This window comes from Pseudomonas sp. BN515, assembly GCF_029873155.1.
Taxonomy (GTDB): Bacteria; Pseudomonadota; Gammaproteobacteria; order Pseudomonadales; family Pseudomonadaceae; genus Metapseudomonas.
The window spans coordinates 1-55,948 of sequence record NZ_SSOH01000020.1 but is presented as its reverse complement, the minus strand read 5'-3'; the positions used below and the strand labels follow the sequence as shown (position 1 = coordinate 55,948).

Annotated in this window: 50 protein-coding genes and 2 pseudogenes; 21 read left to right on the top strand and 31 right to left on the bottom strand. The window is 65.7% G+C overall.

Annotation, left to right across the window (positions count from 1 at the left end):
* Positions 1-220 precede the first annotated feature (220 nt).
* Complete coding sequence (locus tag E8E91_RS04965; RefSeq protein WP_280374858.1) at positions 221-949, top strand: tellurite resistance TerB family protein; 729 nt, start codon at positions 221-223, stop codon at positions 947-949.
* Here E8E91_RS04965 and E8E91_RS04960 read toward each other — a convergent pair.
* The gene (locus E8E91_RS04960) at positions 946-1,398 is read right to left on the bottom strand and encodes a YMGG-like glycine zipper-containing protein (protein WP_280365906.1); all 453 of its coding nucleotides are present in this window, start codon (positions 1,396-1,398) and stop codon (positions 946-948) included. The genes E8E91_RS04965 and E8E91_RS04960 overlap by 4 nt on opposite strands.
* Before the next feature lie 179 nt (positions 1,399-1,577).
* Here E8E91_RS04960 and E8E91_RS04955 point away from each other — a divergent pair, with 179 nt between their 5' ends.
* On the top strand, positions 1,578-2,045 hold the full coding sequence (locus tag E8E91_RS04955) for an Lrp/AsnC family transcriptional regulator (RefSeq protein ID WP_280374857.1): 468 nt from the start codon (positions 1,578-1,580) through the stop codon (positions 2,043-2,045).
* Positions 2,046-2,066: 21 nt separating this feature from the next.
* Here the strand turns inward: E8E91_RS04955 and E8E91_RS04950 are convergent, their stop codons facing one another.
* From E8E91_RS04950 to E8E91_RS04925, 6 genes are all read right to left on the bottom strand, one after another.
* Positions 2,067-3,350: an FAD-dependent oxidoreductase gene (locus E8E91_RS04950; RefSeq protein ID WP_280374856.1), complete on the bottom strand. Its 1,284-nt coding sequence runs from the start codon at positions 3,348-3,350 to the stop codon at positions 2,067-2,069.
* 4 nt (positions 3,351-3,354) lie between these two features.
* On the bottom strand, positions 3,355-4,932 hold the full coding sequence (locus E8E91_RS04945; protein WP_280374855.1) for an aldehyde dehydrogenase (NADP(+)): 1,578 nt from the start codon (positions 4,930-4,932) through the stop codon (positions 3,355-3,357).
* Positions 4,933-4,995: 63 nt separating this feature from the next.
* A complete protein-coding gene (locus tag E8E91_RS04940) occupies positions 4,996-5,943 on the bottom strand; it encodes a dihydrodipicolinate synthase family protein (RefSeq protein WP_280374854.1) in 948 nt (315 codons plus the stop codon).
* Between the two features lie 43 nt (positions 5,944-5,986).
* Positions 5,987-6,913 carry a 4-hydroxyproline epimerase gene (locus E8E91_RS04935; RefSeq protein ID WP_280374853.1) on the bottom strand — a complete coding sequence of 309 codons (927 nt, stop codon included), beginning with the start codon at positions 6,911-6,913 and terminating at the stop codon, positions 5,987-5,989.
* Positions 6,914-6,955: 42 nt separating this feature from the next.
* Positions 6,956-7,969, bottom strand: coding sequence for an Ldh family oxidoreductase (locus E8E91_RS04930; RefSeq protein WP_280374852.1), 1,014 nt, complete (start codon positions 7,967-7,969; stop codon positions 6,956-6,958).
* 23 nt (positions 7,970-7,992) lie between these two features.
* Positions 7,993-9,621, bottom strand: coding sequence for an APC family permease (locus E8E91_RS04925; protein ID WP_280374851.1), 1,629 nt, complete (start codon positions 9,619-9,621; stop codon positions 7,993-7,995).
* 300 nt (positions 9,622-9,921) lie between these two features.
* Between E8E91_RS04925 and E8E91_RS04920 the strand changes: the two genes are divergently transcribed.
* The 3 genes from E8E91_RS04920 (at position 9,922) to E8E91_RS04910 (ending at position 13,425) form a co-directional block, all read left to right on the top strand.
* Entirely contained in the window at positions 9,922-10,692 is a 771-nt protein-coding gene (locus E8E91_RS04920; RefSeq protein WP_280374850.1) for an AraC family transcriptional regulator, read from the top strand.
* A 241-nt stretch (positions 10,693-10,933) separates the two neighbouring features.
* Complete coding sequence (locus tag E8E91_RS04915; RefSeq protein ID WP_280374849.1) at positions 10,934-12,616, top strand: NAD(P)/FAD-dependent oxidoreductase; 1,683 nt, start codon at positions 10,934-10,936, stop codon at positions 12,614-12,616.
* A 14-nt stretch (positions 12,617-12,630) separates the two neighbouring features.
* The gene (locus tag E8E91_RS04910; protein WP_280374848.1) at positions 12,631-13,425 is read left to right on the top strand and encodes a carbon-nitrogen hydrolase family protein; all 795 of its coding nucleotides are present in this window, start codon (positions 12,631-12,633) and stop codon (positions 13,423-13,425) included.
* 120 nt (positions 13,426-13,545) lie between these two features.
* Here E8E91_RS04910 and E8E91_RS04905 read toward each other — a convergent pair whose 3' ends face one another.
* The 4 genes from E8E91_RS04905 to E8E91_RS04890 are packed head-to-tail and all read right to left on the bottom strand — an operon-like array spanning position 13,546 to position 16,375.
* Positions 13,546-14,250 (bottom strand): type 1 glutamine amidotransferase, encoded by a 705-nt coding sequence (locus E8E91_RS04905; protein WP_280374847.1) that lies wholly within the window; start codon positions 14,248-14,250, stop codon positions 13,546-13,548.
* 1 nt (position 14,251) lies between these two features.
* Positions 14,252-15,448, bottom strand: a complete 1,197-nt coding sequence (locus tag E8E91_RS04900) for an acetylornithine transaminase (protein ID WP_280374846.1) — start codon at positions 15,446-15,448, stop codon at positions 14,252-14,254.
* Positions 15,441-15,680, bottom strand: a complete 240-nt coding sequence (locus E8E91_RS04895; protein ID WP_280374845.1) for a hypothetical protein — start codon at positions 15,678-15,680, stop codon at positions 15,441-15,443. The genes E8E91_RS04900 and E8E91_RS04895 overlap by 8 nt, the downstream gene beginning before the upstream one ends.
* The gene (locus E8E91_RS04890; protein WP_280374844.1) at positions 15,677-16,375 is read right to left on the bottom strand and encodes an MOSC domain-containing protein; all 699 of its coding nucleotides are present in this window, start codon (positions 16,373-16,375) and stop codon (positions 15,677-15,679) included. The genes E8E91_RS04895 and E8E91_RS04890 overlap by 4 nt, the downstream gene beginning before the upstream one ends.
* Before the next feature lie 103 nt (positions 16,376-16,478).
* On the opposite strand from E8E91_RS04890, the gene E8E91_RS04885 reads away from it, so the two are divergent.
* Positions 16,479-17,378 (top strand): LysR substrate-binding domain-containing protein, encoded by a 900-nt coding sequence (locus E8E91_RS04885; RefSeq protein ID WP_280374843.1) that lies wholly within the window; start codon positions 16,479-16,481, stop codon positions 17,376-17,378.
* Between the two features lie 369 nt (positions 17,379-17,747).
* Complete coding sequence (locus E8E91_RS04880; protein ID WP_280374842.1) at positions 17,748-18,398, top strand: endonuclease; 651 nt, start codon at positions 17,748-17,750, stop codon at positions 18,396-18,398.
* Positions 18,399-18,615: 217 nt separating this feature from the next.
* Here the strand turns inward: E8E91_RS04880 and E8E91_RS04875 are convergent, their stop codons facing one another.
* The 10 genes from E8E91_RS04875 to bioB all read right to left on the bottom strand — a co-directional run bounded on the left by E8E91_RS04875 (position 18,616) and on the right by bioB (position 30,899).
* Positions 18,616-20,394 carry an acyl-CoA dehydrogenase C-terminal domain-containing protein gene (locus E8E91_RS04875; RefSeq protein WP_280374841.1) on the bottom strand — a complete coding sequence of 593 codons (1,779 nt, stop codon included), beginning with the start codon at positions 20,392-20,394 and terminating at the stop codon, positions 18,616-18,618.
* 186 nt (positions 20,395-20,580) lie between these two features.
* Positions 20,581-22,374 carry an acyl-CoA dehydrogenase C-terminal domain-containing protein gene (locus E8E91_RS04870; protein WP_280374840.1) on the bottom strand — a complete coding sequence of 598 codons (1,794 nt, stop codon included), beginning with the start codon at positions 22,372-22,374 and terminating at the stop codon, positions 20,581-20,583.
* A 108-nt stretch (positions 22,375-22,482) separates the two neighbouring features.
* A complete protein-coding gene (locus tag E8E91_RS04865) occupies positions 22,483-23,778 on the bottom strand; it encodes a GGDEF domain-containing protein (protein WP_280374839.1) in 1,296 nt (431 codons plus the stop codon).
* Between the two features lie 164 nt (positions 23,779-23,942).
* Positions 23,943-25,748: a phenylacyl-CoA dehydrogenase gene (locus E8E91_RS04860; protein WP_280374838.1), complete on the bottom strand. Its 1,806-nt coding sequence runs from the start codon at positions 25,746-25,748 to the stop codon at positions 23,943-23,945.
* 280 nt (positions 25,749-26,028) lie between these two features.
* A complete protein-coding gene (locus E8E91_RS04855) occupies positions 26,029-26,274 on the bottom strand; it encodes a hypothetical protein (RefSeq protein WP_280365713.1) in 246 nt (81 codons plus the stop codon).
* Between the two features lie 63 nt (positions 26,275-26,337).
* Positions 26,338-27,033: a dethiobiotin synthase gene (gene bioD / locus E8E91_RS04850; protein ID WP_280374837.1), complete on the bottom strand. Its 696-nt coding sequence runs from the start codon at positions 27,031-27,033 to the stop codon at positions 26,338-26,340.
* 1 nt (position 27,034) lies between these two features.
* The gene (gene bioC / locus E8E91_RS04845; RefSeq protein ID WP_280374836.1) at positions 27,035-27,850 is read right to left on the bottom strand and encodes a malonyl-ACP O-methyltransferase BioC; all 816 of its coding nucleotides are present in this window, start codon (positions 27,848-27,850) and stop codon (positions 27,035-27,037) included.
* A complete protein-coding gene (locus E8E91_RS04840) occupies positions 27,843-28,568 on the bottom strand; it encodes an alpha/beta fold hydrolase (RefSeq protein ID WP_280374835.1) in 726 nt (241 codons plus the stop codon). Before E8E91_RS04840 ends, bioC begins: the two co-directional genes overlap by 8 nt.
* Positions 28,561-29,742 (bottom strand): 8-amino-7-oxononanoate synthase, encoded by a 1,182-nt coding sequence (gene bioF, locus E8E91_RS04835; protein WP_280374834.1) that lies wholly within the window; start codon positions 29,740-29,742, stop codon positions 28,561-28,563. Before bioF ends, E8E91_RS04840 begins: the two co-directional genes overlap by 8 nt.
* Before the next feature lie 98 nt (positions 29,743-29,840).
* Complete coding sequence (gene bioB, locus E8E91_RS04830) at positions 29,841-30,899, bottom strand: biotin synthase BioB (RefSeq protein ID WP_280374833.1); 1,059 nt, start codon at positions 30,897-30,899, stop codon at positions 29,841-29,843.
* A gap of 224 nt (positions 30,900-31,123) precedes the next feature.
* On the opposite strand from bioB, the gene E8E91_RS04825 reads away from it, so the two are divergent.
* The 5 genes from E8E91_RS04825 (at position 31,124) to rarD (ending at position 35,145) form a co-directional block, all read left to right on the top strand.
* Positions 31,124-31,417: a hypothetical protein gene (locus E8E91_RS04825; RefSeq protein ID WP_190834269.1), complete on the top strand. Its 294-nt coding sequence runs from the start codon at positions 31,124-31,126 to the stop codon at positions 31,415-31,417.
* A gap of 24 nt (positions 31,418-31,441) precedes the next feature.
* Positions 31,442-32,170 carry a ComF family protein gene (locus tag E8E91_RS04820; RefSeq protein ID WP_280374832.1) on the top strand — a complete coding sequence of 243 codons (729 nt, stop codon included), beginning with the start codon at positions 31,442-31,444 and terminating at the stop codon, positions 32,168-32,170.
* Positions 32,171-32,235: 65 nt separating this feature from the next.
* Positions 32,236-33,000: a TOBE domain-containing protein gene (locus E8E91_RS04815; protein ID WP_280374831.1), complete on the top strand. Its 765-nt coding sequence runs from the start codon at positions 32,236-32,238 to the stop codon at positions 32,998-33,000.
* Positions 33,001-33,069: 69 nt separating this feature from the next.
* Positions 33,070-34,044, top strand: a complete 975-nt coding sequence (locus E8E91_RS04810) for a serine/threonine protein kinase (protein ID WP_280374830.1) — start codon at positions 33,070-33,072, stop codon at positions 34,042-34,044.
* 213 nt (positions 34,045-34,257) lie between these two features.
* The gene (rarD, locus tag E8E91_RS04805; protein WP_280374829.1) at positions 34,258-35,145 is read left to right on the top strand and encodes an EamA family transporter RarD; all 888 of its coding nucleotides are present in this window, start codon (positions 34,258-34,260) and stop codon (positions 35,143-35,145) included.
* A 70-nt stretch (positions 35,146-35,215) separates the two neighbouring features.
* Here rarD and E8E91_RS04800 read toward each other — a convergent pair whose 3' ends face one another.
* Positions 35,216-35,734: a glycine cleavage system protein R gene (locus E8E91_RS04800; RefSeq protein ID WP_280365671.1), complete on the bottom strand. Its 519-nt coding sequence runs from the start codon at positions 35,732-35,734 to the stop codon at positions 35,216-35,218.
* A gap of 37 nt (positions 35,735-35,771) precedes the next feature.
* The gene (locus E8E91_RS04795) at positions 35,772-36,218 is read right to left on the bottom strand and encodes a GNAT family N-acetyltransferase (protein WP_280374828.1); all 447 of its coding nucleotides are present in this window, start codon (positions 36,216-36,218) and stop codon (positions 35,772-35,774) included.
* A 307-nt stretch (positions 36,219-36,525) separates the two neighbouring features.
* On the opposite strand from E8E91_RS04795, the gene E8E91_RS04790 reads away from it, so the two are divergent.
* Both E8E91_RS04790 and E8E91_RS04785 read left to right on the top strand, forming a co-directional pair.
* Positions 36,526-38,703 (top strand): malate synthase G, encoded by a 2,178-nt coding sequence (locus E8E91_RS04790; protein ID WP_280374827.1) that lies wholly within the window; start codon positions 36,526-36,528, stop codon positions 38,701-38,703.
* Between the two features lie 338 nt (positions 38,704-39,041).
* Positions 39,042-40,562: an NCS1 family nucleobase:cation symporter-1 gene (locus E8E91_RS04785; RefSeq protein WP_280374826.1), complete on the top strand. Its 1,521-nt coding sequence runs from the start codon at positions 39,042-39,044 to the stop codon at positions 40,560-40,562.
* A gap of 145 nt (positions 40,563-40,707) precedes the next feature.
* Here the strand turns inward: E8E91_RS04785 and E8E91_RS04780 are convergent.
* Positions 40,708-41,139 (bottom strand): annotated as a pseudogene (locus E8E91_RS04780) (response regulator); the annotation flags it as partial.
* 248 nt (positions 41,140-41,387) lie between these two features.
* Between E8E91_RS04780 and E8E91_RS04775 the strand changes: the two are divergent.
* From E8E91_RS04775 to E8E91_RS04760, 4 genes are all read left to right on the top strand, one after another.
* Positions 41,388-43,322, top strand: a complete 1,935-nt coding sequence (locus tag E8E91_RS04775) for a putative nucleotidyltransferase substrate binding domain-containing protein (protein ID WP_280374825.1) — start codon at positions 41,388-41,390, stop codon at positions 43,320-43,322.
* Positions 43,319-44,023 (top strand): 3'-5' exonuclease, encoded by a 705-nt coding sequence (locus tag E8E91_RS04770; RefSeq protein ID WP_280374824.1) that lies wholly within the window; start codon positions 43,319-43,321, stop codon positions 44,021-44,023. The genes E8E91_RS04775 and E8E91_RS04770 overlap by 4 nt, the downstream gene beginning before the upstream one ends.
* Before the next feature lie 98 nt (positions 44,024-44,121).
* The gene (locus E8E91_RS04765) at positions 44,122-45,072 is read left to right on the top strand and encodes a lyase (protein ID WP_280374823.1); all 951 of its coding nucleotides are present in this window, start codon (positions 44,122-44,124) and stop codon (positions 45,070-45,072) included.
* Positions 45,073-45,248: 176 nt separating this feature from the next.
* Positions 45,249-45,872 carry a glutathione S-transferase family protein gene (locus E8E91_RS04760; protein WP_280374822.1) on the top strand — a complete coding sequence of 208 codons (624 nt, stop codon included), beginning with the start codon at positions 45,249-45,251 and terminating at the stop codon, positions 45,870-45,872.
* Between the two features lie 271 nt (positions 45,873-46,143).
* Here the strand turns inward: E8E91_RS04760 and E8E91_RS04755 are convergent, their stop codons facing one another.
* The 6 genes from E8E91_RS04755 to E8E91_RS04730 form a co-directional block, all read right to left on the bottom strand.
* Positions 46,144-46,461: a hypothetical protein gene (locus tag E8E91_RS04755; protein ID WP_280374821.1), complete on the bottom strand. Its 318-nt coding sequence runs from the start codon at positions 46,459-46,461 to the stop codon at positions 46,144-46,146.
* A gap of 12 nt (positions 46,462-46,473) precedes the next feature.
* Positions 46,474-47,823, bottom strand: a complete 1,350-nt coding sequence (gene creD / locus E8E91_RS04750) for a cell envelope integrity protein CreD (protein WP_280374820.1) — start codon at positions 47,821-47,823, stop codon at positions 46,474-46,476.
* A gap of 240 nt (positions 47,824-48,063) precedes the next feature.
* Positions 48,064-48,498 carry a CBS domain-containing protein gene (locus tag E8E91_RS04745; protein WP_280366287.1) on the bottom strand — a complete coding sequence of 145 codons (435 nt, stop codon included), beginning with the start codon at positions 48,496-48,498 and terminating at the stop codon, positions 48,064-48,066.
* Positions 48,499-48,684: 186 nt separating this feature from the next.
* The gene (gene creC / locus E8E91_RS04740) at positions 48,685-50,115 is read right to left on the bottom strand and encodes a two-component system sensor histidine kinase CreC (RefSeq protein WP_280374819.1); all 1,431 of its coding nucleotides are present in this window, start codon (positions 50,113-50,115) and stop codon (positions 48,685-48,687) included.
* Positions 50,115-50,807, bottom strand: coding sequence for a two-component system response regulator CreB (gene creB, locus E8E91_RS04735; RefSeq protein WP_280374818.1), 693 nt, complete (start codon positions 50,805-50,807; stop codon positions 50,115-50,117). The genes creC and creB overlap by 1 nt, the downstream gene beginning before the upstream one ends.
* A gap of 58 nt (positions 50,808-50,865) precedes the next feature.
* Positions 50,866-51,378: an ATP-dependent zinc protease gene (locus E8E91_RS04730; RefSeq protein WP_280374817.1), complete on the bottom strand. Its 513-nt coding sequence runs from the start codon at positions 51,376-51,378 to the stop codon at positions 50,866-50,868.
* Between the two features lie 190 nt (positions 51,379-51,568).
* Between E8E91_RS04730 and E8E91_RS04725 the strand changes: the two genes are divergently transcribed.
* Entirely contained in the window at positions 51,569-52,462 is an 894-nt protein-coding gene (locus tag E8E91_RS04725; protein ID WP_280374816.1) for an acyltransferase, read from the top strand.
* A 22-nt stretch (positions 52,463-52,484) separates the two neighbouring features.
* On the opposite strand, the gene E8E91_RS04720 is transcribed toward E8E91_RS04725, so the two are convergent.
* Entirely contained in the window at positions 52,485-53,120 is a 636-nt protein-coding gene (locus tag E8E91_RS04720; protein WP_280374815.1) for a DUF2780 domain-containing protein, read from the bottom strand.
* Between the two features lie 219 nt (positions 53,121-53,339).
* Here E8E91_RS04720 and E8E91_RS04715 point away from each other — a divergent pair, with 219 nt between their 5' ends.
* Together E8E91_RS04715 and E8E91_RS04710 are read left to right on the top strand one after the other, a co-directional pair.
* Positions 53,340-54,596: a flavohemoglobin expression-modulating QEGLA motif protein gene (locus E8E91_RS04715; RefSeq protein WP_280374814.1), complete on the top strand. Its 1,257-nt coding sequence runs from the start codon at positions 53,340-53,342 to the stop codon at positions 54,594-54,596.
* A 168-nt stretch (positions 54,597-54,764) separates the two neighbouring features.
* Positions 54,765-55,940: pseudogene (locus E8E91_RS04710) on the top strand (IS3 family transposase).
* The last annotated feature ends 8 nt before the right edge of the window (positions 55,941-55,948 follow it).

The window sequence follows — 55,948 nt, the reverse complement described above, 5'->3', positions numbered from 1 at the left end:
GAACTCCTGATTTGCCTTGGAAGGCCCTGTCATCGCCTGGCGATGCGTTCTCGGCCGATGTGCCAATTCGACTCCACTCACGACGCGTGAAAAAGACGGCTTTGCTGAAAGCGCTTTTCCGTGGCGCGTAACAATCCACGCCGCCCGACGGTCATATCCGCCTGGCTGGCCAGGTCTATCGTTCCCTGACCGGAAACGGCCACCAGGCGAGGATGCGGCCATGAACACCAGTGATCTGCTCGAACAATTGCTGCGGGCCGGACAGGCATCGACGGCGCAACGCGGTGGCGCCGGCATGGCGTCGCAAGATCCGCTGGGTGGGCTCGGCGGTCTGCTGGGTGGGCTCATGGGTGGCGGTGGTGGCCCCAACGCCGGGCTGGGCGGGCTATTCGGCGAAGTCCTCGGCGGAGGCCCGTGGGGCGGGTCTACCGATCGCAGCTCGATGGGCAGCGGCGGGCGCTCCGGCGGGATGAACTACGCCGCCCTCGCCTCCCTCGGCATGATGGCCTTCCAGGCTTACCAGGCCTGGCAGAGTCAGCAGGCCTCCGCGCCGCAGCAGGCCCTGCGCACCGTGGACCAGCTGTCCGGCGCCGAGGCCGATGACCACAGCCTGGCCATCCTTCGCGCGCTGATAGCCGCCGCCAAGGCGGACGGACGTATCGACGAACAGGAAAAGCAGGCCATCTACGCCGAGATCTCCCGGCACACCGACGACCTGCAATTGCAGGAATGGCTGGACGAAGAGGTACGCCGGCCGCTGGACGCCGCCGACGTGGCGCAGTCAGCTCGCGATCCGGGCATGGCTGCCGAGATGTATCTGGCGAGCGTGATGCTGGTGGACGACCAGCAAGCCGCCGAACGCACCTACCTGGATGAGCTGGCCTATCAGCTCAGGCTCGACGCTGAGCTGCAGGCGCATCTGGAGCAGCAGGCTGCGGGAACCGCCTAGGGATTGACCTGGTAACCACGCTGCTGCAGGCAACTCATGTAGGCCGATGAGGCTGTGCTGCTGGCCTGCTGGTTGGTGCGACGGTCTTGCCGGCGCTCCTGGCGCTGACGCGAGCCTCCGACCACCATCCCGGCTACTGCGGCGTCCTTGGCCTTTTCCTGCCGGTACTCCTGCTGCAGGTCGTCATCGATCCGGTCGTAGTCATTGCTGCGCGCCTGGCCGACGGCGGCACCCGCTATGGCGCCGGTAGCGGCCCCGCGGACACGGCCGCCGCTCGGGTTGGAGGTGGTGGTGCTCGTGGTGCTGCCGGCCTGGGCCTGGCAGTTGGCGATGTCCTGTTGGATCTGTTGCTGGGTCTGGCCCTGCAGCGGCACCACGGTTTCGGCGAAGGCGGGCGCGCAGATGAGCGAGGCGAGCAGGGTCCAGCGGCAAGGGGCGAAGGAGATCATGGAGGTGAGGCTCTCGAAGGAAGTGGATGGGGCCGACGTGTCTCCGACCATGTGGAGTTCAGTCTGGTTCGGCTCCGGGCAGCGCGACAGCGACGCCGACCAATGGGCGCGGTCCATCGGCTTCAGGTAGCCTTGCGCACCCGCTAACCTCTACGCAGCCAACCGCACCGAGCCAATCCATGTCCGACCTGCCACTCGATGAAATCGACCGCCAGCTGATCGCCGCCCTGCAGATCAACGCCCGCGAGAGCGTGGCCACACTGGCCCGGCGCCTGGGCATCGCGCGCACCACGGTGACTTCGCGTCTGGCACGGCTGGAGAAGGCGCAGGTCATCACCGGCTACGGCGTGCGCCTGGGCCGGCGCGTCGCCGATGGCGGCCTGCAGGCCTACGTGGGGATCACGGTGAAACCGCGCAGCGGCAAGGACGTGCTGCGGCGCCTGACCGGCATGGCGGAAGTGCAGGTGCTCTGCGCGGTGAGTGGCGAATTCGACTACGTCGCCTGGCTGCGCGCCGACTCCCCCGAGCGCCTCGACGAGCTGCTGGACCTGATCGGCAGCGTCGACGGGGTGGAGAAGACCACCACCTCCATCATCCTCAGTTGCAAGATCGACCGCGGCCAGCCGCTGGCGGCGCCAGCCACCTGACGCCGCCACGCCGACCTCCGATCAGAAGCGATCAAGCCGGAAAGGCGCCAGGTCCGGCAGGCTGTGCGACGGACCCGCCGTTGCCGGCAGCCCCGCCAGCCGGGCGATGTGCTCGGCGGTGATCGCGGCCTGAGTCAGCCCCAGGTGTTGGTGGCCGAAAGCGAGCAGCACCCGCCCCCCGCACACCCGGTCGATGATGGGCAGCGAGTCCGGCAGGGATGGCCGGAACCCCATCCAGGGGGTTGCCCCTTCGGCATTCAGTTCGCGACAGAACAGCCCCTTGCCGAGGCGGAGCAACTGCCAGGCGCGCTCCATGTTCGGTGATCGCGCCAAGCCGGCGAACTCAACGGTGCCGGCCAGACGCAGGCCATCGGCCATGGGCGACATGATGAACCTGCGCTCGAACGAGGTGACGGCGAACGGCAGCCTCCCGTGCTCGTGGGGCAACATCAGGTGATAGCCCCGCTCGGTATCCAGGGGTACCCGCTTGCCAGTCAGCCCGGACGTGAGCCCGGCCGAGTGTGCGCCGCAGGCGATCAGGACCTGGCGGGCCCGAACACTGGCCTCCTCTGTGCTCAGTACAACGCCGTCCGGGAGCAGGCGCCCACCGAGCACCCGCTGCCGGCGGAACACAACGCCCATCCTTTTGGCGGCTTCCACCAGTTCGCAGACCACCCGGTAGGGATCGATGAAGTGCCCGGTGCGAGGGAAGAACAGCCCGCCCCGTATCCGCTCGTTCAAGTGGGGCGCGGCGTCCCGCACGGCGCCGGACTCCCAGAAGTCCACCGGCACGCCCTGCCCAGCCATGCGCGCCTGGAGCGCTTCGAGCGCCTGGCGGGATTCGCGGCGCTCGTACATCAACAGGGAGCCGTCCTCCTTCAGCAGACCGGGGCGCTCGATGGTCGCCAGCAGCCGTTGCCAGGCACCCAGGCTGGCTTCGTTAAGCCCGCGCAGGCTGGCGACTGTGCGCCGGAATGGCGCCGGCCGCAGGTTGAGCAGCAGGCGCGTGAACCAGGGCAAGGCGAAGGGCAGGTACTTCCAGTCCAGACGCAGCGGGCCCATCGGGTCCATGAGCATCGCCGGCAGTCGTTTGAGGATCGACAGGTCGGCGATGGGAAAGACCTGCTCGGTGGCCAGGTGCCCGGCATTGCCGAACGAGGCCCCCTGCCCCGGCCCTTGCGGATCGATGACCAGGACACGCCTGCCCTGCCGGGCCAGTTGCAGGGCGCAGGCGACGCCGATGATGCCGGCGCCGACCACCGCGATATCGATCTCGGCCTGAGCGGGAATGGAAGCGTTTGGCATGAAGCTAGGCCTCCCTCTTGCCATCGAGCAGGCGCCGCAACCGCAGGGGATTGTCGTGCCTGAGCTCGCTGGGCAGCAGGCCATCCGGGAAGCCCTGATAGCAGACCGGACGCAGGAAGCGGCGGATCGCGGCGGTGCCTACCGAGGTGCTGCGCGTGTCCGAGGTGGCCGGGAACGGGCCGCCGTGGACCATGGCATCGCACACCTCGACGCCTGTCGGCCAGCCGTTGACCAGCACGCGGCCGGCCTTGAGCTCCAGAGTCGGCAGCAAGGCCCGGGCGGTGTCGAAGTCCGCCTCGTCCAGGTGCAGGGTCGCTGTGAGCTGGCCTTCGAGGTGCTCGGCGATCTCACATATCTGCGCCTCGTCACGGCACTGCACGATCAACGCGGCCGCACCGAAGACTTCGGCCTGCAATGCCGGGTCGGCCAGGAAGGCTTCGGCACAGGTGACGAACAGCTGCGCCTGGCAGCGGTTGGGACCATCGCCCGGCAGCCCGATGGCCACACTACGCACCTCAGCGTGCCCGGCCAGCGCGCCGGCGCCGGATTCGAAGGCGTCGAAGATGCCCGGCGTGAGCATGGTCTGTGCCGGGCTGCTCTGCAGTTGCTCGGCAGCCGCCGCGATGAAGGCATCCAGTGCCGCGCCCCGGCGGGCGATTACCAGGCCAGGGTTGGTGCAGAACTGGCCGGCACCCTGGGTCAGCGAGGCGATGAAGCCCTGAGCCAGGCCCGCGCCACGGGCCTGCAAGGCGGCGGGCAGCAGGAACACCGGGTTGATCGAACTCATCTCCGCATACACCGGGATCGGCTCCGGTCGGGCCTGCGCTGCCCGGCACAGGGCCAGGCCGCCGCTGCGCGAGCCGGTAAAGCCCACGGCCTTGATGCGCGGGTCGCTGACCAGGGCGATGCCCACCTCGCGCCCGGCACCGAACAGCAGCGAGAACACGCCCTCGGGCATGGCGCAACGTTCCGCGGCGCTGGCCACGGCACGCCCCACCAGTTCGCTGGTGCCGGGATGTGCGCCGTGGGCTTTCACTACCACCGGGCAGCCGGCCGCCAGCGCCGAGGCGGTGTCGCCGCCGGCCACGGAGAAGGCCAAGGGAAAGTTGCTGGCGCCGAACACCGCCACCGGTCCCAGGGGCACTTGGCGCTGGCGCAGGTCTGGGCGTGGCAGGGGCTGGCGATCCGGCTGGGCCGTGTCGACCCGCACATCCAGCCATTCACCCGCGCGCACGGTACGGGCAAAGGTGCGCAGCTGTTGGCAGGTGCGACCGCGCTCACCCTGGATCCGCGCCTGGGGCAGCCCGGTTTCGGCCACGGCGCGCTGGATCAGTTCGTCCCCTAGCGCTTCGATCTCCTCGGCGATGGTTTCGAGGAATCCGGCGCGTGCCTCCAGCGAGGTTTCCCGGTAGCCGGCGAAGGCGGCCCAGGCCAGGGCGCAGGCCTGCTCCACCTCGGCCTGGCTACCGCCCGGATAGGCGGGTTCGAGCGGGGTGTTGGTGGCGGGATCGATGGCGCGGATCGCTTCGCGGCTGCCAGTTACGGCCTGACGGCCGATCAGCATGTTGCCTGTCAGTTTCATGGTGCTTCCTGGTTGTACGGGGTGCGCTCCGCCGCGGAGCGGGTGCTCCGCGGCGGACCTGGGTCAGACGAGGTTCTGTTCCACCGACCAGTTGGCGTACCACTGGCGGAACAGCGCGTACTGCTGCTCGGCGTAGCGGCGCTGGGAATCGCTGAGCGCGTCGCTCTCGTTGAAGTGCAGGCTGTATTCGCGGTCGCCGTTGAGCACCATCAGGTACTTGTAGAAGAGCACCAGGTCGCAGCCCTCGTCGAAGGACGACAACACGTCCAGCGCCGCGCTCAGCTCCAAGGCGAGGCGACGCGCGCGGGTATCGCCCTTGGCGGCCTGCCGGCTCAGCGCCACCAGCTGGAGCACCTCGCGTGGCAGCACGTTGCCGATGCCGGTGATGGTGCCGGTGGCGTTGCAGTTGACGTAGCCGTGGAACACCTGGGTATCCACGCCGGCCATGAGGATCACGTCGTCGTCACGGGAGGTGATGTGCTCGGCGGCGTAGCGCATGTCGGCGGCGCCGCCGAACTCCTTGAAGCCGATCAGGTTGGAGAACTGGCCGCGCAGTTCGAAGAACAGGTCGGCGCGGGTGGAGAAGCTGTAGTAGGGGCTGTTGTAGATCACCGACGGCAACGCGGGGGCGGCGCTGAGCACGGCGGCGAAGTGGGCCTTCTGCGCGGCGGGCGAAGCGGCGCGGGAGAGCAGGCGTGGGATCACCATGAGCCCGTGGGCACCGACCTTGGCAGCGTGCGCGGCATGGGCAACCGCCTCGCGGGTGCTTACCGCACCGGTGCCGACGATGGTGGGTACGCCGGCCTTCACCAGGCGGGCCACGCCTTCCTGGCGCTGGGCTTCGCTGAGCAGCGGCCAGTCGCCCATGGAGCCGCAGTAGACCACCGCGCTCATGCCGATATCGACCAGCTCGCGGCCCTTGGCGACCAGGGCGTCGAAGTCCGGCGTGCGCTCGGCGGTGCACGGTGTCATCAGGGCGGGAATGCAACCGGTGAAGATGCTGTTGTTCATTGTTCTGCTCCTTGGTGCAGGGGGATGAAGAAGGCGTGGAGACTCAGATGCCCCACGCGAAGGGGTCCTGTTCGTCGATGAGCAGGGTGCTGTCGGCCGTCAGGTAGGCGCGGCCGGTGATGAAGGGACGGATGCGTTCTCCGTCCGGTTCGTAGCGGCCCTCGAAGCGGCTGCCTGTGATGCCCGCCTGGACCCAGGTCTGGCCGGGTGCGAGCTTTCCATCAGCCGCCAGGCACGCCAGCTTGGCGCTGGTACCGGTGCCGCAGGGCGAGCGGTCATAGGCCTTGCCCGGGCACATGACGAAGTTGCGGCTGTCGGCTTCGTCGTCATCAGCGAAGAGCTCGACGTGGTCGATCAACGCGCCGTCTTCACCGTGGATGCCTTGCGCTTCCAGTGCCCTGAGCATCGCCCAGGTGAACGCGGTCAGGGCTTCGACGTTGTCGAGTTGCAGCCGCTGGCCGTGTTCGGACACCAGGAAGAACCAGTTGCCGCCCCAGGCGATGTCGCCGTGGACAAGGCCGTGCCCGGGAACCTCGACCGGCACTTGCCGGCGGTACCGGTAGGCCGGCACGTTGCCGATGGTCACGGCACCGTCTTCATGCAGGGTGGCGCTGACCGTGCCCACCGGCGTGTCGATCCGGTGCTCGCCCGGGCCGATCAGCCCCAGGTGATGCAGGGAGGCGACCAGGCCGATGGTGCCGTGGCCGCACATGCCGAGGTAGCCGGTGTTGTTGAAGAAGATCACCCCGCACGTGGCGCCGGGTGAGACCGGCGGGCGGTACAGGGCGCCCACCAGTACGTCGTTGCCCCGTGGTTCGAGCAGGCAGGCACGACGCCAGTGATCATGCCGCTCGCGCAGTGCATCGCGCTGCTCTGCCAGGGTGTCGCCGGCCAGTTCGGGAAAGCCTTTCATCACCAGGCGGGTGGGTTCGCCGCCGGTGTGGGAGTCGATGACGTGTACGTGCTTCATGGGCTGGTCCATTCAGTGGCCGGGAAAGGTTCGGGAAAGGTGCTAGGCCATCAGCCGTTCGATGTCGTCCAGCAGGGCCCGCCCCACCCAGACGCCGTTGCGCTCGCTGCGTTGGCGGGCCGCGAAACGGCGCTGAGACGGCAGGCGGGCACCCTGGTCGGTGATGGCGGTGAACAGCTGCTCAGCGCGCCGCTGGCTTTCCTCCACTGCGCAGCCGAGGAAGCGGGCGGGGTCGAACGCCAGCAGCAGTTCGCCGTGGCAAGGCGTAGCGCCAGCACCCGCATCAAAGGCCAGGGACTCGGCGCTGGTCATGTCGCCGATCAGCGCGCCGGCCATGAGCTCGATCATGGCGGCGAGCGCCGAGCCTTTGTGTCCGCCGAAGGTCTGCATGGCCCCCTCCAGCGCGGCCCGCGCATCCGTGGTGGGCAGTCCCTCGGCATCCAGGCCCCAGCCCAGGGGAATGGGCTTGCCCTGACGGGCGTGCAGCTCGATATCGCCCCGCGCGATGGCGCTGGTGGCGAAATCGAAGACGAAGGGCTCACGATCCTTTCGTGGCCAGGCGAATGCCAGGGGGTTGGTGCCGAACACACCCCTGCTACCGCCCTCCGGCGCCACCCAGGCGTGGCTGGGGGTCATGGCCAGCCCGACCAGCCCTTCGGCGGCAATGGCTTCCACCTCCGGCCAGAGCGCGGAAAAGTGGAAGCAATTGCGGATCACCAGGGCGGCGACGCCCAGTTCACGGGCCTGCTCCACCAGCAGCGGCAGGCCGCTCTGAAACGCCAGCAGCGAATAGCCTCTGTGGGCGTCGACGCTGACGACGGCGGGCGCGGGCCGGCTCAGTGTCGGGCGTGCCAGCGGGTCGATCTTGCCGGAGCGCAGCGAATGCACGCACACCAGGACGCGGTAGAGGCCATGGGAGTGGCACTCGTCGCGCTGCCCCCGGGTGATGGTGTCGGCAATGGCGCGGGCATGGTCTTCGCCCATACCGTTGTGTGTCAGCGCGCGCGTCGCCAGGGCATGAACCTGGTCGAGGCTGAGGTTGATGAGGTCACTCATATCCGTACTCCTTTCGCGGGACATCAGGACGAGGCTTGGGTACGGGCCGTGGCCGGATGCAGGCCCGTCTCGGTGTCGGCACCCTCTTCGCTTTCATCCTCGCCACTGAGAACGATCAGGTGAGCCGGCACGCCGGTGGCTGCGCCCCAGTAGTAGATGGCGGTGGCACAGGCGGCCACGACGAGGGTATCGATGGGATGACCGAGCACGCCCAGGCCGCCGAAACTGCCGAGCCAGGAGAGCAGCAGGGTCGTGGCGTAGAAGCCGATCAGCCAGGCGGACGAGCGCACCTGCTGGGCGATGCTCAGGTGCTCGGTGGGTACGAAGCGCCGGCACAGCAGGTAGATCACGAACATCAGGATCTGCAGGCCCAGCAGCCAGGACACGGTGCTCCAGCCTGACCAGTAGACGATCAACGCCGCGATGACGAAGGACAGTGGCCCCATCACGCCCAGGCCCCTTACCCGGAATGGGCGCGGCATATCGGGGGCGTTGCGGCGCAGGGCGGCGACGGTCACCGGTGCCACGGCGTAGCTCAGCACCAGCGCGGCCGACACCACGTTGATCAGGGCCTCCCAGGAAGGGAACGGCAGGGTCCAGAACACCGACAGGGCGAAGGTCAGCCAGAGCGCCGGACGCGGGATGCCGGACTTTTCGTCTACCCGGGTGAAGATCCTGAAGAAGGTGCCGGTCTGGGCCCAGCCATAGACGACTCGGGGCGTGGCATTCATGTAGATGTTGCCGCAACCGCTGGGTGAGATCACCGCATCGGCGACCACCAGGTAGGCCAGCCAGCCCACGCCGAGGACCAGGGCGATGTCCCGGTACGGCAGGGCGAACTCTTTGGAGATACCGGCCCAGCCGTTGGCCAGCATTTCCGTGGGCACGGCGCCGAGGAAGGCCAGTTGCAACAGAACGTAGATGGCGGTGGAGAGCAGGACCGAAAGGATCAGCGCGATAGGGATGGTGCGCTGCGGGTTCTTCACCTCGCTGGCCACCGAGATGATCGGCGTAAGCCCCAGGTAGGCGAAGATGATGCCGCCTGCGGAGACCGCCATCTCGATGCCCGAAAGGCCAAAGGGTGCGAAGCCCTGGACTGCGAAGTTCTCCGGCTTGAAGAAGGCGAACAGCACGCCGATGACCAGCAGCGGCACGATGAACTTGAACACGCTGACCAGGTTGTTGGCCCTGGCGAATGTCTTCACGCTGCGGTAGTTGAGCCAGAAGAACAGGCACAGCAGGCCGAACTGCACGAGCCAGCCGAGGAGGGTCGGGGCGCTGGAGCCTGCCTCGGTCAGCGACGGGAACCAGGCCGCCGCGTACTGACGTGAGGCGACCACTTCGATCGCCACCAGACTGGAGAAGGCAATCAGGGTGATGAACCCCATCAGGTAGCCCAGCAGCGGGCCATGGGAGAACACCGGATAGCGCACCACGCCGCCGGCACGCGGCAGCGCTGCACCCAGTTCGCAATAGATGATGCCGAGCAGGAGTACGGCGAAACCGCCGAGGAACCAGGAGATGATCCCCGCCGGCCCGGCGATCGCCGAGACGTGGCTGGCCGCGAATAGCCAACCGGAGCCGAAGATGGCACCTAGACCGATGAAGGTCAGGTCCATCAACGAGAGCTGCTTCTTGAATTTTCCAGACATGGCGTCGCCTTCTTGTGAGTTATTGGATGGGCTGGTGGATTGCCATTCGGGGCGTGGATCGGCGTGTGAATGCTGCCCCTTGGTGAGTGCGTATTCCCTGGGTTCGCCGACCGGGGCGATGGCCATAGAGTGGACGGGCGACGCGCCTTCGCGCTTGATGCCTTTCCCCGCTTCGGGTGACGAAATCAGCACAGTCCGGACAGCGACGCAGCCCGTTCCGGTTCGCGCTCGACAGGCCGCTGGCCCTGGGGCAAGCTGCCGGCTGGGCATCGCCGGCCAACCTTGGGGAGGATGGAAATGATGTCGCGTAGCGCACTGGCGGCACTCTGCTCAGAGAGCGACCTGAAGCGCCCCGAAACCATGGATGAACTGCTGGCGAGCGTGCGGATGCTGCTGCCGATGCTGGATGCGATTTCCAGCGCGGCGATCTTCATCAAGGACGCCCAGGCCCGTTACGTCATGGCCAATCGCACGCTGGTCCAGCGCTGTGGCGTGAAGCCCCTTCTGGGCAAGACCAGCGCCGAGGTGTTCCCCGCACAGTTCGGCCCTGGCTACACCGAGCAGGACCGGCGGGTGCTGGAACAGGGCCAGGTGCTGGAAGACCAATTGGAGCTGCACCTGTATGGCAGTCGGGAACCGGGCTGGTGCCTGACGCACAAGCGCCCTCTGCTTAGTCGCGCAGGCGAGATCATCGGCCTGGCGGGCATCTCGATGGACCTGCAGTCCGCCAGTCATACGCACCCAGCCTATGAGCGTCTTGCCGCAGTGGACGAGCACATCCGCACGCACTTCCACGAGCCCATCACGCTGGACACGCTGACGCAGATCGCCGGCATCTCCGTCGCCCAACTGGAACGCTACTGCAAGCGTGTGTTCCACCTGACGCCACGACAGATGATCAACAAGGTGCGGCTCGAGCACGCCCATCGTTTGTTGCAGACCGATCTGCCGATCACGGAAGTCGCCCTGCAGTGCGGCTACACCGACCACAGCGCATTCAGCCGGCAGTTCAAGCTGCTGACCGGGTTCACACCCCGACAGTATCGACAAGCGACCGCGGCCAGCAGATAGCGCAACATGGGCGGGTGCAGCCCTTCGCGAGCAAGCTCACCCTACGGGTACTTCTCTCGCCGACTAGCCTGGGAAAGGGACGCGTGAAGCAGATTCGTCACTATTAACTTTTCTGTCGTCACTTTGTATTACCAGCGCTCCAAATGACGACACTTTGCGTCTTATGGACGAAAACGACGCTCCCTAGAATGGCCCCACCGCGCCCAACGGGCCGCTCTTCCACAAGCCTTCAAGGTCCAGCATGAACAACAACAATCGTCACCCCGCCGACGGCAAGAAACCCATCACCATCTTCGGTCCGGACTTCCCCTTCGCCTTCGATGACTGGATTCAGCATCCGGCCGGCCTGGGCAGCATTCCCGCCGAGCATCATGGTGCCGAGGTGGCCATCGTCGGTGCCGGTATCGCCGGCCTGGTAGCGGCCTACGAGCTGATGAAGCTGGGCCTGAAACCCGTGGTGTACGAAGCCTCGAAAATGGGCGGGCGCCTGCGTTCGCAAACCTTCGAAGGCACCGACGGCATCATCGCCGAGCTGGGCGGCATGCGCTTCCCGGCCTCCTCCACCGCCTTCTACCACTACGTGGACATGCTGGGTCTCAAGACCCAGCCCTTCCCCAACCCGCTGACACCGGCCTCGGGCAGCACGGTCATCGACCTTGAGGGCAAGACCTACTACGCCGAGAAGATGGCCGACCTGCCGGCACTCTTCCAGGAAGTGGCCGACGCCTGGGCCGATGCGCTGGAAGACGGCGCCCGCTTCGGCGACATCCAGCAGGCCATTCGCGATCGCGACGTGAAGCGCCTGAAGGAGCTGTGGGACACCCTGGTGCCGCTCTGGGACGACCGCACCTTCTACGACTTCGTGGCCAGCTCCAAGGCCTTCGCCAAGCTGTCCTTCCACCACCGCGAGGTGTTCGGCCAGGTGGGCTTCGGCACCGGCGGCTGGGACTCGGACTTCCCGAACTCGATGCTGGAAATCTTCCGCGTGGTGATGACCGCCTGCGACGACAACCAGCACCTGATCGTCGGCGGCGTGCAGCAGGTGCCCATGGGCATCTGGCGCCACGTCCCCGAGAAATGCGTGCACTGGCCGGCGGGCACCAGCCTGGCGTCCCTGCACAACGGCGCGGCCCGCCCCGGCGTGAAGCGCATCGCCCGCGCCGCCGATGGCCGCATCGCCGTCACCGACAACTGGGGGGACACCCGCCACTACGCGGCGGTGCTCGCCACCTGCCAGAGCTGGCTGCTGACCACCCAGATCGAGTGCGAGGAATCGCTGTTCTCGCAGAAGATGTGGATGGCCCTGGACCGCACCCGCTACATGCAGTCGTCCAAGACCTTCGTGATGGTCGACCGCCCGTTCTGGAAGGACAAGGACCCGCAGACCGGCCGCGACACCCTGAGCATGACCCTCACCGACCGCCTCACCCGCGGCACCTACCTGTTCGACAACGGCGACGACAAGCCGGGCGTGATCTGCCTGTCGTACTCCTGGATGAGCGATGCGCTGAAGATGCTGCCGCACCCGGTGGAGAAACGCGTGAAGCTGGCCCTGGACGCGCTGAAGAAGATCTACCCGGACGTGGACATCGCCAGCCACATCATCGGCGACCCCATCACCATTTCCTGGGAATCCGACCCGCATTTCCTCGGCGCCTTCAAGGGCGCGCTGCCGGGTCACTACCGCTACAACCAGCGCATGTACGCGCACTTCATGCAGGACGACATGCCCGCCGAGCAGCGCGGCATCTTCATCGCCGGTGACGACGTGTCCTGGACCCCGGCCTGGGTGGAAGGAGCGGTGCAGACCTCGCTCAACTCGGTATGGGGCATCATGAAGCACTTCGGCGGCAGCACCCCGGCCGAGAACCCCGGCCCGGGCGACTGCTTCGCCGAGCTCGGCCCCATCGCCCTGCCGGACTGACTCAGGAGACGTCCATGCGCATCGCCCTCTATCAGTGCCCGCCCCTGCCGCTGGAGCCTGCGGCCAACCTCGACCGCCTGCGCCAGCGGGCGGCCGAGGCGGCCCGGCGCGGCGCGGCGCTGCTGGTCACACCGGAGATGTACCTCAGCGGCTACAACATCGGACTGGAAGCGGTCAGCCACCTGGCGCAGGCCGCCGACGGCGACTGGGCCGAGCAGGTAGCCGGAATCGCCCGCGAGCATGGCGTTGCCCTGCTCTACGGCTACCCGGAGCGCAGCGCCGAGGGACACATCTACAACTCGGTGCAACTGATCGATGCGCAGGGCCAGCGTCTTGGCAATTACCGCAAGACCCACCTCTTCGGTGAGCTGGACCGGAGCATGTTCAGTGCCGGCGGTGACGACTATCCGCTGCTGGAACTGAACGGCTGGAAGCTGGGGATGCTGATCTGCTACGACGTGGAGTTCCCGGAAAACGTGCGGCGCCTGGCCCTGGCCGGCGCTGACGCGATTCTGGTGCCGACCGCCAACATGGAGCCGTACGACTTCGTCTGCGACGTGCTGGTGCGCACCCGTGCCTTCGAAAGCCAGTGCTACCTGGCCTACGCCAACTACTGCGGCGCTGAAGGGGAGATCCGCTACTGCGGCCTCTCCAGCGTTTCCGCACCGGACGGCAGCCAGGCCGCTATCTGCGGCCGCGAGGAGACCCTGGCCTTCGCCGACCTCAAGCGGGACAAGCTGGAGGCTTCGCGGCAGAGCCTGACCTACCTCAGGGATCGGCGGGCGGAGTTGTATCGCCCATTGCTGTAGTTGGGCTGAAATCCTGTAGGGGCGAATTCATTCGCCAAGCAGGCCGCAGGGCTGCCTTGCAATGCGTTGGGGCAGCTTCGCTGCCCTTGGCGATTGAATTCGCCCCTACAAGTTTTGCCATCAGGTCAGTGAAGCATGCGGCCCGGTGAGGTAATCCAGCAGTCGGAACAGGGTCGGCGCCAGGGCGCTGCAGTGGGGGAAGCCATCGCGGATGGCGGCCGCATCCTCCACCGAGCCGGACAGTTCCAGGTCCGCCGCGCAGGCGTCCAGCATCGCCTCGATGCTTTCCGGGGTGCCTTCCAGATGGCATTGCAGGGCGATGGCGCGCTCTTTCCAGACGAAGCCCTGGTTGGCGCAGGCCGCCGAGCCATAGAGCGGGATGGCGCCCGCCGGCAGGTCGAAGGTCTCGCCGTGCCAATGCATCGCCAGCAGACGCTGGGGCAACATGCGGCCCAACGGGGAGCGGTCCGCTTCGGGGCGTTTTTCCATGGGCCACCAGCCGATCTCCGCCTCGCCCTTGCGCACCTCGGCCCCCAGCGCCTGGGCCAGGAGCTGGCCGCCCAGGCAGATACCGAGTATCCGCTTGCCGGCATCCAGCGATTTGCGGATCAGTTTCTTCTCAGCCTTGAGCCAGGGCAGTGCTTCCTCGTCATGCACGCTCATGGGACCGCCCATGACGATCAACAGGTCGAAGTCATCAGGCTTGGGCAGGCGCGCATCGGCGTAAAGATTGAACACCTGCACCTTGGCAGCGCGCAGGTCGAGCCATTGGCTGATGCGGCCGGGGCCTTCGAAAGGAGCGTGCTGCAGGATGGCGACGCGCATGTCAGGCAATCTCCAGGGGGTTGCTCTTGGCCAGTGCGAAGGCGCGGTTCAGGCGCTTGAGCATTTCATCGACATTGGCGCGGCTTACGGTCAGCGCCGGAGTGAAGCGCAGGCAGTCCGGCTGCGGCGCGTTGATCAGCAGCCCTTCATTGAGGGCATGGCGGGCCACCAGCGGCGCGGACTGATGGATCAGCGGCAGGCCGACCATCAAGCCGTGGCCACGCAGGGGACCATGGCCGTGACGGCGGGACACCCGCGCCAGGCCTTCGCGCAGGTGCTGGGCCACATCGCGCACCTGCTCCATGAAGCCCGGCTCCAGCACGGTGTCCAGCACCGCCAGGCCGGCGGCGGTCATCAGGGCGTTGCCGTGGTAGGTGCCGCCCTGCTCGCCCGGCTCGAAGCAGCAGGCGTTGCCACGGGCCAGCAGCGCCGCCAGGGGCACACCGCCGCCCAGGCCCTTGCCAAGGGTGATGATGTCGGCGCGGATGCCGTACAGCTCTTCGGCCAGCAGGGTGCCGCAACGGCCGATGCCGGTCTGCACTTCGTCGAGGATCAGCAACACACCCCGTTCGCGGCACAGGCGCTCGGCTCCCTGCAGGTAATCCAATGTGGCGGGCACGACGCCGGCCTCGCCCTGAACCGGCTCCAGCATCACGGCAACGGTTTGCTCATCCACCGCGGCGGCCAGGGCTTCGAGATCGTTGTAGGGGACCTTGGTGAAACCGGGTACCTTGGGTTCGAACAGCGCTTCGAAGGCCGGTTTGCCGGACGCGGACATGGCCGCCAGGGTGCGGCCGTGGAAGCTGTTGCAGGCGGTGACGATGCGATGGGCGCCGCCCCGATGCAGCTGGCCCCACTTGCGCGCCAGCTTGATGGCGCCTTCGTTGGCCTCGGCGCCGCTGTTGAGGAAGTAGACCTGGTCGCTGCCGCTGGCCTGGCACAAGCGCGAGGCCAGTTCGAGCATGCCGCGGTTGTAATAGGCCGGGCCGGGGTTGATCAGGCTTTCTGCCTGTCGCTTGAGGGCGTCCACCACCACGCTGGGGCTGTGGCCCAGGCTGTTGACCGCCCAGCCCTGGGTGAAGTCCAGGTAGGCGCGGCTTTCGGAGTCCCAGAGCCAGGAACCCTGGCCACGCACGAAGAGCTGCGCCGGGCGTTCCACGGTCTTCATCAGGCGCAGGCTGGCGAGAGGGTCACGCATGCTCGGGGACCTTTTCGTGGCGGTATTCGACGCTCAGCAGGCGCAGGCCGTCCGGGCTCTGCTCGAGGATTCGGCGCACTTCGCGACGTCGTTCGATGTGCAGGCTGAAGCCGTCCTCACGGGGGAAACGCGCGCGGAGCTCGCGGGTCAACTCGACGTAGCGCGCCTGGCTGACACTGAGTTCCGCCAGCAATACGTCCTCGCGGTGCAGGCTGATGCGGTAGTCACTCATGCGCGCATCCCCTCCAGCGGCAGCCCCTGCAGGCGGGCTTTCCAGTCTTCGACAAGACCGCTGCTCAGGCGGCGCGCGGCCGTGTCGCGCCAGCGTGTGGACAGCGCTTCGCACTGCTGCAACTGCTGCAGGCCGGCGTGCTCCAGCGGGTAGTGGAAGAAGCTCTGGATGGCGTGGGCGACGGTCAGGCCGGGGTAGCTGCGCTGGATCAGTTCCAGGGCGTCTTCACGGCTGACGAAGCCCGGTCGCAGGACGCGGTAGAACCAGCCACAGCGGCCGCTCTCCTGCACCTGCTCGGGCAGGCCGGGAATGCCCCAGCGGCGGCTCAGGCGATAGCAGGGCGAACGCGGTTGGCTGACCTGGATGAATGCCTGGCCCCAGCGGAAGATATCGCCGATGCACACCTGGTCTTCGGTCAGGCCGTAGGTGGACAGGTTTTCGCCAAAGCTCGGCGCCTGCCAGTCGAGGTGACGGTAATGCTTGCGCCAGTAGCGGTAGTGTTCAGCGGGGTAGTGATGCAGGGCGCGTTCAGGGCCGCCATGGAATCGCGGGTCACCCTGTTCGTCGCTGCCCAGGCCCTGGGGCCAGAGCCAGAGGCGGTGGTCGATCGGCAGCTTGTCGATTGCACTGGACAAGCCGCCCCCTATATCTTCGGCTTTACCTATGAAAACCCCATTGACGACTAACGCAGACATTCGCCCTCTCCAGCGCGAGAAACAGTCTCTACGCAGCATAGGCTATGGGCTTGTGGCACTCCGGGCCATTTCGATTTTCCAGCTTTATCGATAAGTAACGCTTATGGATTTTCGCCAGCTTCGCTACTTCGTCGCGCTTTACGAGGAAGGTCATGTGGGCCGCGCCGCCGAGCGCCTGAGCCTGTCGCAACCGGCGCTTTCGCAGCAGATCCGCCAGTTGGAACAGGGCCTGGACGTCAGCTTGTTCCAGCGCAGCGGCAAGCGCCTGCTGCCAACGCTCGCCGCTCACACCCTGTACAACCACGCCCTGCCGCTGCTGGACGGCCTGGAACGCGCCCGCGAGGCCTTGCGCAGCTTCCGTGGCCAGTCGCCGCGCAGCCTGGCCATCGGCGTGCTACAGACAGTCAATGCGTCGCTGGTACCAATGCTGCTGGAGCGCCTGCGCGAGGCGCAGCCGCAACTGGTGGTGCAGATCTACGAACTGTCTGGCCTGGATATTGAGCGGCGCTTGCTCACCGGCAACCTGGACATCGGCATCGGCTTCCTGCCACCGCGCCAGCCGGGGCTGCACAGCCTGTTGCTGTACGAGGACGAACTGCAGCTGGTGATTCCCAATGAACACCCGCTGAAGGAGTTCAAGAAGGTGTCGCTGAGCCAGGCTTCCGAGCTGCCGATGCTGCTTCTGGGTGAGGAATTCCGCGTGCGGCAGATCTGGCAGGAGCAACTCGCCCTGCTCGGTCGGCGCCCCCACGTGCAGGCGGAGCTGAACCATATGGCCGGCATCCTCGACAGCCTGCCGCACACCATGCTGGCTACTGTCCTGCCCGGCCGTGCAAGGCAGATGCACGCCAACCAGGGCCTGCTGTGGAAGCCACTGAGTGAGCCACGGGTGCCATTGAAGGTGGGATTGGTGTTTCGCGATGCGCAGCGTCAACAAGCGACCCTGGAACTGCTGCGCTCGCTGTTGGAAGGCGTGATCGGCCCGAAGGAACCGCTGCTCTAGGATTTCCGGGATGCAGAAAAAGAAAAACCCCGCCGAAGCGAGGTTTTGCAGACTGTGTCCCGACATCCCTGATCTGACCGCCATCCTGGCGGAATTCCGGCGTATCCCTGTTTTTCAGTGCGCTTCCTGCGCGACGTCCAATGGAGTGAAGATTAATCCCGCTCGCTTGGGCCCGAAAGGAGTTATAGCCACCAGCGCGTGTAAGCCAATGCTTACACGATTTAGCGATTAATCCTGGGAGTCTTATTGCAACCGAAGGTGCAACCAAGCAAGCGATCGGTTGGTCTTGGTTTGGGCACGGTGCTCTTGTTAGACTCGTTTTGTCCTACAAGAACAACAGACCCCGACAAGGCGGTCCCAGGGTCAACCATGCGCCAAGTCGTTACTGCCCTCTCCTGTCTGGCGGCCGTTGCCGCCGGTTTCGCATTCGCCGGTGGCCAGGATCGCCTGGCCGATCCCAAGGCCGCGGTCGAGCAGGCCTTCTGGCAACAGCTCTATGCAAACGGCGGCACCACCCTCTATTGCGGCAAGGCCTTCAGCAGCCCCGGTGGCCTATTGAGCGCCAGCCCGGTGTACAGCACCAAGCAGATCAAGAGCGCCTTGCGCTGCATCACCGACAGCCAGTGCCAGACGGCCAACCCGCAATATCCCTACATGCTTGCCGACCTGCACAACCTCTACCCGGACCAGTCGCGCATCGAACTCGCGCGACGCAACGCCCTGTTCGGCACTGTGGGCGATGGCGGTCAGAGCACATTGGCCGATTGCGACTTCAAATCCGCGTACCAACTGGTGGAGCCCCGCGACGCCGCCAAGGGCAACGTGGCACGGGCGATCTTCTATATGCGTACCGAATACGGCCTGCCCATCGTCGGGCAGCTGCAGATGTTCCAGCAGTGGAACCGCCTGGACCCGGTGGACGACGAGGAACGCGCTCGCAACAGCCGTATCGAGGCCCTCCAGGGTAACCGCAATCGCTACATCGACGATCCGAGCCTGGCGGATTCGCTGCAGCCGTGATGGCCCCTTGTGGGAGCAGTACCCGCTTTTCGTAGGTTGGGTAGAGCTTGCGAAAGCCAACGCGGCGGACTCACCCCACGCCGTTGGGCCTCGTTCCTCGGAACCAACCTACGGGGCCGCGGTGCGGCCCATCGCGAATGAATTCGCCCCTACAGAAAGGCATCCCAGAAAAAACAAAGCCCCGCGAGTGCGGGGCCTTGTCATTGCGGAGTGCCGATCAGAACTGCTCGGCGTCCAGCAGGTAGAGCGACTCGCTGCCGGCCTTCACCGAGGCGGTCAGGGAGTGGATGCGCGGCAGCAGGCGGGCGAAGTAGAAGCGCGCGGTGCCGAGCTTGCTGGCGTAGAAGTCGTCCTGACCTTCCTTGCCCAGGGCAGCGCGAGCCATCAGGGCCCACATGTAGGCGTAGGCGGTGTAGCCGAACACGTGGAGGTATTCCACCGAGGCGGCACCGATCTCGTTCGGGTTGTTCTTCGCGCGGTCCAGGACCCAGGCGGTCAGCTCGTCGAGGTTGGCGACGGCAGCTTTCAGCGGCTCGGTGAACTCGGCCAGCTCGGCGGAAGCGCCATTGGCGAAGGCTTTGATCTCATCGGCGAAGTGCTTGTAGAACGCGCCACCGCTGGCCACGACTTTGCGGCCCACCAGGTCGAGCGCCTGGATGCCGTTGGTGCCTTCGTAGATCTGGGTGATGCGCACGTCACGCACCAGTTGCTCCTGGCCCCACTCGCGGATGAAGCCGTGACCGCCGAAGACCTGCTGGCCGTGGACGGTGGTTTCCAGACCGAGGTCGGTGAGGAACGCCTTGGCCACCGGGGTCAGCAGGGCGACCAGCTCCTCCGCACGTTTACGGATGGTGGCATCTTCGCTGTACTTGGCGGTGTCGAGCTGCATGGCGACGTAGCTGGAGAAGGCACGACCGCCTTCGTTGGCCGCTTTCATGGTCAGCAGCATGCGACGCACGTCCGGGTGGACGATGATCGGGTCAGCAGCCTTTTCCTTGGCAACCGGACCGGTCGGCGCGCGGCTCTGGATACGCTCGCGGGCGTATTCCACGGCGCTCTGGTAGGAACGCTCGCCGGAGGCCAGGCCCTGGATACCCACGCCAAGACGCTCGTAGTTCATCATGGTGAACATGGCGGCCAGGCCCTTGTTCGGGGCGTCGACGATGTAGCCGGTGGCGCCGTCGAAGTTCATCACGCAGGTGGCCGAGCCCTTGATGCCCATCTTGTGTTCGATGGAACCACAGGACACGGCGTTCTGCTCGCCCAGGGAGCCATCGGCGTTGACCATCACCTTCGGCACGAGGAACAGCGAGATGCCCTTGGGACCTGCCGGGGCGTCAGGCAGCTTGGCCAGTACCAGGTGGATGATGTTCTCGGTCAGGTCGTGCTCGCCACCGGTGATGAAGATCTTGGTGCCGGTGATCTTGTAGCTACCGTCGGCCTGGGGTTCGGCCTTGGTGCGGATGATGCCGAGGTCGGTACCGGCATGCGGTTCGGTCAGGCACATGGAGCCGGACCAGACACCCGCGTACATGTTCGGCAGGTACTTTTCCTTCAGCTCTTCGCTGGCGTGGGCGTTGATCGACAGGCAGGCGCCGGCGGTCAGCATCGGGTACAGGCCGAAGGACAGGTTGGCCGCGTTGACCATCTCTTCCACCTGGGCGGAGATGACCTTGGGCATGCCCATGCCGCCGAAGACGGGGTCACCGCCCACGCCGACCCAGCCACCTTCGGCGTAGGTCTGGTAGGCCGCAGGGAAACCGGCCGGGGTGCTCACGGCACCATCTTTCCACTGGCAGCCTTCTTCGTCGCCACTGCGGTTCAGCGGGGCGATCACGCCGCCGGTGACCTTGCCGGCTTCTTCCAGGATGGCGGAGGCGGTGTCGGCGTCGACCACTTCGGCCAGGGCAGGCAGCTCAGCCCAGAGCTTGGCGACCTCGAAGACTTCATTGAGGACGAAGCGCATATCGCGCAGGGGCGCTTTGTAGTCAGCCATTGCAAACCTCGTAATCACTCACAGGTGGCCAGTGGGGCCGGTTTCACGGATAGACCCGGAGTGTACATGAACAACTTTTTAGAGACATAGTGTCACTTAGTGACCATATAGTCTCATCCAGTCACGCACCCCGATATAAAGGAAAAGGCCCGCTCCAGGCGGGCCTTCGACCGTCCATCGGCGGGGTCAGAGCGAGAAGTTCTCTGCCGGCAACTGCATCAGGCAATCGCTGCCCGCCTCCACCGCCGCCCGGTGGGCCTCGGTGCGCGGCAGCAGGCGCTTGAAGTAGAAATCGCAGGTCGCCAGCTTGGTCTGATAGTAGGCGCTGTCGCCCTCGCCCGCCTGTAGCTTGGCTTCAGCCACCAGGGCCATGCGTAGCCAGAACCAGGCCAGGGTGATGTAGCCGGAGTACATGAGGTAGTCGAGGGCGGCGGCGCCGACTTCGTCCGGGTTCTTCATGGCGGCCATGCCGACCTTCTGGGTCAGCTCGCCCCACTGCTGGTTGAGACGCGCCAGCTCGGCCACCTGTGCCTTGAAGCGCGGATGTTCAGCCTGGGCCTGGCAGAACTTGTGGATCAGTTTGGTGAAGCCGCGCAGCAGCTTGCCCTGGCTGCCCAGCACCTTGCGGCCCAGCAGGTCGAGCGCCTGGATGCCGTTAGTGCCCTCATAGATCGGGGCGATGCGGCAATCGCGCACCAGCTGTTCCATCCCCCATTCGCGGATGTAGCCGTGGCCGCCGAACACCTGCATGCCGAGGTTGGTGGCTTCAAGGCCGGAATCAGTCATGAAGGCCTTGCAGATCGGGGTGAGGAAGGCGAGCAGGTTCTCGGCTTCTTCGCGCTGCTCGGCGCTGTCGCTGCGATGGGCGATGTCCAGCTGCTGGGCGGTGAAGTAGGCCAGGGCGCGGTTGCCCTCATTGAAGGCCTTCATGGTCAGCAACATGCGACGCACATCGGGGTGCACGATGATCGGGTCGGCCGGCTTGTCCGGTGCCTTGGGCCCGGTGAGGGCGCGCATCTGCAGGCGGTCATTGGCATAACGCACGGCGCCCTGGTAGCTGGCTTCGCCGAGGCAGAGGCCTTGCATGCCGGTGCCCAGGCGGGCGTGGTTCATCATGGTGAACATGCAGTTCAGGCCCTTGTTGGCTTCGCCGATGAGGAAGCCCGTGGCGCCGTCGAAGTTCATCACGCAGGTGGCAGAAGCCTTGATGCCCATCTTGTGTTCGATGGAGCCGCAGGACACGGCGTTGCGCTCGCCAACGCCCTCTTCGGACGGGAGGAACTTGGGCACGATGAACAGCGAAATGCCCTTGGTGCCCGCCGGTGCATCGGGGAGCTTGGCCAGCACGAGGTGGATGATGTTCTCGCTCATGTCGTGTTCGCCGGCGGAGATGAAAATCTTGGTGCCGGAGATCGCATAGCTGCCGTCGGCCTGGGGCACGGCGCGGGTCTTGATGATGCCAAGGTCGGTGCCGCAATGGGGCTCGGTGAGGCACATGGTGCCGGTCCAGCGGCCTTCGGTGAGACGGGTCAGGTAGGTCTGCTTCTGCTCTTCGGTGCCGTGGGCGTGGATGGCCGACATGGCGCCGTGGGTAAGGCCCGGGTACATGGCCCAGGATTGGTTGGCCGAGGCGACCATCTCGCTGATGATCAGCCCGAGGGAATGGGGCAGGCCCTGGCCACCATAGGCTGGGTCCGCCGCCAGGCCGTTCCAACCGCCTTCGACGTACTGGGCGAAGGCTTCCTTGAAGCCCTTGGGCGTGGTCACCACGCCGTCGCGCCACTGGCACTCTTCTTCATCGCCGGAACGGTTGATGGGCGAGAGCACCTGTTCGCAGAACCTGGCGCCTTCTTCGAGGATGGCGGCAACCATGTCCGGGGTGGCGTCACTGGCGCCCAGCGCCGCGTAGCTGGCCGGGTAGTCGAAGACTTCGTCGATGAGGAAACGGATGTCGCGCAGCGGGGCCTTGTATTCGGGCATGGCAGGTTCTCCTTGTGAGGGCAGCACTCGATCGTCCGACCCTACTTTGCACCCACCTCCCCTACAACGACGCTACCGCTGCTGAATGGAGCGTCATAACCGGCCGCCTCAGCTACTGACGGTCTTTTTCACCCGCACCGCCCCCCGGCGATTCTCGCCATGGCGGAAGACCCGATTGCGCCCAGCGCTCTTGGCACTGTAGAGCGCCTGGTCGGCAGCCTTGATGACTTCTTCCGGGGTGCGCTGTTCGGCATCCCGTTCGGCCACCCCGATGCTGATGGTCACCGACACGGTCTGCCCGCTGGCGGCCCCACGCTTGGCACGACCGGTGTCGTCACTCTTCGGCCGGCTGTCCTGGTCGCGCAGGTGCATCTGGTACTGCTCGATGGCCTGGCGCACGGCTTCCAGGTGAGGCATGCACTCTTCCACCGACTTGCCGGGGAAGAGGATGGTGAATTCCTCGCCGCCGTAGCGGTACGCCTTGCCACCGCCGCCCACCTTGCGCAGACGACTGGCCACCAGGCGCAGCACCTGGTCGCCCACATCGTGGCCATAGGTGTCGTTGAATTTCTTGAAGTGGTCGACGTCGGTCATCGCCAGCACGTAGTTGCGCCCGAGGCGCCGTAGACGCTCGTTCAGCGCGCGGCGGCCGGGTAATCCGGTGAGTTCGTCGCGGAAGGCCATCTGGTAGGCCTCATGGGCCACGGACGCGGTGAGCGCGAGCATCACCAGGCTGCTCATTACGTGGAGCGCGTGGGGCAGCAGGAAGGTCTTGGGCAACATCCACAGCAGGCCGACCAGTCCGAGCAATTGAGCCGCATGCTGCGGCCGCGGCTGGCGCAGGTAGGTGACCAGCACCGCCACCAGGGCGACGACGAACGCCAGGTAGGCCAGTTGCACCAGGGTCATCCAGCTGCCGTGGAGCAGGGGCCAGTGGATCTGCCCGATGAAGCCCAGCAGCGCGTCCGGGTAGTTGCTGCCCAGTGCCACTGTCACGCCGAGCACGGCCACCAGCACCGCACCACGGGCGACAAAATCCTGCAGCAGGTGCGTGCGTTCCTCCCAGCAGCCATACAGGCCGTAGAGCGTGGGCAGCAGCAGGCTGGCGAGATGGAAGACCAGTCCGGCGTCCTCTCTCACCACCCGCTCGGCCTGGTAGTAATCGACCTGGGTATCGAGCTGGTAGTAGGCCAGGTAGACCACCAGCAGCAGCGCCACCTGGCGCACTCGGCCATACGCCGAGCAGAAGGCGCCGCCCAGCAACAGGAGCAAGGTGGGCAGCACGTTGAAGAGGGAGGTGAAGAACTCGTTCATCCCCGACAGCGAGCCCACCACCCCGCCCCCGACCACCAGCAGCAAGGGAGGCAGGAAATGGCTGACGCGATAAGACACACGAGGCCGCACGGGGTCTGATCCTGGGATTCGAAAGACGGGGAAATATCGAGATGGCGATATGATTGCACAGCCGCGAGACATGCGCACAGGGCGGCGCTGCGAACTTCCGCACAACTCAATGCCCGGAACGAAAAAGCCCGCCAAAAGGCGGGCTCTTCGTGTAGCGCTGAACCTTAGTAACCCAGGTCGAAATCTTCTTCGGCCAGGTCCATCAGGTTGCTCGCACCGGACAGCATGGTTTCCACGTGGGTGCGGGTACGCGGCAGGATGCGCTTGAAGTAGAAACGCGCGGTCTGCAGCTTGGCCTTGTAGAAGGCGGCGTCGCCTTCGCCGGCGGCCAGCTTCTCGGCAGCCAGGCGAGCCATGTCGGCCCAGAAGTAGGCCAGGCAGGCGTAACCGGAGTACATCAGGTAGTCCACCGAAGCGGCACCCACTTCCTCGCGGTCCTTCATGGCGGCCATGCCGATCTTCATGGTCAGCTCGCCCCACTCCTTGTTCAGCTTGGCCAGAGGCTCGACGAATTCCTTGACGGCTTCGTTGGCTTCGTTGGCCTGGCAGAACTTGTGCACGATCTTGGTGAAGCCCTTCAGCGCTTCGCCCTGGGTCATCAGGATCTTGCGGCCCAGCAGGTCGAGGGCCTGAACGCCGGTGGTGCCTTCGTACATCATGGAGATGCGGCAGTCACGCAGGTTCTGCTCCATGCCCCACTCGCTGATGAAGCCGTGGCCGCCGTAGATCTGCATGCCGTGAGAAGCGGACTCGAAGCCCACTTCGGTCATGAAGGCCTTGGCGATGGGGGTCAGGAAGGCCAGCAGGCCGTCAGCAGCTTTCTTCTGCTCTTCGTCCTGGCTGTACTTGACGATGTCCACCTGCTTGGCGGTGAAGTAGACCATGGCGCGGTTGCCTTCGGCGAAGGCCTTCATGGTCAGCAGCATGCGACGTACGTCCGGGTGGACGATGATCGGGTCGGCAGCCTTGTCCGGCGCTTTCGGGCCAGTCAGGGAACGCATCTGCAGACGCTCGCGAGCGTACTTGATACCACCCTGGAAACCGATTTCGGCGTGGGCCAGGCCTTGCAGCGCGGTACCCAGACGAGCGGTGTTCATGAAGGTGAACATGCAGTTCAGGCCTTTGTTCGCCGGGCCGATCAGGAAGCCGGTGGCGCCGTCGAAGTTCATCACGCAGGTGGCGTTGCCGTGGATGCCCATCTTGTGCTCGATGGAACCGCAGGAAACGGCGTTGCGCTCGCCGGCCGAACCATCGGCGTTCGGCATGAACTTCGGAACGATGAACAGGGAAATACCCTTGGTGCCGGCCGGAGCGTCGGGCAGGCGGGCCAGGACGATATGGACGATGTTGTCGGCCATGTCGTGCTCACCGGCGGAGATGAAGATCTTGGTGCCGGAAACCTTGTAGGAACCATCAGCCTGGGGCTCGGCCTTGGTGCGCAGCATGCCCAGGTCGGTACCGCAATGCGGCTCGGTCAGGCACATGGTGCCGGTCCACTCGCCGGATACCAGCTTGGTCAGGTAGGTGTGCTTCTGCTCGTCGGTGCCATGGGCGGACAGGGTGTTCATCGCGCCATGGGACAGGCCGGGGTACATGCCCCAGGACCAGTTGGCCTCGCCAACCATCTCGCTGATGGCCAGGCCCAGGGATTCCGGCAGGCCTTGGCCGCCGTGATCGACGTCGTGGGCCAGGCTCGGCCAGCCGCCTTCGACGAACTGCTTGTAGGCTTCCTTGAAGCCGGTCGGGGTCTTCACGCCGGACTCGCTCCAGGTGCAGCCCTCGGTGTCACCCACACGGTTCAGCGGAGCGATTACCTGCTCACAGAACTTGGCACCCTCTTCGAGGATGGCGTCGACCATGTCCGGGGTAGCGTCCTGGCAGCCAGGCAGGCTCTGATAGTGCGCTTCGTAGCCGAGCAGTTCGTCACGAACGAAGCGAATATCACGCAAGGGGGCCTTGTAATCAGGCATAGCGGTAAACCTCTGCAGTGGGTTCCTGGTTCAGCTGACCGGAGCGCCGGTCGCTAACGGCATTTGTGGTGATTGCGGGAGCAATCAAACAGGCGTTTGAAACATACGTTTACGCCAATTCCCTGTCAAGCGCTGTGCCCGACCGACCGGTCATCTCCCTGGCAGGCAGCCGAAGGCCCTGCCTGAAGACAGTAAAGATCAAGAATCAGCGCGACAGCGCCGGAACGAGGCAGGAAGGTGAGGATGCAAAAAGGGCCGCGAGAAGCGGCCCTTGGGGGGATCAGGCGAAGGTGTCGATGAGGCTGCCGATCATCTGGTCAGTGGCCTTGGCGACCATGCTGCCGGCTTCGGCCTGGACTTTGCCGGCCTCGAGGGCGAGCAGGATGGTGGTGAGGTCGGCGGGTTGCTGCGAGTCGGCGCCTGCGACCGTGCTGCTGGCGATTTCGCCGGCGGCCTTCTCGACCATGCGCTGGCCGGACTGGATGGCGCCGAGTCCTGCGCTGAAGCCACTTCCCTGGATTTCCATGGCGGATACCGAAGCTCGTTTGACGATGCCGGCAATTGAAGCAGCCGGCGTGGCAGTGTGCAATCAGCGCTGGACGAACGTACCGAGCGGCGCAAGATCGAGATGGCGCGCCACCGCCGCCGGGCTTGCCTCGGCCAGGTGCGGCACGCGACCCAGGCAAGGTGCCGGCAGACGCTCGGCCAGGGTGGCGAGGTTCTCCTCCAGGCGCGATGTCTGCGGGTCGACCACGTTGGCGACCCAACCAGCGAGGGCCAGGCCATCACGCTGGATCGCTTCAGCAGTCAGCAGCGCATGGTTGATGCAGCCCAGCCGCACGCCGACTACCAGGATCACCGGCAGACCAAGGGCGAGAGGCAGGTCGGACAGGGTGGCCGAGCCGGCCAAGGGCACGCGCCAGCCGCCAGCCCCTTCCACCAGGCTGAAATCGGCACCCATGGCCAGGACCCGGCGTACCGGATCGGCAAGGGCGTCCACATCCAGGCGGATGCCGGCCTCACGTGCGGCGAGGTGCGGCGCGATGGCCGGTGCGAAGGCCAGCGGATTGACCTCCTCATAGGCCAGCGGCAGCGTGCATTCGCCCAGCAGCGCCAGGGCATCGCTGTTGCGCAGGCCGTCGGCGGTCTCCTCGCAGCCGGACGCCACCGGCTTGGCTGCTGCGGTGGACAACCCCAGTGTCCGGGCAGCGTGCAGCAGCCCAGCGGCAATGGTGGTCTTGCCGATCTCGGTGTCGGTACCGGTCACGAAGTAGGCGGCCGCCATTTCAGTCTTCCTTCTTCAGTACGCCGTAGACCACCTGGTAGGTGGCCGGCAGGCCCTGTGGCTGGCGGAAGCGCTCATAGGCGTCCACCAGCGCCAGGATGCGCGCCCGTCCGGTCAGTCCGCCGGGGCGGCCGGGATTGAGGTTGTGGGCGCCAAGGGCCTTTAGTTCGTGGGTCAGGGTGCGCAGATCGGCGTAGTGCAGCACCTGGGGCTCGCTGCCCAGGTCAAGCGGCAGCAGGCCACTGGCGGCGCAGAGGTCCTGATAGTCCTCCAGGCGGCGGAAACGGTTGACGTGGACGAAGCCATCCACCGCCTGCCAACTGTCGCGCAGCTCCTGCAGGGTGCCGACGCAGAGGCTGCTGAAGGCGAATACACCTCCGGGCTGCAGGACGCGACGGGCCTCGGCGAGCACGGCGGCGAAGTCGGCGCACCACTGCACGGCGAGGCTGGAGAAAATCAGTTGCTGGGTGCCGCTGGCCAATGGCAGATGCTCGGCATCCCCGGCGATGAAGCGCCGCGCACCGCCCAGCGGACGGGCGTGGCGCAGCATGCCTTCGGCGATGTCCACGGCCAGGCCGTCGCCTGCGGGAAAGCGCTCGGCCAGGGCTCGGGAGAAGTAACCGGTGCCACAACCCAGGTCGAGCCAGCGCTGCGGCTCGACGCCTTGCGGCAGCCGGCTCAGCAGCTCGCGGCCGACCGCCCGTTGCAGGGCGGCGACGCTGTCGTAGCTGTCCGCCGCGCGGGAAAAGGACGCCGCCACCTGGCGCTTGTCCGGCAGATGACCTTCGGCCTCGGCAGCGATCCGTGGATCAGACATCGTGACCCTCGCGCATGAAGTCGAGGATGGTCGCCGCGACCTCCTCCGGCCGCTCCAGTGGCAGGCCGTGGCTGGCATCGGCGAAAACCTGCGCTTCCACATCCGGCAGCCATTCCAGCAGCGCATCGGCGGCGGTGGCCGGCACCAGTGCATCGCGTCCGGCGAACAGGTGCAGCTGCGGGCCGCCAAAGCCCTGAATCGCCGCGCGGATGTCGAGCACATCGAGCAGGCGCAGGCCGGCCTCCAGCACCTTGGGCTCGGCGGGCACCTGGGTGACCTGGAGTTGCCGCGCCAGGGTACGGGCATCCCGCGCGCCCTGGGCCACCAGCATGGTGAAGCGCTTCAAGGTCTGCGCGGGGTCGAGGCGGCAGGCCTCGTAGAAGGCCCCGAAGATTTCCTGGGACATGGCGCAGGGCCAGTCATCGCGGTCGCGGAAACTCATGTTGCTGCACAACCCGATCAGGCCGCGGCAGGCGTCGCCCCGTCGCGCGGCCAGTTGCGCAGCGAGCATGCCACCGAGGGACCAGCCGGCCAGCCAGCTGTCCTGGGGCAAGCGGGCGTCCAGCTCGTCGAGCCAGGCGCCGGCCTGGTCCAGGGCGGGCAAGGGTTCGATCTCCACCGCCAGGTGCGGCGCACGCTCCAGCAGGGCTTCACGCAGGGGTTCGAGGGCAGCCGGGCCAATGGCCCAGCCAGGCAGCAGAATCAGGCGCTCACGCATCGGGGGCTTCCTCCTTCGCCAGGGTTGCCCAGCACTCGGCCAGGGCACTCAGCAAGGATTCAAGCTGCTCTTCGCTGTGAGCGGCGGAGAAAGTGACGCGCAGTCGCGCACTGCCGGCCGGCACGGTCGGCGGGCGGATCGCGCCGACCAGGATGCCGCGATCTCGCAAGAGGGCGGAAAGTTTCAGGGCGCGGGCGCTGTCGCCGATCAGGATCGGCTGGATCGGCGTCGGGCTGTCCATCAGGGTCAGGCCGATTTCGGCTGCCCCCTCGCGGAAGCGCTGGATCAGCTTGTTCAGGTGCTCACGGCGCCAGCTTTCGCGCTGCAGCAGCTCCAGGCTCTTCAGGGTGGCGCAGGCCACGGCCGGGGGCTGGCTGGTGGTGTAGATGTAGGGGCGGGCGAACTGGATCAGCGTCTCGATCAGCTCTTCGCTACCGGCGACGAAGGCGCCGGCGGTGCCAAAGGCCTTGCCCAGGGTGCCCACCAGCACGGGCACATCGTCCTGGCTCAGGCCGAAGTGTTCAACGATGCCGCCGCCAGTGGCGCCCAGCGGACCGAAACCATGGGCATCGTCCACCATCACCCAGGCGCCACGGGCTTTTGCGGCGGCGCAGATGGCCGGCAGCTCCGCGAGGTCGCCGTCCATGCTGAACACGCCGTCGGTCACTACCAGGGTATTGCCTTCCGCCTTTTCAAGACGGCTGGACAGGCTGTCCACGTCGTTGTGCAGATAGCGCGAGAAACGCGCCCCCGAGAGCAGCCCGGCATCCAGAAGGGACGCGTGATTGAGACGGTCCTCCAGCACGGTATCGCCCTTGGCCAGCAGCGCGGTGACCGCGCCCAGATTGGCCATGTAGCCGGTGGAGAACAGCAGCGCGCGAGGTCTGCCAGTGAACTCGGCCAGGGCCAGTTCCAGATCGTGGTGCGGGCCGCTATGGCCGATCACCAGGTGCGAAGCGCCACCACCGGCGCCCCAGCGCTCTACGCCACGTTGCAGGGCGGCCTTCACCTCGGGGTGGTCGGCCAGGCCCAGGTAATCGTTGGAGCAGAAAGCCAGCATGGGGCGGCCGTCCACCACCACCTCCGGTCCCTGGGGGCTTTCCAGCAATGGGCGCTGGCGATAGAGGTTTTCCGCATGGCGGACGGCAAGGCGCGAGGCGAGATCAAAAGGCATGGGCGGTTCGGTTTTTCGTAGGAGCCAGCTTGCTGGCGAACCTGCAGGAGCCGCCCTTCGCGAGCAAGCTCGCTCCTACAGGGTTCGATGACGCGGTATCAGGCGGAAGCGGCGTCGTAGAACAGCTGCGAGTCGCGCTGTTCGACCAGGGCCTGCTCGATGGCGGCCTGGTGCACTTCGTCGGCGTGCTCTTCGCGCTCTTCCGGCTTGATACCGAGACGGGCGAACAGCTGCATGTCTTTCTCGGCCTGCGGGTTCTTGGTGGTCAGCAGCTTCTCGCCGTAGAAGATCGAGTTGGCGCCCGCCATGAAAGCCAGGGCCTGCATCTGCTCGTTCATCTGCTCGCGGCCGGCGGACAAGCGCACATGGGACTTCGGCATCATGATGCGGGCCACCGCCAGGGTGCGGATGAAGTCGAACGGATCGACGTCCTTCTCCTCGGCCAGGGGAGTGCCCTTCACTTTAACCAGCATGTTGATCGGCACCGACTCGGGGTGCTCGGGCAGGTTGGCCAGCTGAATCAGCAGCCCGGCGCGGTCGTCCACCGACTCGCCCATGCCGAGGATGCCACCGGAGCAGATCTTCATCCCCGCCTCGCGCACGTAGGCCAGGGTCTGCAGACGCTCGCTGTAGGTGCGGGTGGTGATGATGTTGCCGTAGAACTCCGGAGAGGTATCCAGGTTGTGGTTGTAGTAGTCCAGGCCGGCGTCGGCGAGGGCCTTGGTCTGCTCCTGGTCCAGGCGACCAAGGGTCATGCAGGTTTCCAGGCCGAGTTTCTTCACGCCCTTCACCATTTCCAGCACGTAGGGCATGTCCTTGGCGGACGGGTGCTTCCAGGCGGCGCCCATGCAGAAGCGGGTGGAACCGATGGCCTTGGCTTCGGCAGCGGCTTCGAGCACCTTCTGCACTTCCATCAGTTTTTCCTTGTCCAGGCCGGTGTTGTAGTGACCGGACTGGGGGCAATACTTGCAGTCTTCCGGGCAGGCGCCGGTCTTGATCGACAGCAGGGTGGAAACCTGTACCCGGTTCGGGTCGAAGTTCGCGCGGTGGACCGTCTGGGCGTGGAACAGCAGGTCATTGAACGGCTGTTCGAACAACGCCTTCACCTCGGCGAGGGACCAGTCGTGACGGGTAGCGATGGATGCGGTTGCACTCATGGAGGTTTCCTTCGACGCTGTAGGGCGCCTTTGTCGGGGATACCCGGAACAAAATTCCGGGAATTCAGGCTTAGGGCATCATAAGTTGAGCTGTGACGCTGTCAACCAGGATTACGACACAGGTCGACATCTGATCATTTTTTAATCACTCAAACCACTGAACCAGATTTCCCGGCGCAGCTCCAATCCAGGGCAGCCCGCCGCTGAAGGAGCAATACATCGCAATGCGTACCGAAGGATTTTTCGAGTGGCTCGGCCGGATGATCGGCACCGTCATCCGCTTCTTCGTCGACCTGCTCTCTGGCGTGCTGGGCGGCATTGGCCAGGCCATCGACGACTTTTTCAACGGGCTGGCGCGGGCCATCGGCATGGACGTGTCTTTCTTCAGCCTGTTCCTGCTGGTCATCGGTCTGCTCCTGCTCTACAGCGGCATCCGCGCCTTCATTCGCAAGTCCATCATTGGCGGCCTGGTGCTCACCTTCCTTGGCCTGGTGGTGATGAGCTGGCTGATCGTCTGAATTCCATGTCCCACGGAGGGGACCATGTTCGCTCTGCTCGCCCGGCTGCGGCCGGACTGGCTTCGTCACACGCCCACCTGCCTGCTCTGTCGCGCGCCGGGCGGCAGCCTGCCCATCTGCAGCGGTTGTGAGGCCGAACTCCCCTGGCTCGCCGGGCATTGCTCGGTGTGCGCCCTGCCCTTGCCCACCCATGGACTGCCGTGCGGCGAATGCCTGAAACGGCCGCCACCCTTCAGCCGGGTGGAGGCCGTCTGGCGCTACGGCTTTCCGGTGGACAGCCTGATCACCCGCTTCAAGCATCAGGGCAACTGGCCCCAAGGTCGTCTCCTCGGGGAACTGCTCGCGCGCCATCTGGAGCATGCCTTCAATGACGGATTGCCGCGTCCCGCCGCGCTTCTGCCGGTTCCGCTGGCTCCACCCCGCCTGCGCAAGCGCGGCTTCAACCAGGCACAGATGCTGGCGCGCTGGCTGGGCAAAAGGCTGGACATCACAGTGCAAGATGACTGGCTGCAGCGGGTCGAGGACGGGCCGCCCCAGCAGGGACTGGACGCCGCCGCACGGCGCCGTAACCTGCGCCACGCCTTTGCCCTGGCGCCGCGAGCGGACGTGAAGGGCTTGCATGTCGCGCTGGTGGACGATGTGCTGACAACAGGCACCACCGCGCATTTCCTCGCCCGCTTGCTCAAGCGGGCCGGCGCGACGCGGGTGGACGTCTACTGTCTGGCGCGCACGCCTCGCCCTGGCGACCGCTGAAGGCTTGACGCGATGGGCCCGCGGGCGCAGCCTGCGCGCCAGAACCCCTGACGATCCGCCTGCCCATGAGCCTGACCAGCGCCCTCACCCAGCAACTCACCCGCCGCCCGCAGCGTCTGGCGCTGCTGGAGCAGATTGCCGTGCAAGGTTCGATCACCCGCGCTGCCAAGGCCGCCGGGCTGAGCTACAAGGCCGCGTGGGACGCCATCGACGAGCTGAACAACCTCGCCGAGCGGCCCCTGGTGGAACGCTCGGTGGGGGGCAAGGGTGGTGGCGGTGCACGACTGTCCGCCGAGGGCGAGCGCCTGCTGGCGCTCTACAAGCGCCTGGAAAGCCTGCAAGCGCGCCTGCTGGAAAGCGCCGAAAGCGAACAGGACCTTGAGCTGCTGGGCCGCCTCATGCTGCGCACCAGCGCTCGCAATCAACTGAGCGGCCGAGTGCTCGACATCCAGCCCAAGGGCCGCAATGACCTGGTGAAGGTCGAACTGGCTGGAGGCGCCCGCCTGCTGGCGCAGATCACCCGCGACAGCACCGAAAAGCTGGAACTGGCCCCGGGCCGCGGCGTGGTGGCGCTGATCAAGGCCGGCTGGCTGCGCCTGCAGCCGCTTTCCGAACCGGGCGACGAATCACTGAACCAGCTGCAGGGCCGGATCGAGGAAATCCTCGACGCCGCCGACGGCCCCAGCGAAGTCCGCATCGCCCTGCCCAGCGGCCAGACCCTCTGTGCCCTGGTCGAACCCGAGCGCCTGGCACAGCCCGGCCTCAAGCCCGGCGACGAAGTCCGCGCACAGTTCGCCCCTGGCCAGGTCCTGCTCGGCACCGCGCTCTGAGGCTCTTATTCCAACGCGCAGCAAATCGCCGGCAGGGATAGACTGGGCGCCTGACTGCCGGAGCCTCCCATGTCCCACCCCTTCGATGAACTCACCCCCGACCTGGTACTGGATGCCGTTGAAAGCCTCGGCTTCCTCAGCGATGCACGCATCCTCGCGCTGAACAGCTACGAGAACCGTGTGTACCAGGTGGGCATCGAAGACGCCGAGCCGCTGATCGCCAAGTTCTACCGACCGCAGCGCTGGAGCGACGCCGCCATTCGTGAGGAGCACAGCTTCAGCGCCGAACTGGCGGAATGCGAAGTGCCCGTCGTGGCACCACTGCTGCGCGATGGTGAAAGTCTGTTCGAACACGCCGGATTCCGCTTCGCCCTCTTCCCTCGCCGTGGCGGGCGGGCGCCCGAGCCCGGCAACCTGGACCAGCTTTTCCGCCTCGGCCAGCTCCTCGGCCGCCTTCATGCGGTGGGCGCCACCCGCCCCTTCGAGCATCGGGAAACCCTGGCGGTGGATAACTTCGGCCATCAGTCCCTGGCCACGCTGCTGGAAGGCGGCTTCATTCCTCGCAGCCTGTTGCCGGCCTATGAGTCGGTCGCCCGCGACCTGCTCAAGCGCCTGGATGCCGTGTTCGCGCACGTGCGTTACCAGCCGATCCGCCTGCACGGCGACTGCCACCCCGGCAACCTGCTGTGCCGCGACGAAATCTTCCATATGGTGGACCTGGACGACTGCCGCATGGGCCCGGCGGTTCAGGACCTGTGGATGATGCTCGCCGGCGAGCGCCACGAACGCCTCAGCCAACTCGCCGAACTGGTGGATGGCTACCAGGAGTTCCACGACTTCGACCCGCGCGAGCTCCCGCTGATCGAAGGCCTGCGCACCCTGCGCCTCATGCACCACAGCGCCTGGATCGCCCGCCGCTGGGACGACCCGGCCTTCCCCATGCATTTCTCCTGGTTCGGCAGCGAGCGCTACTGGGGCGACCAGATCCTCACCCTGCGCGAACAACTGGCCGCGCTGGACGAAGAGCCGTTGAAACTGTTCTGAGACCAATCCGAGTTTCGGACTCCCTTCCCCTTGTGGGAGCGAATTCATTCGCGATTGAAATCGCTCCTACATGCCACCCCATACCCGCCGTAAAGAACCCCTTACGCTTTCCGCTTGCGCATCCCCCGGAAAAAACCTGAGCACACAGACAAGCCCCGACGGCGCCAACTAGAATGTCGCACCACTCGTTAGCTGCCTAAGCAAGGAACCTTCATGGCCACCGCCGACCCGCGCCGCGGGTACATCCTGGGGCTCTCCGCCTACATCATCTGGGGACTCTTTCCGCTCTACTTCAAAGCCATCCAGAGCGTTCCGGCGCTGGAAATCATCGTTCACCGGGCCATCTGGTCCGCCCTGTTCGGCGCAGCGCTACTGCTGGTGTGGAAGCACCCCGGCTGGTTCCGCGAGCTGCGGGAGAATCCCAAGCGCTTCGGCGTGCTGGCCGCCAGCGGCATGCTCATCGCCGCCAACTGGCTGGTGTATGTCTGGGCGGTAAACAACGGTCGGATGCTGGAAGCGAGCCTGGGCTACTACATCAACCCGCTGGTGAATGTGCTGCTGGGGATGCTGATTCTCGGCGAGCGCCTGCGTCGGTTGCAGTGGCTGGCGGTGCTATTGGCAGCGGCGGGCGTGGCCCAGCAGATCTGGCAGGTGGGCGCGCTGCCCTGGGTCTCCCTCACCCTGGCGCTGACCTTCGGGTTCTACGGGCTGATCCGCAAGCAGGCACCGGTGGCGGCCCTGCCCGGCCTGGTGGTGGAAACCTGGTTGCTCTTGCCGCTGGCGGTTGGCTGGCTGCTGCTGAATCCGACTGCCGCCTCGGCGCAGGCCAGTTTCTGGGGCAGCCCCGAAGCCCTCTGGCTCATGGCGGCCGGCCCGATCACGCTGGTGCCACTGGTGTGCTTCAACGCCGCCGCGCGCAACCTGCCTTACACCACCCTCGGCTTCCTCCAGTACCTGGCGCCGACCCTGGTGATGCTTCAGGCGATCTTCCTCTTCGACGAGCATTTCGACCCGAGCAAGCTGCTGGCCTTCTCCTTCATCTGGGCGGGCCTGGCCATCTACAGCGTCGACGCCTGGCTCACCCTGCGGCGCAATTTCTGAACCTCGCCGGTGGCAAGGCCGGCTTCGGGCGTGGGGTGGAAATCCGCCAAGTGAATTTCCACCCGCGCGCTCACTTCTCCTGATGCAGGTTCAGCTCCACCATCAGCTCGTCCGCCAACCCCTCCAGCTTGGCCTGCAACACGTCCAGCGACAGGGTCAGCGGAACCGCCAGCACCGCCTCGGCATGGAACAGCGGCTCGCTGCTCATGGGCGCCGGCATCACCTCGGTGATCAGGCTTTCCAGGTTCACCCCCAGTTCCGCCAGTAGGCGCGTGATGTCCCGGACGATGCCCGGTCGATCGTTACCCACCAGATCCAGCAGGATCGGCTTCCAGGTGCAGGCCGGCTCGATCCCGCTCTGCGCCAGCATTACCCGGATGCCATGGGCGCTGAGGCCCTGCAATCCCTCTACCAGTTCGTCGTAGCCCTCGGCCGGAACCGCTACGCGCAGGATGCCGGCGAACTGCCCGGCCATGCGTGACATGCGGCTTTCCAGCCAGTTGCCGCCGTGGGCGGCGATGCACTGCGCGACGCGTTCCACCAGACCCGGCTGGTCCGCGGCGATGACGGTAAGTACCAGATGATCCACGCTCGACTCCTTCTCTGTAGGCAACCGGCGCCGGGCGTCAGGCCAGGCTCAGCCAGTAGGTGAAGAAAACCTCATCCCGCACATAACCCAGTCGCTCGTACAACGCCTGGCCGGCAAGGTTGGTCTTCGCGGTTTCCAACTGGATGCCGCAGGCGCCGGTGCGTTCGGCGTGGGCGCGGGCGGCGTTCATCAGGTCCTCGCCGACGCCCTGGCGCCGGGCGGCAGGCACTACATAAAGATCGCTCAACAACCAGGCCGGTGCCAGCGCCAGCGACGAGAGAAAGGGATAGAGCTGGGTGAAACCCAGGGGCGTGCCGCCGCTGTCACGGGCGATGAACAGGGTCGAGTCGCCGCGATCCAGGCGCTGTTCGAGGAAGGAACGGATTTCCGCCAGGGGCCGGGGCACCTGATAGAACTCCAGGTAGCCGGCGAAAAGTGCGGACAGATCATCAAGATCGCTGAACGTGACGGCATTTACAGGCATGAGACGACTCCAGGGACGAATTCGCAGGAGTATAGGAAAGCCCCCGAAAACCCGCGCAGAATCACGTGCGACGGCCTGTCGCAGTTTCTCTGAAAACAAATCGTGTACATTTTTCAGATTTAACTGGAACAATGCGCCAGTTTTTTGAGAACATTCTGCCCGCCGTTGTGACCGTAATGCAGCTTTTAGTCGCATAGCGACGCGACCCCACTGATTTTCACGACGGCTTCATGTAGTATGCCGCGCTTCGGACTACAAGAAGGGAAACCCCCGGTCCGAGCGGATATTGAGCAGAGTGAGGCAAGCAATGACTGAGCGCGTTCAAGTCGGTGGCCTTCAGGTCGCCAGAGTCCTGTTCGACTTCGTGAACAACGAAGCCATCCCCGGAACCGGCATTGCAGCCGAGCAGTTCTGGGCCGGTGTGGAAGCCGTCATCAATGACCTGGCTCCGAAGAACAAAGCCCTCCTCGCCAAACGCGATGAACTGCAGGCCAAGATCGATGCCTGGCACCAGGCACGTGCCGGCCAGGCCCACGACGCCGTGGCCTACAAGGCGTTCCTCCAGGAGATCGGCTACCTGCTGCCGGAACCGGCCGACTTCCAGGCCACTACCCAGAACGTAGACGAAGAAATCGCCACCATGGCCGGCCCGCAGCTGGTCGTGCCGGTGATGAATGCACGTTTCGCCCTGAACGCTGCCAACGCGCGCTGGGGTTCGCTCTACGATGCGCTCTACGGCACCGACGCCATCAGCGAAGAAGGCGGCGCCGAGAAGGGCAAGGGCTACAACAAGGTCCGTGGTGACAAGGTGATCGCCTTCGCCCGCGCCTTCCTCGACGAAGCCGCGCCGCTGGAAGGTGCCTCCCACGTCGACGCCACCGCCTACGCCGTGAAGAACGGCCAGTTGGTCGTGACCCTGAAGAATGGCAGCGAGGCCGGCCTGAAACAGGCTGCCCAGTTCATCGCCTTCCAGGGCGACGCCGCCAAGCCCGCCGCCGTGCTGCTGAAGCACAACGGCCTGCACTTCGAAATCCAGATCGATCCGACCAGCCCCATCGGCCAGACCGACGCCGCCGGCGTGAAAGACGTGCTGATGGAATCCGCGCTGACCACCATCATGGACTGCGAAGACTCCGTCGCCGCCGTCGATGCCGACGACAAGGTCGTGGTCTACCGCAACTGGCTCGGCCTGATGAAGGGCGACCTGGCGGAATCCGTCAGCAAGGGCGGCCAGACCTTCACCCGCACCATGAATCCGGACCGCGTCTACACCAAGGCCGACGGCTCCGAGCTGACCCTGCACGGCCGTTCCCTGCTGTTCGTGCGCAACGTCGGTCACCTGATGACCAACCCGGCCATCCTCGACGCCGCTGGCAACGAAGTACCGGAAGGCATCCAGGATGGCCTGTTCACCGGCCTGATCGCCCTGCACAACCTGAAGGGCAACACCAGCCGCAAGAACACCCGCACTGGCTCCATGTACATCGTGAAGCCGAAGATGCACGGCCCGGAAGAAGTAGCCTTCGCCACCGAAATCTTCAGCCGCGTGGAAGACGTCCTCGGCATGCCGCGTAACACCATGAAGGTCGGCATCATGGACGAAGAACGCCGCACCACCGTCAACCTCAAGGCCTGCATCAAGGCCGCTGCCGAGCGCGTGGTGTTCATCAACACCGGCTTCCTCGACCGCACCGGTGACGAAATCCACACCTCCATGGAAGCCGGCGCCGTGGTGCGCAAGGGCGCCATGAAGAACGAGAAGTGGATCGGCGCCTACGAGAACAGCAACGTCGACATCGGCCTGGCTACCGGCCTGCAAGGCAAAGCGCAGATCGGCAAAGGCATGTGGGCCATGCCGGACCTGATGGCCGCCATGCTCGAGCAGAAAGTCGGCCACCCGCTGGCTGGTGCCAACACCGCCTGGGTCCCGTCGCCGACCGCCGCCACCCTGCACGCGCTGCACTACCACAAGGTCGACGTGTTCGCCCGTCAGGCCGAACTGGCCAAGCGTGCCCCGGCTTCGGTGGACGACATCCTGACCATCCCGCTGGCGCCGAACACCAACTGGAGCGCGGAAGAGATCCAGAACGAACTGGACAACAACGCCCAGGGCATCCTCGGATATGTCGTGCGCTGGATCGACCAGGGCGTCGGCTGCTCCAAGGTACCGGACATCAACGATGTCGGCCTGATGGAAGACCGCGCCACCCTGCGTATCTCCAGCCAGCTGCTGGCCAACTGGCTGCGCCACGGCGTGGTTACCCAGGCTCAGATCGTCGAGAGCCTGGAGCGCATGGCCGCGGTGGTGGACCGTCAGAACGCCAGCGACCCGCTGTACCGCCCGATGGCGCCGAACTTCGAAGGCAACGTGGCCTTCCAGGCCGCGCTGGAACTGGTAGTGGAAGGCACCAAGCAGCCCAACGGCTACACCGAGCCGGTCCTGCACCGTCGTCGCCGCGAGTACAAGGCGAAGAACGGTCTCTAAGACCTGCCCATGAAAAACCGCCCTTCGGGGCGGTTTTTTATTGCCTGCAGAAAAGCCGAGCGGGCGTCGACGTAACGCCTGCATACAAAACTTGTGTACAAAATCCCCATTCTCACACTCAGCGCACGACCAGCAAAACTGACTCGCAAGTCAATGAAATACATAGACTAATTTCCGATGACCGGAGGAAAAGCGCGCCAGGACTGGGCTTGAGTTGACCTCTTATGGTGCACGAAAGGCCTGAAATCGCCGTCTGATCTGCCGAAACCAATGGGTGGCACGAAACTGGCTTGCATACAAAAAACACAAAATAGTGCACACAAGTTCACGGAGGCCCCATGGCGCCCACCCCACTCTCCGGCGTTACCCAGCTCGACTCCCCACCCGCCGATGCGGTCGCTCCCGCTGAAGTGGCCCTGAGCCCGCGCCTGTACAGCGCCGACCTCGCGCCGACCAAGGCGCAAGGCCGCAGCTGGGGGCGCTACAGCCTCTTCGCGCTGTGGACCAACGATGTGCACAACATCGCCAACTACTCCTTCGCCATCGGCCTGTTCGCGCTGGGAATGAGCGGCGCGCAGATCCTCGCCGCGTTCGCCCTGGGCGCGCTGCTGATCTACGGCCTGATGAACCTGTCCGGCTACATGGGGCAGAAGACCGGCCTGCCCTACCCGGTGATGTGCCGCATCAGCTTCGGCATCCACGGCGCGCAGATCCCGGCGCTGATCCGCGCGGTGATCGCCATTGCCTGGTTCGGCATCCAGACCTACCTCGCCTCGGTGGTCCTGCGCGTGCTGCTGACGGCCGTGTTCCCCTCCCTCGCCGCCTACGACCAGGACTCCCTGCTCGGCCTGTCCACCCTCGGCTGGATCACCTTCCTGGGCATCTGGTGCGTGCAACTGGTGATCTTCGCCTACGGCATGGAGATGGTGCGCCGCTACGAATCCTTCGCCGGCCCGGTGATCCTGCTGACCTTCACCGCACTCGCCGGCTGGATGTACCAGCGCAGCGGCTTCTCCATCACCTGGTCCACAGGCGAAGGCTACACCGGCTCGACCATGTGGCTGAAAGTGCTGGGCGCAGCGGCGCTGTGGGTATCCCTTTACGGCACCATGATCCTCAATTTCTGCGACTTCACCCGCAACTGCCCCGACCGCCGCACCATCAGCGTGGGCAACTTCTGGGGCCTGCCGGTGAACATGCTCGGCTTCGCGCTGATCGCTGTGGTGCTGGCCGGCGCGCAATTCAGCATCGACGGAAAACTGGTGAAGAGCCCGACCGAGATCGTCGCCAGCATCCCCGACACCCTCGGCCTGGTACTGGCCTGCCTGGCCTTCCTGATCGTCACCGTGGCGGTGAACATCATGGCCAACTTCGTCGCGCCGGCCTACGTGCTGACCAACCTCGCTCCCAGGGTGCTCAACTTCCGCCGCGCCGGTCTGCTCAGCGCCACCATTGCCGTGCTGATCCTGCCTTGGCACCTGTACAACAGCCCCGGCGTGATCGTGTATTTCCTCGGCGGCCTCGGCGCGCTGCTCGGCCCGCTCTACGGCATCATGATCGTCGACTACTACCTGCTGCGCCGTGGCCGGGTGAACCTGCCGGAGCTGTACTCGGAAAGCCGCGAGGCGGCCTACCACTACCACCGTGGCGTGAACCCGCGGGCGCTGGCCGCCTTCGTGCCGGCGGCGCTGATTTCCACCCTGCTGGCGCTGCTGCCGGCGTTCGAATCCCTGTCGGCGTTCTCCTGGTTCTTCGGTGCGGGCCTGGCCGGGCTGATCTACTGCGCCATCGCCGATCGCCGTGCCCAATACCACGACGTGGACGGTGAAGGGATCGCCGTCGACAGCGTCCATCACTGAAACACAACGGGGACAGGCATAAAAAAACCGCCTGTCCCTGGCGGTTTCTTCAAGCGCTCTTCAGCGCGATGACCTTCGCTTTGGCTTTCGCTTTCGCCGGCCTGGGTCGCACCTCGGTTGGTGGCGTCCTGGGCGCAGGCGGGGTACCCAGCTCGTTGCGCACCAGATTGGCGAGACGGCTCATGTCCACCGGTTTGAGCAGGAAGTCCACCACCTTCATGTGCATGGCCTCGATGGCGTCCTGCACGTCGGCGTCTCCGGAAACGATGATGACCGGCAGGCTCGCCCGCGCCGACTGACGCACCTGGCGCACCAGTTCCAGGCCGCTGCCGCATTGCATGTGGAGTTCGGTGATCATCAGGCCGATGGACGGGCGGGTGACCAGCAGCGCCAGTGCCTGTTCGCCACTGTCGGCGGTGATGCAGGGAATGCCCTGGGCCACCAGTTGATCGGCCAAGGCGTCGCGCCCGATTTCATCGTCGTCTACCAACAGAACACTGGGTGGCGCGCTGGGCACGCGCATGATCTCATCAAGCGCTTGCAGCTCGGCTTCACTCAGCAAATCACCGTAACTCATGGGGTCGTCCTCGAAAGGGCCTTCCCTAGCAGGCCCAACTCCCCTCACTACTAGCTGTAGCACGGGGTACGCTGGTCGGATAGGCAAAATGCAAGCAAGTTCCCATGCAGATTGCAGCATCCGCCGAACGGTAGCGCCCTATCAGGATTTCCGACGACCTGCGCGCCAACCCTTAGACTTACGTCCAATTTGTGTCCCCTGCCGCCGCGCGCAGCATGGCTCTTCTAACAAGAACGACGGGCAGTAAGATGACCAAGTCAGGCGCCTTCGCCCAGGCCGGCAAGCAGGCGGTCATGCAGAACATCCAGGGCACCATGGAGTTCCTGCAGAAGTACCCGCCCTTCAACCAGATGGAAAGCGCCCACCTCGCCTTCCTCGTCGAGCATTGCCTGCTGCGTTTCTATGCCGCCGGCGAATCCATCATCAAGCCCCAGGATGGGCCGGTGGAGCACTTCTATATCGTCAAGCAGGGACGTGTAGTGGGTGAACGCCCGCACTCGGCACGGCGCGGCACCGAAACCACCTTCGAGATCGCCAGCGGCGAGTGCTTCCCCCTGGCCGCCCTGCTTGGCGAACGGGCCACCCGCACCGAGCACCTGGCCGGCGAAGACACCTTCTGCCTGCTGCTGGGCAAGTCCGCCTTCGTCAAACTGTTCGCGCTTTCCAACCCTTTCCGCGACTTCGCCCTGCGCGGGGTCAGCAGCCTGCTCGACCAGGTCAACCAGCAGGTGCAATTGCGCGCCGTGGAAACCCTGGGCGCCCAGTACTCCCTGGATACCCGCCTGGGTGAACTGGCGGTGCGCCAGCCGATTTCCTGCCAGCCGGAACTGCCGTTGCGCGACGCGGTGCGGCTGATGCACGAGCAACAGGTGGGCAGCATCGTCATCGTCGGCGCCAACCAGCGGCCGCAAGGCATCTTCACCCTGCGCGACCTGCGCCGGGTGATCGCCGACGCCAGCGCCGACCTCGCCCAGCCCATCGCCGACGTCATGACCCAGGCGCCCTTCCACCTGCCGCCGGAAGCCAGTGCCTTCGACGCTGCCCTGGCCATGACCGAACGGCACATCGCCCACGTCTGCGTGGTCAGCGGCGCGCGCCTGGTAGGTGTGGTGTCCGAGCGTGACCTGTTTTCCCTGCAGCGGGTGGACCTGGTGCATCTGGCGCGCACCATTCGCCATGCCGGGCGGGTCGAAACCCTGGCTGCCCTGCGCGACGAAATCCAGCGCCTGGTGGACAACATGCTGGCCCACGGCGCCAGCTCCACGCAGATCACTCGCATCATCACCCTGCTCAACGACCACACCGTGTGCCGGGTGATCGAGCTGACCCTCGATGAAATGGGCGATCCGGGCATCCCGTTCACCTGGCTCTGCTTCGGCAGCGAGGGGCGCTGCGAGCAGACCCTGCACACCGACCAGGACAACGGCATCCTCTTCGAAGCCTCCGACGCCGTGGAAGCCGCCGCCATACGCGGGCGCCTGCTGCCGCTGGCCGAACGCATCAACCAACACCTGGCGCAATGCGGTTTCGAGCTGTGCAAGGGCGGCATCATGGCCGGCAACCCGGAGCTCTGCCTGTCCCGCAGCGAATGGAGTCGGCGCTTCGCCACCTTCGTCCGCGAGGCAACGCCGGAGAACCTGCTGGGCTCCTCCATCTACTTCGACCTGCGCGCCGTCTGGGGCCCCACCGAGGGCTGCGAGGCCCTGCAACGGGAGCTGCTGGCCCTGGTCGCCGACAACAGCCTGTTCCAGCGCATGCTGGCCGACAACGCCCTGCGCCAGCGCCCGCCGGTCGGGCGTTTTCGTGATTTCGTGGTGGCCCGCAAGGGCGCCGAGAAAGACACCCTCGACCTCAAGGTGCAGGGCCTGACGCCCTTCGTCGACGGCGCCCGACTGCTCGCCCTGGCCCATGGCATCAAGGCCTGCGGCACCCTGGAACGCCTGCGCCAACTGGTGGAACGGGAGGTGGTGGATGCGCTGGATGGCGCGGCCTATGAGGAGGCCTACCACTTCATCCAGCTCACCCGCATGCAGCAGCACCAGCATCAGGCGCGGCAAGGCCTGCCCTACTCCAACCGACTCGACCCGGACACCCTCAATCACCTGGACCGGCGCATCCTGCGCGAGTCCTTCCGTCAGGCCCAGCGCCTGCAATCGAGCCTCGCGCTACGTTATCAACTATGAACGGCTTCCCCTGGTTCACCCGTCGCAAGCCCCTGGACCCGGACATCGCGGACCGTCGCGACCGCCTGTCCGATCCCCAGCCACTGGACGACCGCCCCCTGCGCCAGCAACGCTTCGTGGTGCTGGACCTGGAAACCAGCGGCCTGAACATGAGCCGCGACCTGGTGCTGTCCATCGGCGCGGTGAGCATCGCCGATGGCGCCATCGACCTCGGCAACCAGTTCGAATCCACCCTGCAGCGCGAAACCGGCAAGCTCAGCGCCAGCGTGCTGATCCACGGCATCGCACCGAGCGAACTGGCCGCAGGCGTGGAACCCGCCGAAGCCTTGCTGGGTTTCATGGAGTTTCTCGGCGACAGCCCGCTGCTGGCCTTCCACGCCACCTTCGACCAACGCATGCTGAGCCGAGCCCTCAAGCAGGACCTCGACCACCGCCTGCGCCACACTTTCCTCGACATCGCTGAACTGGCGCCCATGCTCTGCCCCGAGGCGGGTATCCGCAACGGCGGCCTGGACGAGTGGGTCGAGTACTTCGGACTGCAGGTGCTGCAGCGCCACAACGCCAGTGCCGACGCACTGGTGACCGCCGAAATCGCCCTGATCCTGTTCAGCCGCGCCCGCCGCCAGGGCCTGGAAAGTCCTGCCGCGCTGGCCTCCGCCCTGAGCCGCTGGCAGCGCCGGCAACACGCACCCGCCCTCTGATCCGACAGGAACAACCCTGCCGTTCGGGAATTTCTGCGAACCCCTGCCCTCCTTCCGGCGTCGATTGATAGATGACCCCAGGACACGGAGGCCTTCCCATGATCCGTCCGACCGCCCTCGCCCTGTGCGCAGCCCTGCTTTGCGGGGCGGCCATTGCGGCGGATGTCACCTACTACCCGGTCCCCGTCGGCACCGGCCCCCGCGACGTGGCGCCGGCCACCGACGGGCGCGTCTGGTTCACCGCGCAACGCCAGGGATCGGTCGGCCTGCTCGACCCGCTCACCGGCCAGACCCAGCTGGTGCCCCTCGGCATCGGCTCCTCTCCCCGCGCCCTGGTGGTGGACCAGGAAGGCGCTGCCTGGATCGCCGACCCCGGCCTGGATGCACTGGTACGGGTCGACCCGGTGGACCAGTCGGTCAGTACCTTCCCCCTCAAGGGCACGGCGGCCGGCATCGAACTCGAAGGCCTGGCCCAGGACCGTAACGGCGACCTCTGGTTCACCGGCAAGCGCGGGTTCTATGGTCGCTTCAAACCGACCGACAGCAGCGTGGACGTCTGGCCGGCACCGGGAGGCCCCGGCCCCAGTGGCATCACAGTGACGCCCAACGGCGAGGTCTGGTACTCCAACGAGCCGGCCCGCCACATCGGCCGCATCGATCCCGACACCGGCCAAGCCAAATTGGTGGATCTGCCAGAGGACAGTGCCGGCCCGCGCCTGATCTGGAGCGACTCGCGCGGCACCCTCTGGGTCAGCGAAGCAGCCGGCGGGCGCCTGAGCCGCTTCGATCCGTTGGGCGAAGCCTGGAACAGCTGGAACATTCCCGGCAGCAATGCCGACGCCCATGCCCTCTATGTCGATGAGCAGGAGCGCGTCTGGCTGAGCGACTTCAGCGCCAATGCCATCCTCCGCTTCAACCCGTTCAGCCGTCTGTTCGCCAGCTTCCCCAGCGATCGCCCTGGCGCCCAGGTGACCCAGCTGGCCGGACGTACCGGCGAAGTCTGGGGCGCGGAATCGGCCCAGGACCGACTGGTGATGATCAAGTACTGATCCTGTGGGAGCGAATTCATTCGCGAAAGGCTGACGCAGCGCCCCAACGACCAACGCAGGGCAGCCCTACGGGCTGCTTCGCGATTGAAATCGCTCCTACAAGAGTCACATGCCCTGCGGCATTCCAATGCGGTATAAATGCGCCATTCCCCCGTTGTAGACGCCGAGGATCCCGCATGAGCGCCAGCCTGACCCTGTTCTTCTCTCCCACGTCCCCCTACGTCCGCAAGGTCATGGTGCTGCTCCACGAAACCGGCCAGCTCGACACGGTCAACCTCCACGGCGTGACCCTCACCCCGGTGAACCCCAGCGCCGAAGTGAACGAGCACAATCCCGCCGGCAAGATCCCGGCCCTGCAGCTGGCCGACGGCAGCGTGCTGCACGACAGCCGGGTGATCCTCGACTACTTCGACCACCAGCACGGCGGCGAACCGCTGATCCCCCGCGATGGCGCGGAACGCTGGCGGCGCCTGACCCTGGCCTCGCTTGCGGACGCGGTAACCGATGCCGCCATCCTGGTGCGCTACGAAACCTTCCTGCGTCCCGAGGACAAGCGCTGGGACGACTGGGTCCTGGGCCAGTGCAGCAAGATCGACCGCGCCCTGGCGGCCTTCGAGGACGCCGCTGGCGAGCTGGATGAGCGTTTCGACGTCGCCGCCATCAGCGCCGCCTGCGCCCTGGGCTATCTGGACTTCCGCATGCCCGACCTCAACTGGCGCCGCGACTGCCCGAAACTGGCCGCCTGGTACGTCACGGCCAGCCAGCGCCCCTCCCTCAAAGCCACTGCCCCCGCGCCCTGACGTTTCAACTGCGCACGCATTCGCGTACGAAGGGTGGATAGCGCTCCTCTATCCACCGTCAACGTCCGGCCGGGCTCCGCTGGTGGAAGTGAAACGCGACTTCCACCCCTACGGGCTGACTTCTTTCAAGTTGGGTTGCGCGCTCGGTTGCAGTTCGTAGGGTGCGCCATGCGCACCGATTCCGGGGGTGGCGGAGACCTGGGGAACAACCGCGCTATTTTCGTCGCCAACTTGGCACCAGCAGCCTGATCCTCACGCAGGCCCACCCAGCTCATTGCCCGACTCCCGCATGCCGGTACCAGAGGCGGAAGAAACCCGCCGCAACTACCAGCGCGCCCTGGCCCAGGGCCGCGCAGAGTTCGAGGAAAGAATGCACCGCCGGGTTGTGCGCGGCGTCCACCACACCGGTCAGGCCCTGCCAGAACCCGGCCGGTAGCAGCCACAGGGCCAGGCCCGCCAACGGCTTGCCGGTGAATAGCCAGAGGTCGATGAAGCCGAAGGCGCCGGCGAACATCATTGCTCCCAGCACCAGCACCGAAATCACCAGGCCGAGCAGGAAGCAGCCGCCGAATTGCATCAGTACGCGCATGGCCGGTCCTCCTCAGTTGCCGCTGGCCGGCTGGGTGCGGCCGACGCCGTACCAGTCCAGCTTGCGGGTCAGCACCATCACGCAGGCGAGCAGGCCGAACACCAGCAGCGAACCCATCAGCAGGGCGTAATCCTCGGCGCTGAGCAGGCCGTAGAGCATGCCGTAGAGCGCCGCCAGCCCCAGGGTGAAACCACCACCACGCAACCAGCTGTGCAGTACGTGACTGACGTAGAACCCCACCAGCGCCACACAGGCCGAAGCCGAGATGAGATAGGCCACGGCAAACTCCAGGTGCTCGGACAGCGACAGCAACAGCAGGTAGAAGAACGCCAGGGCGAGCCCCATCAGGCCGTACTGCACCGGGTGCACCGCCAGGCGCTTGAGCACTTCCACCAGGAAGAAGCCGGCGAAGGTCAGGGCCACGAACAACAGGGCGTATTTGATCGCGCGGTCGGTCTTCAGGTACTGGTCCACCGGGTCGGAAAAGCTGACGCCGAAGTCCCGCGAATTGAACGGGTCGCACTGGGCCTCGCCCACACATTCGGCCAGGGCCTCCTGCAGGTTGGTGGCGAAGAAGCTGGTCTGCCAGGTGGCGGAGAATCCCTGGGCGCTGATGCTGCGCTCACTGGGAAGAAACTCGCCGATGAAGCTCGGGTGCGGCCAGGACGAACTCAGTTCCACCCGCGAATCGCGGCCCACCGGCGTCACGCTGAGGGACGAGGTGCCCTGCAGCTTGAGGTCGAAGCCGAAGTCCAGGCTCTGCACGATCCCCGCCTGCATAGCCGCCAGCGGTACGTGCACGCCACCCGACAGCATGCGGTCGCCGCTACCGGGCTGGAAGTCCAGGGTCTGGCCGTTGAGGCGCAACTTGAGCGCGCTGCCGATGCCACGGATGTCGCTGATGCCCACCGTCAGGAAAGGCGCCTCGAAGCGATAGTCAGCCAGGCTCTCGTCGATGCCGTAGTTGGCCGGCACCAGGATCTGCCCGCTGACCTGGCTGTCGCTCTTGTACAGCCGCGCCTTGTAGATGCCCCGGGCGCGCACTTCGGTGTCCACGGTACCCGTGAGGTTGAAGCGCTCCGGCAGGAAGTAGAGCCGGCCACTCACCTCCCGCTCTTCCATATGGCGCTGGCCGGTCTGCTCGTAGGTCTTCCACTCGCGCACCGTGCGCTTGTACGGCACCACCAGGATCGGCCCGGTGATGCGTTGGCTGTAGCTGGAGCTCTGGGCGATGTTGGCCAGCACACCATCACGTGCGGTCTGGCGCTCACTGATCAGGCCGTCGATCAGCGTCAGCGGGATCATCAACAGCAGTATCAGCAGGGCGATGGTGCCCAGCTTGAATCCGAGGGTACGGGTCATGGCAACTCTCCTTGTGTCGGGATGGGGAGAGTCTGGGAAGCGCGCGAGGTGGGCTTATGGGGGAAGTGTGGAGAGTGTGTGGGGATTGGGTGGCGGTCCAGGTCCGATTCGCCTTGCTCCTGTAGGGGCGAATTCATTCGCCAAGCAGACCGAAGGTCTGCCCAGCGGTTTCTTCGGGGCGGCTGCGCCACCCTTGGCGAATGAATTCGCCCCTACAAGTGTCTTGTCGCCTTTGGCGAACTACGCCCCGCGAATGTACTGCTCCAGATGCTGGATCAAGCTTTCCTGTTCGGCGGTGATGTCGCGCACCAGGTCGCGGATGGAGAGCAGCCCCACCAGCTTGCCGTCATTGAGCACCGGCAGGTGGCGCAGGTTCTTTTCGGTCATCAGCTGCATGCAGTACTGGTTGCTGTCGCGCGGGGTCACCACGAAGAGATTGGAGGTCATCACCTCTTCGATGGTGGTGGCATAGGCCGAGCGCTCCAGGGCCGCCACGCGGCGCACGAAATCGCGTTCGGTGACGATGCCGACCAGCTCGCCACCCTGCAGCACCACCAGTGCGCCGATGTCCTTCTCGGCCATCAACAGGGCGGCTTCCAGCACGGTGGTCGTCGGTTCGACGCTGAACAACTGGGTATGGGACTTGGCTCTGAGAATCTCGGCGACGCTTTTCATCCGGCAGCTCCTGGAGGGCCTGTGGTTCTTGTAGTCCAAGCACGGCGCTGTGCAAGACGGCCGCATCAAGAATCAAGCCAAAACCTGGTTACAGGGCGGCGACGCCCGTCAAAAGTCGGGCCACCGTTCTGCTCAATTTATAGTCGAAGGCCGATGCCGCCAGCGTCAGCAGGCGGCGAGCGCATATCAATTCGCGACAGCAGGAAGTCGCAGACAGGCTTCCACACCGCCTTCGCGGTTGGCCACGCGCAATTCGCCGCCGTGCAGCCCGGCGACCTCCTGCACGAAATTGAGGCCCAGGCCCGTGCTCTTGCGCCCCGTTGCAGGGCGCGGCAGGGAATAGAAGCGCTCGGTGAGGCGCGGCAGGGCGAACTCGGGGATCGGCTCGCCCTGGTTGAACACGCGCAGCTCCAGCCACTCGCCGTGGCGCTCCGCGTCCAGTCGCAACTGGCCACCGGGCGGGGTGAAGTCCAGGGCGTTGTCCAGCAGGTTGGCCAGGGCCTGGCTGATCAGGAAGCGCTCACCGAGCGCGCACAATCGCGGTGCGATCCGGTTCTCCACCTTGAGGCCGACCGACTCGATGCGGGCCGCCTGGGCCTGTAGCAGTTCCCCGGCCAGTTCGTGCACGGGCACCGGCACCCGTTCTTCCAGGCCCTGACGCTGCTCCACCTGGGCCAGGTTGAGCAGGCGCTCGATCAACTGCTGCAAACGCGCACCTTCGTTGCCGATGTTGGCCACGAAGCGCTGCCGCTGCTCGGCCGGCATCTCGCCCTCCAGCAATTCGGCGGCGCCACGGATGGCCGCCAACGGGCTCTTCAGCTCGTGGGTCAGGGTGTGTACGTAGCGTTCGACGTAGGCCTTGCCTTCCAACTGGGTGCGCATGCGTTCCACCGCTGCCGCCAGCTGGCGCAGCTCGCCGCCGCTCATGCCCGGCAGCTCCGCACGCTGCCCTTCGCTCACCGCCTGGGCGTAATCGCGCAGGCGCCGCAGCGAGTGGCTGAGCCACCAGGAGAGCAATCCGCCCACCAGCAGGCCGAGCCCGATCAGCCCGGCGCCGAGCCAGGCCAGGCGCGTCTGCGAGCGTTCGATGTAGGGCTGCAATGAGGCGTTGGGCTTGGAGACCGACACAACACCGATGATCCGCTCGCCATCGCGAATGGGCGCGGCAACGTACATCACCGAGGAATCCGGATCGTCCGGCGTCTCGCGGGTGGAGCGGGCACCGTACTGGCCGCGCAGGGTCAGGTAGACGTCGTTCCAGCGGGAGTAATCCTGGCCAACCGCCGCGCCACTGGAATCCAGCAGCACCACGCCGTTGGCGTCGGTGACGTAGATGCGATGGTTCACCTGGGTCTTGCGCACACCCCAGATATCCGCGCCCGGCTGGCGCTGGCCGTAGGCGCGCAGCACCTCGGGCAGGCGTCCCTGGTCGAGGGTGCCGGCACGCACGTCGTCACGCAGGAGTTCGGCCAGCAGGTTGGCGGTATCCACCAGGGTTTCCTCGGTGGACTGGCGCACGCCGGGACGGATCTCATCCATCACCGTGCTCAGCACGAACCAGCCCGAAAGCCCGACGAAGAGGAAGTAGACCAGGAAGAGGCGAATGCCCAGCGGCATCAGGCGTGGTCCGGCGAGTAGCTGTAACCCAGTCCGCGATGGGTCTGGATAGGTTCGGCGGTGGGCGCCACCTGGCGCAACTTGGCACGCAGGCTCTTGATATGGCTGTCGATGTTGCGCTCGTAGCCGGCGTCTGCGGCCACACCCAACGCATCCAGCAACTGCTCGCGGCTGAATACCCGCTCGGGTTGCGCCAATAGGGTCTGGAGCAGGCGGAACTCGTGGCGGGTCAGCCCCAGGAGCTGACCCTGGTAATAGATGCGCACGCGCTCGGCATCCACCTGGAACGGGCCGTTGGCGGCAGGCGCAGGCGCAGGGGCGGGATCGCGGGGCGCTGTGCGCTTGAGGATGGCGCGTACCCGCGCGGCGACTTCACGCGGGCTGAAGGGTTTCACCACATAGTCGTCGGCGCCGATCTCCAGCCCCACCACCCGGTCGATCTCGGCGTTGCGCGCGGTGAGAAAAAGCACCGGCACCTCGGAGAAGCGCCGCAGTGCCTTGCACAGCTCGAAGCCGCTGGTGTCCGGCAGGCCGACGTCGAGAATCACCAGATCCACCGGCTGCTGGCGCAACAGCTCCAGCGCCGGCCCGCCGAGGTTCAGCCAGGTGGTGGCATTGCCATCGGCTTCAAGGGCGTAGATCAGCGTGTCGGCGATGGACGATTCATCTTCGACGATGAGGATGTGCGGCATGGGCGTCCCGGCTCATGGAATTGACGGCGAACTTGCCGCAAGACGCCCATAGCGTCAATCAACACTGCGGCTTGCCGGCCGTGAACTTGCGCCCCGGATAGACCGCGGCCTTGAACTCACGCAGGGCCTTTGCGCCAATCAGTAGCGGGTAGTTGAAGCTGGAGCGGTCAGTGAGGTTGACCTCCACCGTGCGCTTTTCGCCACCCAGGCACATTTCCATATCCACGACCGGGCGCTTGGAAAGCTCAGCCGAGGGCGCCTCGTCTTCCTCGCCCACTTCGTCGGCGCGGTTCTTGATCTTGCTGATGCGCGACACGCGATGCTCGAACACTGTGTCATCGGCATCCTTGGTCGCCAGGCGGAAGCGCACCCATTGCTCGCCGTCGCGCTCGAAGCGCTCGATGTCCTTGGCGGACAGGGAGGCGGTCAGGGCGCCGGTATCCATCTTGGCCTTCATGGTCTGGCCGATCTCCGGCAGGCGGATGTACTCGTAGCGGCCGTAAAGCGTGGGTTCCTTGGCGGCGAAAGCAGGCAACGCCACCAGGGCCAGCAGGGCAATCAGGGGTTTCAACGCAGCATCTCCTGGTTGAGGGGTACGGTTGTGGGACTAGCCGGGCGGCCAATGGTTCGTTGCGGCTGATTCAGCAAGTGCCCGAAGCATACTCGCCCCCTTGTGGGTAGCAAGGCTCCCGACCGCTCGTCGCACCCGCGGTGACTGCGTATCATGGCCCGCACTCACGTGGACAAGGAGCCGAGGACCCATGCAGGCATTGCTGACCGGAATCGCCACCACCCTGCTGCTCTTGCTCAACACCCTGATCCTGATCGGCCCGATGCTGGCCGTCGCCCTGCTCAAGCTCATCCTGCCGGGCCAGCGCCTGCGCGACGCCTGCTCCCGTGGCGTGATGTGGATCGCCGAGGCCTGGGCGGAGAACTGCAAGCGCGTATTCGCCGTCTTCACGCCCACCCGCTGGGATATCCGCGGTGGCGACGGGCTGCGCAACGACACGTCCTACCTGGTCATCAGCAACCACCAGTCCTGGGTGGACATCCCCGCCCTGGTCCAGGCCTTCAACCGCAAGGCGCCCTACTTCAAGTTCTTCCTGAAGAAGGAGCTGATCTGGGTGCCCTTCCTCGGCCTGGCCTTCTGGGCCCTGGATTACCCCTTCATGAAGCGCTACAGCAAGGCCTTCCTCGACAAGCACCCGGAAATGAAGGGCAAGGACCTGGAGATCACCAAGGCCGCCTGCGAGAAGTTCAAGCGCATGCCGGTGACCGTGGTGAACTACCTCGAAGGCACCCGCTTCACCCCGGTCAAGCACGCCAACCAGGGCTCGCCCTATCGGCACCTGCTCAAGCCCAAGGCCGGCGGCGTCGCCTTCGTCCTGGCGGCGCTAGGCGAGCAGCTGGACGCCATCCTCGACGTCACCCTGGTCTATCCGGGCAAAGGCGTGCCCGGCTTCTGGGCGCTGCTGTCCGGCCAGGTACCGCAGGTGATCGTGGATATCCAGACGCGTCCGCTGGACCCGGCCCTGTGGCAGGGCGATTACGAGAACGACGGGGAATTCCGCCAGTACGTGCAGGCCTGGGTGAGCGACCTCTGGCAGGAGAAGGACGCGCGCATCAGTCAGCTGCGCGCGCAATTGCAGGGGTAGGCGCGCGGCCTACCCTCGCGACTCAGGTCGACAGACCATTCACCACCGGCACTGCCTGTCCGGCTGGAACGGCCGGCGTGGCGGGCACTTGCGGTGTGGTCCACTTCCACAGGTTGCCGAGGTTCTGCAGCAGCGATTCAGCCAGCCCCTGCTGGCCGAGGAAGGACAGGATCAGCGGGGCGAACTGGCCGATCAGGCCGCTATCCATCCCAAGCGAACCAAAGGCCTGGCTCACGTCCGTCATGTTGTTCATCTGCTGCCCGGCGAGCACGCCCGGCTGACCGCCCAGGGCATTTCCCGACTGCTGGCCGAGCAGGCCGCCGATGCTGCTGAGCAGGCCCTGGGTATTGGGATCGGTGAGCATGCCCACGCCCGGCACCGCCTGGTCCAGCTGGGCGAACTGGTCGGCCGGCAGGTTGTTGCGCGCCACGCCGAACAACGCAGTAAGGCCACCAATGGCTTGCTCCGGGGTGATGTTCAACTGGTTACCCAGCTGCCCCAGCAAGGCCGCCGACTCCGCCGGTGCGATGCCCGGCGCCTGTTCCTGATGGCCAGTCGTGGCAGCGGCGGCGACGACATCGCCCAGGGAAACGGCGAATACCGGGCTGGCGGCCAGACTGAGCAGGGCGGCCAGGGTCAGGCTTCGGGGAATGTGCATAGGTCGACCTCGACGAAGAATCCGCGCCGGAACACTGCGTACCGGCTGGTGAGCGCAAACTCGAATCTATGACTGCGCTACCCGGGTCTGCGTTCCCGGCAGTCCGTCGGTTACAGAATATTCCCGTAGGGTGCGCTGTGCGCACGGCGCACCCTACCGGACCAACACACGCCTACCCGTGAACTAGCCTTCAAAGATCACCCTTTCCGGTTAGCCCTCATGAGCGAATCCCGCATCGCCGAACTCGATGCCGCCCTCCCCCGCCTTGCCCGCAAGATCCGCGTGCTGGAGGCCATCGCCTGGCCCGATGGCGTCGAAGAGCATTTCCTCGCCGACTGGCGCGCCGGGCGTCCTCGGCTGCCGGAAGTCTCGCTGCAGCCCCGCGATCACAGCGCCGAGATCGAAGCCCTGGAACACCTCGCCAGCCGCTGCGACACGGGCCACCCGGCGGGTGCTTTCCTCGCCGCCACCGCCGGCAGCTATGCCTGCGCCGGACGCATGCTGGGCGCCATTGGCACACCAGCCTTCACTGACTACTCCGCGCGCCTCTACCAGCGCCCCGACCACTACTACGAGCGACAGAAAATGACGCCGCTGGATGCGGCGCGCTTCTTCCTCGACACCACCGACGCCCTGCTGGACAGCCGCTGCATCCCGGCCACCGATGCCTGCATTCCCGCCGAGGAATTCGCCGCCTGGATGCGTACCGAAGTGGATGCCTTCTTCGGCCCCGACCAGGTGCGCGTGGTGGTGGACCCGGACCTGGCCTCCAAAGCCATCGCCGGGGCTACGCGCATACGCCTGCGGGCCTCGGCGCTCTTTTCTGAACTGGACAAGGCCCAGTTGCTGCAGCACGAAGCCTTCGTGCACGTCGCCACAGCATTGAACGGCCGCGCCCAGCCACGTCTGACCAGCCTGGCCCTGGGCGCGCCGCGCACCACCCTGACCCAGGAAGGCATCGCCATGCTCGCCGAGCTGATCACCGGCAGCATCGACATCCAGCGCCTGCGCCGCGTCGCCCTGCGGGTGGTGGCCATACAGCAGGCTCTGGATGGCGCCGACTTCATCGAGGTGTTCAAGGGCTTCCTGGAGGCCGGACAGTCGGAGGAGGAATCCTTCCGCTCCACCCAGCGGGTGTTCCGGGGGGCCGATGTGCGCGGCGGCGGTGCTTTCACCAAGGACGCCTGCTACGTCATCGGCATGCTCGGCGTGCACACCCTGCTGCGGGTGGCGGTGCGCGACAACCGTCCTGAACTGCTGCGCCAGCTGTTCGCCGGGCGGATGACCGCAGGCGACGTGGTGCGCCTGGCGCCGCTCTTCGAATCCGGCTGGCTGGAACAACCACGCTTCGTCCCACCCTGGGCCGCCGACCTGCGCCGCCTGGCCGCCACGTTGGCCTTCTCCGCCTTCGTCGGGCGGATCAATCTGGAGGTGATCGAGCTGGAGCGGTTCGTGGAGTTGGAGGAAGAAGAGTGAGCCAGGGCGCCGGACGCCTGTAGGGGCGAATTCATTCGCCAAGGGCAGCGCAGCTGCCCCGTATTCTTTACCCCCACCAACGGAATCCGGTGATCCGCTCCCTCACCCTGAAGTGGCCTAATGATTCTGGACACCCCGATAGGGCGTTAAGCTGCGCCCAAGCAAGAGGTGTTCATGAGCAGAAGATCATTCAGTCCGGAATTCAAACTCGAGGCCGCCAGCCTGGTGGTCGATCAAGGCTATTCCATACCGGCAGCCTGCAAGGCGATGGGGGTAGGCCCAACTGCCATGCGGCGCTGGGTCGAGCAATTGACCCTGGAGCGCCATGGCAAGACGCCGGAGCACAGCAAGGCCATGACGCCGGAGCAGCGGCGAATCCAGGAGCTGGAGGCCCAGGTGCGGCGGCTGGAGCGGGAGAAAGAGATCTTAAAAAAGGCTACCGCTCTCTTGATGTCAGACGCCCTCGATTAGTGCGCTTAGTCGAGTCATTGGGTGAGCACTATCCACGGGCAGAGCTTTGCCGGCTGTTCGGCATCAATCGCAGCAGTGTCTATGCCGCCGCTAAGTCAGCAGCTCGCGGTAATCAGCCGCACGCCAGGTTGCGACAGCGCTTGGTGGAGCTGCATGTCCAGAGTCGGCGTTCGGCAGGCGCCCGGACGCTCGCGGCGGCTTTGCGCCAGGAAGGCTGGGCAGTGGGTCGATTCCTGGCCGGCCGTCTGATGAAAGAGGCCCAGTTGTTCAGCTCGCAACGCCGTCGACACCGTTACCGCCCAACTGAGGGTGAGAGTGCCAAAGCGTCGAACGAACTGGACCGGCAATTCCGCACCCACGGCCCCAATCAGGTGTGGTGCGGTGACGTGACGTACATCTGGGCCGGCGGGCGCTGGATCTACTTGGCCGCGATCATGGACCTGTATGCGCGGCGGATTGTGGGTTGGGCAATGTCCGATCGTCCGGACTCGCAGCTTACCGGACGTGCTTTGCGCGTGGCCTATGAGGCTCGCGGTTGCCCCGCCGGCGTGCTGTTTCACTCCGACCAGGGCAGCCACTACAGCAGTCAGGAATTTCGACAATTGCTCTGGCGGCATCGAATCCGCCAGAGCATGAGTCGTCGCGGCAATTGCTGGGACAACGCCCCGATGGAGCGTTTCTTCCGGAGCCTCAAATCCGAATGGATACCGGCTTCGGGTTACGCCAGCCAAGCCGAAGCAGAGGCTGATGTACTGCGCTACCTGACCGACTACTACAACCACCGACGGCCACACAGCTACAACAGCTACCAGACACCGGCACAGCGCGAAGCGCTGGCTGGATAGACCTAAACCGGTGTCCAGTTTTACTTGACCACTTCA

What these genes read in the sequence shown, in the direction of transcription:
- E8E91_RS04965 (WP_280374858.1), top strand. Translation starts at nt 221, where the DNA reads ATGAACACCAGTGATCTGCTCGAACAATTGCTGCGGGCCGGACAGGCA.
- E8E91_RS04960 (WP_280365906.1), bottom strand. Translation starts at nt 1,398, where the DNA reads ATGATCTCCTTCGCCCCTTGCCGCTGGACCCTGCTCGCCTCGCTCATC.
- E8E91_RS04955 (WP_280374857.1), top strand. Translation starts at nt 1,578, where the DNA reads ATGTCCGACCTGCCACTCGATGAAATCGACCGCCAGCTGATCGCCGCC.
- E8E91_RS04950 (WP_280374856.1), bottom strand. Translation starts at nt 3,350, where the DNA reads ATGCCAAACGCTTCCATTCCCGCTCAGGCCGAGATCGATATCGCGGTG.
- E8E91_RS04945 (WP_280374855.1), bottom strand. Translation starts at nt 4,932, where the DNA reads ATGAAACTGACAGGCAACATGCTGATCGGCCGTCAGGCCGTAACTGGC.
- E8E91_RS04940 (WP_280374854.1), bottom strand. Translation starts at nt 5,943, where the DNA reads ATGAACAACAGCATCTTCACCGGTTGCATTCCCGCCCTGATGACACCG.
- E8E91_RS04935 (WP_280374853.1), bottom strand. Translation starts at nt 6,913, where the DNA reads ATGAAGCACGTACACGTCATCGACTCCCACACCGGCGGCGAACCCACC.
- E8E91_RS04930 (WP_280374852.1), bottom strand. Translation starts at nt 7,969, where the DNA reads ATGAGTGACCTCATCAACCTCAGCCTCGACCAGGTTCATGCCCTGGCG.
- E8E91_RS04925 (WP_280374851.1), bottom strand. Translation starts at nt 9,621, where the DNA reads ATGTCTGGAAAATTCAAGAAGCAGCTCTCGTTGATGGACCTGACCTTC.
- E8E91_RS04920 (WP_280374850.1), top strand. Translation starts at nt 9,922, where the DNA reads ATGTCGCGTAGCGCACTGGCGGCACTCTGCTCAGAGAGCGACCTGAAG.
- E8E91_RS04915 (WP_280374849.1), top strand. Translation starts at nt 10,934, where the DNA reads ATGAACAACAACAATCGTCACCCCGCCGACGGCAAGAAACCCATCACC.
- E8E91_RS04910 (WP_280374848.1), top strand. Translation starts at nt 12,631, where the DNA reads ATGCGCATCGCCCTCTATCAGTGCCCGCCCCTGCCGCTGGAGCCTGCG.
- E8E91_RS04905 (WP_280374847.1), bottom strand. Translation starts at nt 14,250, where the DNA reads ATGCGCGTCGCCATCCTGCAGCACGCTCCTTTCGAAGGCCCCGGCCGC.
- E8E91_RS04900 (WP_280374846.1), bottom strand. Translation starts at nt 15,448, where the DNA reads ATGCGTGACCCTCTCGCCAGCCTGCGCCTGATGAAGACCGTGGAACGC.
- E8E91_RS04895 (WP_280374845.1), bottom strand. Translation starts at nt 15,680, where the DNA reads ATGAGTGACTACCGCATCAGCCTGCACCGCGAGGACGTATTGCTGGCG.
- E8E91_RS04890 (WP_280374844.1), bottom strand. Translation starts at nt 16,375, where the DNA reads ATGTCTGCGTTAGTCGTCAATGGGGTTTTCATAGGTAAAGCCGAAGAT.
- E8E91_RS04885 (WP_280374843.1), top strand. Translation starts at nt 16,479, where the DNA reads ATGGATTTTCGCCAGCTTCGCTACTTCGTCGCGCTTTACGAGGAAGGT.
- E8E91_RS04880 (WP_280374842.1), top strand. Translation starts at nt 17,748, where the DNA reads ATGCGCCAAGTCGTTACTGCCCTCTCCTGTCTGGCGGCCGTTGCCGCC.
- E8E91_RS04875 (WP_280374841.1), bottom strand. Translation starts at nt 20,394, where the DNA reads ATGGCTGACTACAAAGCGCCCCTGCGCGATATGCGCTTCGTCCTCAAT.
- E8E91_RS04870 (WP_280374840.1), bottom strand. Translation starts at nt 22,374, where the DNA reads ATGCCCGAATACAAGGCCCCGCTGCGCGACATCCGTTTCCTCATCGAC.
- E8E91_RS04860 (WP_280374838.1), bottom strand. Translation starts at nt 25,748, where the DNA reads ATGCCTGATTACAAGGCCCCCTTGCGTGATATTCGCTTCGTTCGTGAC.
- E8E91_RS04855 (WP_280365713.1), bottom strand. Translation starts at nt 26,274, where the DNA reads ATGGAAATCCAGGGAAGTGGCTTCAGCGCAGGACTCGGCGCCATCCAG.
- bioD (WP_280374837.1), bottom strand. Translation starts at nt 27,033, where the DNA reads ATGGCGGCCGCCTACTTCGTGACCGGTACCGACACCGAGATCGGCAAG.
- bioC (WP_280374836.1), bottom strand. Translation starts at nt 27,850, where the DNA reads ATGTCTGATCCACGGATCGCTGCCGAGGCCGAAGGTCATCTGCCGGAC.
- E8E91_RS04840 (WP_280374835.1), bottom strand. Translation starts at nt 28,568, where the DNA reads ATGCGTGAGCGCCTGATTCTGCTGCCTGGCTGGGCCATTGGCCCGGCT.
- bioF (WP_280374834.1), bottom strand. Translation starts at nt 29,742, where the DNA reads ATGCCTTTTGATCTCGCCTCGCGCCTTGCCGTCCGCCATGCGGAAAAC.
- bioB (WP_280374833.1), bottom strand. Translation starts at nt 30,899, where the DNA reads ATGAGTGCAACCGCATCCATCGCTACCCGTCACGACTGGTCCCTCGCC.
- E8E91_RS04825 (WP_190834269.1), top strand. Translation starts at nt 31,124, where the DNA reads ATGCGTACCGAAGGATTTTTCGAGTGGCTCGGCCGGATGATCGGCACC.
- E8E91_RS04820 (WP_280374832.1), top strand. Translation starts at nt 31,442, where the DNA reads ATGTTCGCTCTGCTCGCCCGGCTGCGGCCGGACTGGCTTCGTCACACG.
- E8E91_RS04815 (WP_280374831.1), top strand. Translation starts at nt 32,236, where the DNA reads ATGAGCCTGACCAGCGCCCTCACCCAGCAACTCACCCGCCGCCCGCAG.
- E8E91_RS04810 (WP_280374830.1), top strand. Translation starts at nt 33,070, where the DNA reads ATGTCCCACCCCTTCGATGAACTCACCCCCGACCTGGTACTGGATGCC.
- rarD (WP_280374829.1), top strand. Translation starts at nt 34,258, where the DNA reads ATGGCCACCGCCGACCCGCGCCGCGGGTACATCCTGGGGCTCTCCGCC.
- E8E91_RS04795 (WP_280374828.1), bottom strand. Translation starts at nt 36,218, where the DNA reads ATGCCTGTAAATGCCGTCACGTTCAGCGATCTTGATGATCTGTCCGCA.
- E8E91_RS04790 (WP_280374827.1), top strand. Translation starts at nt 36,526, where the DNA reads ATGACTGAGCGCGTTCAAGTCGGTGGCCTTCAGGTCGCCAGAGTCCTG.
- E8E91_RS04785 (WP_280374826.1), top strand. Translation starts at nt 39,042, where the DNA reads ATGGCGCCCACCCCACTCTCCGGCGTTACCCAGCTCGACTCCCCACCC.
- E8E91_RS04775 (WP_280374825.1), top strand. Translation starts at nt 41,388, where the DNA reads ATGACCAAGTCAGGCGCCTTCGCCCAGGCCGGCAAGCAGGCGGTCATG.
- E8E91_RS04770 (WP_280374824.1), top strand. Translation starts at nt 43,319, where the DNA reads ATGAACGGCTTCCCCTGGTTCACCCGTCGCAAGCCCCTGGACCCGGAC.
- E8E91_RS04765 (WP_280374823.1), top strand. Translation starts at nt 44,122, where the DNA reads ATGATCCGTCCGACCGCCCTCGCCCTGTGCGCAGCCCTGCTTTGCGGG.
- E8E91_RS04760 (WP_280374822.1), top strand. Translation starts at nt 45,249, where the DNA reads ATGAGCGCCAGCCTGACCCTGTTCTTCTCTCCCACGTCCCCCTACGTC.
- E8E91_RS04755 (WP_280374821.1), bottom strand. Translation starts at nt 46,461, where the DNA reads ATGCGCGTACTGATGCAATTCGGCGGCTGCTTCCTGCTCGGCCTGGTG.
- creD (WP_280374820.1), bottom strand. Translation starts at nt 47,823, where the DNA reads ATGACCCGTACCCTCGGATTCAAGCTGGGCACCATCGCCCTGCTGATA.
- E8E91_RS04745 (WP_280366287.1), bottom strand. Translation starts at nt 48,498, where the DNA reads ATGAAAAGCGTCGCCGAGATTCTCAGAGCCAAGTCCCATACCCAGTTG.
- creC (WP_280374819.1), bottom strand. Translation starts at nt 50,115, where the DNA reads ATGCCGCTGGGCATTCGCCTCTTCCTGGTCTACTTCCTCTTCGTCGGG.
- creB (WP_280374818.1), bottom strand. Translation starts at nt 50,807, where the DNA reads ATGCCGCACATCCTCATCGTCGAAGATGAATCGTCCATCGCCGACACG.
- E8E91_RS04725 (WP_280374816.1), top strand. Translation starts at nt 51,569, where the DNA reads ATGCAGGCATTGCTGACCGGAATCGCCACCACCCTGCTGCTCTTGCTC.
- E8E91_RS04720 (WP_280374815.1), bottom strand. Translation starts at nt 53,120, where the DNA reads ATGCACATTCCCCGAAGCCTGACCCTGGCCGCCCTGCTCAGTCTGGCC.
- E8E91_RS04715 (WP_280374814.1), top strand. Translation starts at nt 53,340, where the DNA reads ATGAGCGAATCCCGCATCGCCGAACTCGATGCCGCCCTCCCCCGCCTT.